Here is a 57061-nt window from a genome sequence, read left to right on the forward strand (position 1 = left end):
GCCAGTTGGGTCAGTGTGATGGCTTCCAGCCGTACATCAATCTCCATACCCTTGTCATGGGCGACGGCCAGCAGCCGACGCTCGATAAACGACCGGTACTTGCCCCACAGACTGCGATGGAGTGCGAGTATCTCAGGCACCACCCAGGCTGCGCTCATGTAATGGATCAGCAGTGGATGATACCCGATATCGCGCAGAAACGGGCCGGATGCTGCAAAAATCAGCCGTTGGAAATTGCCGGTGGTGGTCGAGGTCATCAGATGACGGTAGAAGTCATCCGCATTTTGAAGATAATAACGATGAGCAGCAGTCAGCAAATCCTCTTTGCTGGCAAAGTAATGATTGATCAGTCCGCGCGAGAACCCGGATTCATCGCTGATCGTGTTAATCGTCGAATTCAGATATCCGTTCTTGATGATCGAATTCAACGCAGCAATGATCAGCTCCTGCTTCCTGATTTCATTCGTCTGCCGTGGTTTGCTCTGTCTTCTCATCAGCTACCTTCTAAAATACGAAATCCTGCGTCAATTATTGTCGATACGGGTTAAGCAGATCCCGGGCGATAATATCCTGATGAACTTCCGATGTTCCTTCCCATATGCGCTCAATACGAGCGTCGCGCCAGAAGCGTTGTATCGGGAATTCTTCCATAAGCCCCATGCCCCCGAAGACCTGAACCGCATTGTCAGCGACCCGGAAAACCATCTCTGAGCAATAGTAATTGACCATCGAGGCTTCCGTCCGGTTCATCAATCCATTTTCGATCTTCCAAGCCGCCTCCTTCACCATCAGATCGCCCAGCCTAACATCTACAGCCATGTTGGCTATCTTGAAACCGACGCCCTGAAATTCGCCAATAGTTTTGCCAAATGCCTTGCGCGTTCCCGCCCATTCCTTGCTCATCTCAAAGATGCGTTCCGCGCGTCCGACACAATGCGCCGACAAGGCAACGCGACCGTCATAAAGCCATTCATTGGCCATATCAAAGCCCTTGCCCTCCTCGCCCAGTATCTTGTCCTCATGCACGCGCACATCTTCAAGATACACCATGGTCGGATTGTAACCGCGTGTCACGATCGATTTCATCGGCTCAACGCGGACGCCAGGCAGAGACTTGTCGATGAGGAATGACGTAAACCTTTTCCGACGACCCCGTGGTGTCTCGTCCACACCGGTAACGGCAATCAGAATGATGAAATCGGCGATGTCAGCATGGGAAATAAATTGTTTGACTCCATTGATGACCCAATGATCGCCTTCTTTCACCGCCTTGGTGGTGATACCGCGCGCGTCAGAACCAGCCCCCGGCTCCGTCAATGCGAAAGCATCCTTGCGCTCTCCCCGGATCGCAGGCTTCAGATATTCCTCAATCTGCTCGCCCTTGCATTTGAAGAGAATGCCCGTGACACCGCGGTTCATACACATGGTCAACGCCGAACTGACCTTGCCGAGCACACGTTCCGCCTGCATTTTCGTCTGCTTGTCGAGACCGGGCCCGCCCCATTCTTCCGGCAGATTCATGCCAGCAAACCCGGCATCCTCCGCCTTCTGTTTAATCTCGTCCTTGATCTCGTCAGGAACGTACCGTAACTCCTCAACGATGTTTTCATGCGGATAAAGTTCTCTTTTGCAGAACTCTTCCAGGGAATCGATGAGCGCCTGCTGTTCAAAACTCAGTGAAAAATCCATATTCTATCCCCCTCAGGCACCAGTAAAGCGCGGCGCGCGACGTTCATTGGCCGCCGCCAAACCTTCTGCATGATCTTTCGACTTGGCGCAGATTTTCCCGGCCAGTACTTCCTCAAGCTGTTGATCGGACAGGCTGCGAAGATTAGATGCGTTGAGAAGCTTCTTCGCTTGCGCGATAGCGACCGTCGGACCGCTTGCGAGCTTTTGTGCAAATGCGAGCGTTTCGGCCCAAAGATTCTCAGGCGCACTGACATGACTGACCAGTCTGTTATCCAGCGCCTTCTCTGCATTCCACAATTCGCCGGTATAGACGAAATGTTTGGCCGTCTCCAATCCGACAATTCTCGGCAAAAGCCAGGTTCCACCACAGTCGGGATTATAGCCGACATTGGTATAGGAGCAGATGAACTTGGCCGTCTTTGATGCGTATCGGAAATCACAGGCGAGGGCCATATCGAGACCGGCTCCGACAGCCGCCCCTTCAATCATCGCAATGACCGGCTTCGGCATGTCGTTGACCTGCTGGACAAGACGCAGCGACTCTTCCACCCAGTTCATATCCGGCCAGTTGGTCTTGCCCGCTGCCCATTCCTTGACGTCCGCTCCGGCAGAAAATGCGCCGCCGCGACCGGTCAAGATCAATGCGCGCATCTCGGCGTCCAATGCCGCTTCGCGAAGAGCCCTGCGCAATTCAATCGTCAGGCCCATGCCAAGCGCATTTCTGGCTTCCGGACGGTCGAGCGCGATCACCCCAACGGCGCCGTGCCGTTCGACTTTGATAAACTTATACATTTTTCCCATTTCTGCCCTAAGAGTGGAGGGCACGTTCCGTTGTTATTGATCCTCTAGCTTCCGCTCCATCGCGGCGTGCGTTTTTCCAGATAGGCGCGCTGCCCTTCGATCATGTCCTGCGATGTCAGCATTTTCTCGTATATGGTCAGATCCGCCCGTCCGTCGGCGCGCAGATGCATGGCTTCGCGTTCCGAAAGACCGTCCGCCGCCCGCAAAGCCTCCTTCAGAGCTTGTTGCGCCAGCGGCGCTGTTCCCGCAATGTGTTGGGCAACCGACATGGCCGTGACCATGAGGTCTTCTTTCGAAGTCACGCGATAGAGAAGCCCCCAGCGGAATGCTTCCTGAGCACTCATAGGCATGCCGGTCCAGATCATCGCGGTCGCCACATGATAAGGGATACGGCGCGGCAAACGCTGAAGACCACCACCGTCTGGCAACAACCCACGCTCCAGTTCAGGCAGTTGAAAGAAGGCGCTTTCCGCAGCTATAAGCATGTCGCACGCAAGCGCCAGTTCCAGCCCACCGCCAACGGCTGGACCGTTGATGGCCGCAATCAAGGGCTTCTTCAAGGACCATAAGGTGGTGATGCCGCCAAAGCCGCCTTCAAGCGCTCCTGGACCGGATTGATCTTCGCGACCCGCCTCATTGAAATCGAGGCCCGCAGAAAAAGCCTTGTCAGATCCGCTTGTGAGAATACCAACACGCAAATCGGGGTCGTTCTGAAGATACAATGCAGCCTTTTCCAGATGTCGGCTTAGGGTCCGGCAGATCGCATTGACCTTCGGCTTGACCATACGGATGACCAAGACGGCCCCATCGCGCTGCAACGAAAGATAGCCAGCGAACTCGACATTCAACGTTTCAATCATTGTTGAGCTCCCTTCTTTGCAGTCTTCAAACTGTAGAGATGCAGCAACAATGGGGGCACCGAAGTCACGACCAGCATCACCGTTGAAACGACTGCGAGAGTTGGATCGACATCATCACGCAAGGTCGCAAATGTGACACGCGACAGAGTGGACATAGGTCCGGAAGCCACCATTAACGAAATGATTAGTTCATCGAAAGATATCAGGAATGACAACAGCATGGAGGTAATCACTGATAACTTCAGTTGCGGCAGTGTTACGGTCATGAAGGCCTTGAAGCGATTGGCACCGAGGCTGCGCGCAACCATTTCCTGGCTTTCGTCATAGGCGCTGAACCCGGCCGTCATCGTGAGGATGACAAATGGCATTGCCACAACCGAATGACCCAGTATCATACCCCAGATCGTGTTGAGCATTCCGCCGATGCTCGCATAGACAAAGAATATGCCGATGGCGATCAGTATCGACGGCACAGCGAGCGGCGCGACCAACGTGGTACGGATGAGGTGCTTCAGGCCAAACCGGCCCTGATTGAGCGCATAGGATGCGGCGACGCCGGTCACCGTTGCCAGCACCATGGTACCCAAAGCAACCCGCAAGGATACCCACAAGGCATCGATCCATTTTTCCTGATGAAGAAAGGCATCATACCAGCGCAGCGACCATCCAGCAGGCGGAAATATCAGTGCGGTGCTGGAGCTAAAGGATACAGGGATAACAATCAGTGTGGGTGCAATCAGGAAGAAGATGACTGCGCCAACCAGAATATAGAGCCAGAGCCGATCACGATGTGAGATGTGAGATTCCATGATATCACCTCAACGACCTGACGAGAGCCAGCGCACAAGGACCAGACTGATCCACAGGCACAGTGCCGTCATCGCAAGCAGAAGTACTGCAAGGGCTGCCGCGGGGCCCCAGGTTGGATAAAGCGAGATCGACTCTTCGATGCGTTGCGCAATCAGCTTGACCCTCCCGCCGCCCAGCAATGCCGGTGTAATGTAGAAGCCAAGGCACATGACGAAGACCATGACGGTGCCGGCTACCAATCCGGGCATGGATAAAGGCAGGAATATGCGGAAGAACGCATGGGTAGGCGATGAGCCAACATTCGCGGCTGCGCGCATCAGATTGGTGTCAATTGTCTTCATCGAAGCATAGAGCGGCAACACCAGAAACGGCACCATAATATGCACCATGCCGATGACGGTGCCTGTCGTGTTGTGCACAAGCGCGAGCGGCCGGTCGATGACGCCTAGAAAGGCAAGCGTCTTGTTGACCACGCCGTTGCGCTGCAAAATAATGAGCCAGGCAAAGGTACGCACAAGTCCCGATGTCCAGAATGGAACCAGTACGAGAAGCATCAACAGGCCAGCCCATTTGCTCGGCAGTATCGAGATCAGATAAGCAACAGGATAGCCTAAAAGCACGCAAATGACCGTGACAATCAGCGCAATCCGGAACGTGTTTAGAAACATCTCAACATAGGCTTCTTCCGAGAAGAACAGTCGATAGTTTTCAAGGCTCATCTGACCCGTCACATCGATCACCGACATGGAGAGCAGCCACACCAGCGGCGCCACCATCAGCACACCAACGATCAGCAGTGCAGGCGTTGTCAGGCCCAGCATCGACCAGATTTCGTTCCGTCTCTCCTTTTTCAAGAGGCGGCTGTTTTCATCAAGTTCCCGGCCCGTTATCGGAGCTGAAATGACTGCTTCCTTCATGACGAAGCCTCCGCCCTTACATAGCGTGTGTCCGCTCTTTCAACACCGAGCGTCACACGCTCACCCGCACGCGGCAATGAACCGTGATTGTCTGACCGGTTCGCGACACGTGTGAAGACTTTGTGGCCGCCATCCAGCATGATCTCGAAGAGGAGGCACTCGCCTTGATAAATCGATGAGGTGACCAGACCTTTGAAAATGTTGTCACCGTTCTGCTCGGCGCGACCTTCGTCAACGACAATGCGAAGATGTTCCGGGCGCAATGACAGCAGAGCATCACCGCCGAGCCCAGACACGTCACCAGCAAAGCGCACGGGCTTGTTGTCGTAGCTGAAGCCATCCGGTGTTTTGTGTAAAGGCAGAAAGCTGGTTTCGCCGATAAATTCGGCAACGAAGCGGCTGTCAGGCTTCTCATAAAGGTCTGCCGGAGTGGCAATCTGCGCCAGTTTACCGTTGCAGAAAACAGCGATCCGATCCGACATGGTGAGTGCTTCACGCTGATCATGGGTAACGGAAATGGTGGTCATGCCAAGACGGTCATGCAGCTTGCGAATTTCGATCTGCATCGTCTCTCGCAGCTGTTTGTCCAGCGCAGAGAGTGGCTCATCCATGAGAAGGATGCGCGGTTCAAAGATGATAGCGCGTGCCAGTGCGATACGCTGGCGTTGACCGCCTGACAACTCGTTGATGCGCCGTGCGCCATAACCGGACAACTGGACCATATCCAGGACACGGTTAACGCGGGTCTCCACATCACTTTTCGAAACTTTGCGCAGACGCAGCGGATAGGCGACGTTTTCCTGCACCGACATATGCGGAAACAGAGCATAGTTTTGAAACACCATACCGATATTACGCTTATGCGGCGGCAGATGAATAATTTCCTGATCGGCAATACGGATCGATCCGGCATTCGGTCTGGAAAAGCCCGCAATCATCATCAGAAGACTAGTCTTGCCGGAGCCCGACGGACCGAGCAGAGTCAGGAACTCGCCCGCCTGAATGTTGAACGAGACATCATCAACCGCGCGAACTGATCCATAATGCTTTGACAATGACCGGATTGTAACCGGCAGAGCCGTGATCGGTGAGTGAGGCATCTATATGTTCCATCTGACGACACCGTCTATTCCGGGCGTCGAACCGGTGAGAATAATGGGAACCTGAATTGGACCAGCAAACAGGGCGCGAGCTCAAATAACCCGCACCCCGACCGCCGGTTACTTCATCATGGTTGAATCCCACTTCGTCTGAGCTTCTTCACTGTGTTTCGCCCAGTACGGCATATTGGTGATGAGCTGCTGTTTCAGGTTATCGCCGCTTGTGATGATCCTGGCGGCCTTTTCAGGTGAGACCAGACCCTGACGAAACGCGTCCTGGTTCATCGGACCATATGAAATGTAATCGGGCAGACGTGCCTGATACTTCGGATCAAGCAAATGATTGATCAAGCGCATCGCGCCTTCGGGGTTTGGCGAGTTTTTTGGGATGACGAGACATTCGACATCCATCACGGCGTCGTTGAGCTTATAGGCATAAGGCGCGCCCTCCTTGATGGCCGCATCAATGCGGGCTGCCCAAATGGAGAGCATGTCGACTTCTTCAGATGTGGCCAGCTGTGTGGCCTGCGCGCCGGTGGCCCACTGAACCGCAATATCCGGCTTCAGCTTTTGCCACTTCGCCATCGCGCGATCCATATCGATGGGATAGATATCCTTCTTGTCGACGCCATCCGCCATGAGCGCGATTTCCATGTTCGTCGCTGGCGAATTGCCGGAAATGGCACGGCTACCCGGGAACTTTTCGACATCGAAGAAGTCGGTCCAGTTCTTGGGCGGATTGTCTCCATAGACATTTTTGTTATAAGCGAGAACCGTCGTATAAGCGGTAAAACCAACCCAGTATTTGCTGCGCAGATGCTCTGGGATACCGGACGCGTTGGGGATCTTGGAGTAATCCAGTGGCACAAGAAGATCTTCAGTTCCGGCCAGATCGCAAAGACCACCATAAAGTTCCGCAACGTCGATATCGACAGCCTTTGCGCGCACCTTGGTTCTGATATCGCGTATACCGCCAGCCAACACATAGTCGACAACGTCCATGCCGTGATCTGCTGGAAGCTGGTCAAGAATGGCCTTACGCACGCCTTCCTGATAGGCACCACCATAGGACGCATAGCTGACCGTCTCGTTGGCATATGCGGCACTGGCGAACATTGCTACAGCCGTCGCAATCATAATCCTGGTTTTCATTGTTCCTCCCATTTTGGCAATTGTCTTGCCAGATCATTTTGCTTTGATTTATGGCCTTGCCCGAACCGTTCCTCCTCCAAGGCGTTTCGAGCGGCCTATGCCCATCAATTGGAAAAGAGTTCCAGCCCTCCCTTCAGCGCAGCACGACAATCAGAAACCATCCGCTCGATAAGCTCGCCGCAACTAGGGATATCATTGATCAACCCGATGGCCTGGCTTGCCCATATCAAACCGTCATCAATGGTCCCTGTCGAAAGCGCAGCGCGCCCCCGGCTTCCCGACACAAGTGGTTGAACATCCGAAAATTCCGCGCCTCCCGCGCGATTTTCGATAGTCACAACCTCATCAGAAACAGTGTTCTTCAGAACACGTCCGGTATTGCGGAAGGTGCGGAAAATAAGATTGGTGTCACGTTCATTCGCGGAAAGCAGGGCTTGCTTGATGTTGTCGTGAATTGGCGCTTCTTTGGTTGCGCAAAAGCGCGTTCCCATGTTCACGCCCTCGGCACCAAGCATCAAGGCAGCGGCCATGCCCCGACCGTCTCCAATGCCGCCTGAAGCAATCAATGGCACTCGAACCTGTCGCGCCGCAGCGGCGAAGAGTATCAAACCACCAATATCATCTTCACCCGGATGCCCCGCAGCCTCAAAACCATCGATGGATACGGCATCAACCCCGGCGCGTTCAGCAGAAAGCGCATGACGCACCGCCGTGCACTTATGAACAACGATAGCGCCAGCGGATTTGATCTTGGCAATAAACTCTTTGGGGCTTCGTCCGGCGGTCTCAATGATCTTGACACCTGCAGACAACGCTACATCGAGATACTCCTCGTAAGGAGGAGGCGAGGTCGTTGGGAGGATGGTCAAGTTGACACCAAAGGACTGATCCGTCATCTGGCGGCAGCGCTCAATCTCTAGCGCCAGATCCTTTGGCGTCGGCTGGGTCAGCGCCGTCAGAATGCCAAGCCCACCGGCATTGGATACTGCCGACGCCAGCTCCGCTCTGCCTACCCACTGCATCCCTCCCTGGATGATCGGGTAGCGCGTCTTCAGAAGCTCGGTAACGCGTGTCCTCACTTCTTCCCCTCCTGCTGGAAAACTTGTTGAGTAAATTTTCAAATTCTGAGACTGTAAGTCAATACAAATATTGGCTGAACGTCCAACTTTTTTTTAATTTGTTGAAATCATTTAACTATAATCGATTATAACGGCAAAATGGGGAAAACCGTGCAGATATCGATTCCATCCTTGAGGAACGGGTACAGCGCCTATCGGCGGCGCAATGGGTCCATCTACGCCAATAGTCTCGACGCCCCCGCCGGGAAGCTTCTTCCATGATGTTGCAACGAATAGTCCCGGCAATTCTCATTTGCTTCAGCAGCCTGTCTTACATTTTGAACGATACAATGACAAAGCTGCTGATTGACCGCTACCATGTATCCTCAATCATTCTGGTACGCAGTCTCATCGCGCTGCCTGTACTCTATCTGATCCACATATGCGCAACCAAACAAACCAGTATCCGTACAAAACGAATAGATGTTCACGCATTGCGAGGCGTTATCGGCCTTACGGCAGCGTTTTTCTATATTCGCTCACTGGAAAGCCTGACTGTTTCTGAAGCGACCGTCATCCTGTTTCTCTCACCCGTAATGATCAGCTGCATTGCCTGGGGCGTCCTTAAGGAGAAAATCGGCCTCTCAGCTTGGGCGGCCGTACTGCTTTGCTTTGGCGGGGTGGTGGTGGCTATCCAGCCGGGCACAACCGGGTTCAAGCCCGCCATGCTATTTGTGGCGGCGGCAAGCCTCCTATATGCCATCAATGCAGTCTGCTCGCGCCACATTCCACCCGAAGATAATATCTGGTCGATCGCTTTTTATGGCGCGGGATTCTCGGCGCTTCTCATCATGCCCATTGCTCTTTCGCATTGGACGCCCGTTGCTCCTTCCGATGCGTTGCTTTTTTGCGCTGCCGCCTGCTTTTCCAGTCTCGCCCTCGGGCTTAGCGCAGTAGCCTATCGCATGGCGTCGCCTTCGTTTCTTGCCCCCTTCGCTTATTCCAGCCTGCCTTGGTCGATGGTCGTTACTTGGGTCGTCTGGCAAATCACCCCCAGCACAGAAGCGCTTATTGGCACCGCGATCATACTGGCAAGCACGACATTGACAATCAGGCGCACCAAATAATCCGGACCACAACAGAACCTTCAAATGAAAAAACAATGAGCGGTGCTGTCGCATTATTTAAAATAGGCTCGTGGTGGAGCGGACAATTGGACTTCGGGCAAGTTGATGCGCTATGACGTTCCATTCAGCGATTGCGTTTTTGCGATGCGCTTGGACGTGTCCCGGGGAACTGTTGGAATTGGATTGAACAAAATGGTTTCGCGTGGCAGAGAAGATAGATACGAAATGTTGCCCAGATCCGATTGATCGAAAGCCTTGCAGAGTTCGCTCTCGTTTCCGAAACGGCAAGTGCGAATTCTCGGCTCGATTGTTTAGTCCTTTGTGTGATCGAAGATCCACACTAGCCATGACGTGACGCCGGGCAGCGCCATAGGATCGCAGCTTATCGGTGACGATACGTTTGGGGCGCAACCTTGTTTCCTCAAAAGCCGAACCAGCAAACGCGTTGCTGCCTTGGTGTTTCGACGGGTTTGTACAATCTCATCAAGCACATATCCGTGCTGATCAACTGCACGCCACAGCCAGCATTTCTTTCTAACGATGCTAACAACGATTTCATCAAGATGCCAGACATCGCTGACCGAAGGTGATTTGCGACGCAATCGCGACGTGAGCAAAGAGCCATGCGACCGGCGCCATCGACGGATTGTTTCGTAAGAAACCTCAACGCCACGCTCAAGCACCATTTCTTCAACTTCACGCAGGCTGAGATTGAAACGAAAGTAAAGCCAGATCGCACGCGCTACAATCAAGATCGCAAAGCGATGATTCTTGTACTTTGGGGCAGGCTCATTCATAAACATCAAATATCGCAATCACATTGACGAATAAACAATGTGACCGCAATCCTGTTTGTGACCGGCGTGGAAATCGTTCTCGATATCAGGCAGCAGTTCAGCCGTCAGCACGCCCTTTGGTAGAGGTGTTTCCACCTCATAGGATTGCCCCACATAGCGCATCTGGACGGTTCGGATGAGTTCGATATCGCTTTTTGTTCTGTAGACCCTGATCCAGCAAGGCCTGCGTGGCTCTCGGTTCCAGATCCGCAAGGATGGCATTGATCTTGCCGAGGTCTGCTTCCTTGACTGGGGAATGGTAGAACTGCTCGATATCCTGACGCAGATCCATCGCCGTCGCGCCGAATGCCGAGGCGACACCCGCATGGGGCGGCACGATGACTTTAGGGATATTCAACGACTTGGCCACGATACATGCGTGCAAGGCACCTGCACCGCCGAAACTGGCATAGACGAAATCGCGCGGATCACGACCACGAGCAACGAGTACCTTTTTCACCGCTTGCACCATATATTCGCAACCGATCCGGATCATGCCTTCAGCAGTTGCAAGCGTGGAAAGCCCGATCTTTTCGGCAAGCGCGGAAATAGCCTGTTCCGCAGCGGTAGCATCCAGATCAAACTTACCATTCAGCGTCGGATCAAGGCGACCAAGGATCAGATTGGCGTCGGTGATTGTCGGTTGCGTACCGCCTCTGCCGTAGCATACGGGCCCAGGCTCTGAACCGGCGCTCTTGGGACCTACACGCAGCGAGCCACCTTGATCAACCCAGCCGATGGAACCACCACCCGAACCCACACTGTGGATGTCGAGCATAGGAACGACAATCGGCACTTCCCACTCGAGTTCGTGGTCGCGCGTAATCAGACCTTTGCCATTCTCGACAATGGAAACATCGAAACTCGTGCCGCCAACATCAGTGTGCAGAATGCGCTCAAAACCGCTTTGCTTGGTAAGGTAGCCGGCATAGGCCACGCCACCTGCCGGACCCGATTCCAGCATGTCTTCTGGATGCTGGCGTGCTGCACCCGCCGACATAACACCGCCGCTACTCTTCAGGATCAGTAGTTTTCCGGCAAAGCCATGTTGGTCAAGACGGCTCTCCAGATCGTCCATATATTGCACCATGACCGGCATACATGCCGCACGAACAGCAGTCGTTACGAAGCGGCCATGTTCGCGGAAAATCGGACGGGTTTCCGCAGAAAGAACAACGTGAATATCGGGGCAATACTTGAGCAAAATATCGCGCATCTGCTCTTCATGCTGCGACCCAACATAGGAGTTGATGAAGCCGATGCCCACAGACTGAATGCCTGCTTCTTTAATTCTGGCGGCCACCTCGCGTGCCGCACTGACATCCATCGGACGCTCGGATTCACCACGAACATTCACGCGTTCCGGGATCGTGTAGCGATAACGCCGTTTGATGACGGGCTTGGGCTTGGTCTGGTAGGGATCATACAGATACTGACGATGCTGCCGCCCTATTTCGATCGTGTCGCGAAAACCATCCGTCGTGATGAACGCAGCATCCGGATAGCTGCGCTCGATCAGTGCATTGGTTGCAGTCGTCGTACCGTGCATCAGATATGAAATATCCGAAATATCGATCCCGGCTTTTTCAATGGATTCAAGGACTGCGATGGAACGATCCTGCTTTGTTGTCAGAACCTTAGCGGTAACCTGATTGCCGGTCTTTTCCTCCCAGGCAAACAAATCCGTAAAAGTACCGCCGACGTCAATTCCAACCCTCCACATGCAAACCTCCCTTGCATATAAGCTATGTAGATGGGCCATAATTTCGTGAATAGCGGTCAACCGTCAATCATATGATATATTGATAATTGAAAATCGATTCATATGATCGTATCAATTCAAACCATCACCTTGCGATGATGACCACGTATTGCGGATCAGTGTTGCACCAGACAACTTCATTGTAAAAAGGGCGGCAATGATTGCCGCCCTTTTTTCGTTTCTGATCAGCCGCGCTGTGAATCGAGCTGTTCGTTGTTTTTTTCGACTTCCTGCGCCTTCATGTAGCTTTCGATCAGAAGCTGATAGGGAGGGAAAATCTTCGTATATACATTCGCCCATTCCTGCGCATCGTCGCGATGCCAGGTTTTCTGGAGTTCGGACGCTACGGCAGCCGTATCCATCGGCACCACGCCTGCCTGAACAATGCGCGCCAGTGTAATTTCCTGCGCCATCTTGGAATAGGTGCCGGAAGCGTCCACGACAGCGAATACTTTATATCCATCCTGAACAGCGCTGATGGCCGGGAACGCCATGCAAACGCTGGTAATCGTGCCTGCTATGATCAGCGTTTTGCGGCCGGTCGCCTTGACGGCTTTGACGAATTCGGGATTGTCCCAGGCGTTGATCTCACCCCGTCTCGCCACATATTGCGCATGCGGCGCATTTTCATGAATCTCGGGGATCAGTGGCCCATTCGGGCCCTGTGGCACAGATGCCGTGGTGATGACCGGCATGTTGATCAGTGTCGCCATGCGGGCAAGAGCTGTCGCATGATTGCGCAGAACAGGCATCGGCATATCCGCAACAGTCTGAAAAAGACCGCTCTGATGGTCGATGAGAAGCATGACTGCGTCATTCGGATCGATTACCGGACGCTGACCATTGAAGTTTGCTGGGCTACTCATTTCAAGTCTCCTATTTGGCTCATCTGCTGTGTGAACGGCGATGAATTCATCGTCAGAGAGCAAGATAAGACTGAAACAAACTGGTCTGTAGATCGGCTTTCGGGTTAATCTGTCCTGTAAACAGGACAATGAAAGACCTCTCATGACAGATCTCAATGATTTGCGCCTCTTCGTAAAAGTCGTGGAACTTGGCGGCTTTTCGGCTGCCGCCCGACAACTCGGGCTACCGCGCTCGCGGCTGAGCCGCCGGATCGGCCTGCTGGAAGATGATCTTCGCGTCCGGCTCATCCAGCGGACCACCCGACAATTCGCCGTGACCGAACTTGGTCAGGAGTTTTATCGTCATTGCGTTGCCATGATGATCGAAGCTGACGCCGCGCTCGACGTCATTACCCGTATGCAGGCAGAACCGAAAGGCACCGTGCGCGTAAGCTGCGCTGCCTCGGTGATCTATTTTCAGGTTGGAGAGATGATTGCGCGCTTTATGGCAAAATATCCCCAAGTGAAGGTCGAACTGGAAAGCACCAATCGCCGGGTGGATGTCATCCGGGAGGGATTTGATCTCGCCATTCGGGTGCGGTTTCCCCCGCTGGATGATAGCGATCTTGTCATACGAAAACTGGCGGAAAGCCATCAGCGACTGGTAGCAAGCCCAAAATTGATCCAGGAGGGTCACCGACCAGCGCCAGCCGACCTTGCAAACATGCCCGGTCTTGCCTGGGGATCGTCAAAGAATAATTTCGATTGGAAACTGCAAGGCCCGAACGACGCAACGACTAAAGTCCCTTACGAGCCTTTGCTGATTACCGACGACATGGTGGCGCTGCGACTGGCCGCCCTTCAGGGCATTGGCATTTGTCAGTTTCCAACGATGGTAATTGATGAGGATCTGAAAGCCGGGCGACTGGTCGACGTCCTGCCCGGTTGGGCACCCCGCACTGGCATAATCCATGCTGCTTTTCCGTCGCGCCGGGGTCTTCTTCCCTCCGTTCGCGCGCTTCTCGACTTTCTTGCTGATGAGTATACAACGCTGTCCGCCAAAGAAAATACTTGAGGTTGATTACCCTCATCCGGACAATTATCCATTTTAGGTGCGTCAGAACGGGCGTATTTTACTGTAACAAGCTTTTTCCACGTAAAGAATCATGCGCTAATCTCCGATGGGTGGGGACGGAGAGGTGCGAATGTTCAATCTGTCATCTGCAATGCCGGAAAAGTCTGTCAGTCGGCTGCTGGTCAGTCTGCTGTCTTCTGCGACTTTCTTGTGCACGCTGTCGTTTTCAACGCGATTAGCGATGGCTCAGCAGGTTGTGGCCGACGGTGTGACCGTTACCGCTTCGGGTGTTATCGATACAGGCACGACTGGAGGCACCGCTGGCATAGCGCTACTGGCCCGCGACGGTGGCATTATTCAGAGCTTTTCACCCCTCACGATTACGACCGGCGGCGGCAATGCTATCGGCGCACAGTCGATACGAGGATCCCAGATCAATCTCTTCAATGGCACAACAATCCATACCACCGGTAGCGGCGCCGACGGTATTGTCTCTTCTGGTGGCAGCCTCGTAACGGCCGAAGGTACAGACGTTCAAGTTGATAGCGTCGGCTACGGCCTTATTGCCGGCACCACGGGCCGTATCGAAATGCGCAACAGCACCGTGACCACCCGAAACGCAACAGGTATCGCAGCCTTTACGGGCGGTCAGGTTGAGATCAACAACAGTCTGGTTGAAACGGATACCGGGCTGGCGCTTTGGATTCAGGCGGCAGGGTCCAGCATTACCGGCACAGGACTGACCGTTACGTCCAGTGCTGAGCGCGGCGCCGTGGTGTTGGAAGGTGCTCTCTCGCTGACCAGTTCATCTATCGAAAGCAGTGCGACTGGCATTCAAACCGGTACTGCCGCAACGGTGACCCTTATCGACACTTCCGTCAGCACAACCGGAACATCCGCTTCCGGTATTTATCTGAGTGGCAATAGCAGCCTGACTATGACAGGCGGTTCGATTTCAACGATCGGGACTGGTGCACGTGCGCTCTATGGCGCGGCAGGCAACAACACCGCGCAGATTTCAGGCGCGGAAATAGTGTCAGCCCAGTCGGCAGCCATTCGTGTATTCGGCAGTACGGCATTTCTCGACGTCGATCTGACGTCCTCATCGGTTACCGGTAATGCCGATGTGCTTGAGGTCGTCAGCGGTGGCCGTCTCGATTTGAATGCATCAGATTCCGAGCTGACAGGCGCAGCCCAGACAGAAGTAGGGAGCATATCGAACGTTACGCTTTCCGATCAATCGAAATGGAACCTCACTGGCAATTCGATCCTCACCAACCTGACCAACTCCAACAGCCTGATTCAGTTCAGCGCGCCGGACGGCGGCACATATAAGACGCTGACTGTCGGCAATTATACCGGCAATGCAGGCCAGATCGGCCTCAATACGTATCTCGATACGGACGGTTCGCCATCCGACCGCCTGATTATTGATGGCGGCACCGCATCAGGTTCCAGCCGGTTGCTGATTGCAAATGCGGGTGGGCAAGGTGCTCTCACCATGGGAAACGGCATTCTCGTCGTCGATACGGTCAATGATGGAACGACCAGCGCCGGAGCGTTCCATCTCGTCACGCCTGTGGTTGCGGGCCCTTACGAATATTCGCTCTATAGAAGCAGTGTTGACGCTTCCAGTGCAGAGAACTGGTATCTCCGGTCAGAACTAACGCCAGTACCGCCTACCCCGCCGGATCCTCCAATCCCGCCGGTGCCACCAATCCCTGACCCAACGCCGGACTACCGTCCTGAAGTGTCACTCTATGCCGCAATACCTTCGATGGGAGCGATTTACGGCAGGCAGTTGATTGGCTCTTACCATGAGCGTGTCGGCGAAGAGGAACAGCTTAAAGGCCGCACTGATATTGGCGCTGATCCGAAATTCAATGGTTACTGGGTCCGGGGATTGGGTCATTCGGGACACCGGAACGGCGACACCAACGGCATTTATGATGGCGCTCCCGAATATGACTACCGGTTCGGCGCAATACAGGCGGGGCTCGATTTCTATCGACACGAAGCCGACGGCGTCACCGACCATGCCGGAATGTATCTCGCTTATGGTCATGGTCGAATGGATGTGACCCAGAACCGTTTGATCGAAACCCGTGATGCAGGGCGCAATGATTTCGACGCATATTCGGTTGGTGGTTACTGGACGCGTCTTGGAGATAATGGCTGGTATCTCGATGGTGTCCTGCAGGGCACCTGGTACAACATGACAACCAGCTCGAACCGGGCAACAGAATTTGGCTTTCCAGATCAAGATGTCAAAGGCTTCGGTTTTGCGGCCTCGCTTGAGGGTGGCTATCCTTTTGACCTCGGGAACCAATGGCAAATTGAACCGCAAGCGCAACTCGTCTGGCAAACCATCAATTTCGATGACTTCAACGATGGGGCCGCCGATATTCGGTACGACGATTTGAACTCCCTGGCCGGGCGTATCGGTGCACGCATATCGCGCACATGGGCCGTTGAAGAAGCAACCTCAACCGAACCAGCACGTCTTGCCACAATCTGGGGCCGCGTCAACCTCTGGCACGAGTTTACCGCAAAGGCTCAGGTCGACATTTCCTCCGCAACCGGCTTTGTTCCGTTCAAGTCCGATCTCGAAGAGACATGGATCGAAATCGGAGGCGGTGCCACAAGGCAAATTACCAAGAATATGTCGCTTTACGGCAATGTCAGTTACAGCACCACTTTCGATGCTGATAACTATGCCTGGAATGGAAAGCTCGGCATGCGCGTGAACTGGTAAACTGCTTCAGCGAACCTGTTCAACCATCCATCATTTCCGTCGGAGCGGGCGCACCAAGCTGTGCGCCCTTCCATATTGCCGATGCGCCGGGGTCGGCAAACAGCAGGCGTAAATGGCCGATAAGCTGGCCCGCGCGTGGATCGGCCGCGCGATAGACAACAGCGCGGGCTTCGCGTCTGCCTTCGATGATACCGGTCTCGCGCAACGCACCGAGCTGCTGTGACAGCGTCGGCTGGTGAACATCCAGCATTTCTTCCAATTCGCTTACTGTGCGTTCGCCTTCCAGCAAAACGCACAGGATTGAAAGCCGCACCGGATTGGATATGGCTTTCAAGAAATCAGACGCTGCGCCAATGGCCCGGCATTTTATCTTGGGCGTGTGCCCATTTGGCGTGGCTTTCTCGTTCATTATCGTCGCGCCCCGTTGTCCAATCTCAATAATCGAGCAAACAAGGAATGGTTTTCCACGTTTTGCCGAAGGTTTAATCAAGCCTTCCTTCGGTGCCTGCCTGAATCCCATTATATAAATTTATATAACAATTTTACAACCGGATCGCGTTTTCATGGCATTCAAGATCGGCTTTCATCCCAACAATCTGCATCTGACGCTTGCGTCCCGCTGGCCGGGTGCCTTTGCCGATCTAAAACCGGAATTCGTGCTTTTTCCTGAAGGTCGTGATACCGCCAAGAAGCTTGTTGCCGGAGACATCGATATCGGCGGCACAGGGTCTACGCCACCTATTCTTGCTGCTGAAGCCGGGCTCAAAGTTATCTACGCCGCAGCGTCGGCTCCTCGACCTGCCAATGGCGCGATACTGGTTGCCAAGGATACCGACATTCAGACCGTGGCTGACCTGAAGGGGCGCGATGTTGCACTCGTCGACGGCTCGTTTCACACCTACTTTCTCGCTAAAAGTCTGGAACAGGTGGGCCTTCGCCTCAATGACGTGAAGCGTCACGATCTTCTGGCAAGCCCCTCGCGTGAACTTCTGCGCACAGGCAAGGTCGCGGCATGGATTGCCATGGCCCCACATCTCGAACAGGCGCTCGCCAGCGGCGAATTTCATGTCCTGCTGCATTGCGGCACCACCATTCCCAACCGCTCGGTCTTCTGGACAATTGGACAACGCAATCTCCCGGACGATGTTATCGATGCATTTGCGGTGGAACTCGCGAGGGTCGGCCAAGAGATCATTGCACATCCCGAAAAGGCTGCAGCTCTTCTTGCCAAGGACGCCGACGACCACGAACGCCGCGCCTGGACGCGGGTTATCCAGGAACGCAACTGGCACATACTGCCCGCTGACGACACTCTTTTGCGCGAACAGCAGGCGGAAGCAGACATATTGCTGCGCCATGCTGCGATCGGCCGCAAGATCGAAATTATTGCAGAGCATAACGAGGCAGAAAAAGCATGAACGTCCTTTGGTATATGTGCGCTCCAGATGGCGCTTATCCCTGGAAACCCGAAGGCTCGCGCGTCGTCGACTACGGCTATTACAAGCAGCTTGCCCAGGCCTACGATCATCTTGGCTATACGGGCGCGCTTTTTGCCACCGGCGCTCATGACGTCTGGCCGCTGGCTGGTGCGCTGTTGCCCTATACTGAACGCATGAAGTTTCTGCTTGCCTTCCATCCGGGTCTGATAGCACCAACGCTGCTTGCCAAAATGGCGGCGACATTTCAGGAGTTCTCCAACGGCAGGCTGATGTTGAATGTCGTCTCGGGCGACGCCAAAATGCTTGGCGCTTACGGGATGATGCTGCCGCATGATGAACGCTATCTGATGGCCGACGAATATCTGAGCTTATGGCATCGCCTCATGGCGGGTGAAAGCGTCACCCATAAGGGCAAATATTTCCAGACCGAAGGCGCAAAACTGGCGCTTCCGGCTGGTTCGTCCATTGCCCCACCTCCGCTCTGGTTCGGCGGCTCGTCGGATAGCGCCATAGAGGTCGCGGCCAAGCACGTCGACACTTATCTTTCCTGGGGCGAAACACCCGAGCAGATGGGGGAAAAGGTCAAGCAGGTCAAAGCACGCGCCGCAGCCCATGGACGCGAGCTGAAATACGGTATCCGGCTTTATGTGATTGTGCGCTCGACCGACGCGAAAGCGTGGGAAGCAGCTGCCGACCTTTACGACCAGATGGACGATGCGGCCATGGCTGGCAACAAACGTTTCGTCTCCAACACAGATTCTATCGGCCAGCAGCGTATGACTGCAATGCATGGTGGCGTGAAACCCGACAATTTGCGTGACCTTGAAATCTCGCCCAATCTCTGGGCGGGCATTGGGTTGGTGCGCCCCGGTCCGGGCACTGCAATCGTCGGATCACCAGACACAGTCATTCGCACGCTCGAAGCCTATCAGGCTGTTGGCGTCGACACGTTCATCCTCTCCGGCATGCCTCTGCTTGAGGAAGCATATCGCTTCGGCGAGATGGTTTTGCCGCGTCTTCCCGTTGAACGCCCTGTCTCTGAACGCAAGCAGTTTACATGGTCGACGCTGTTCGACCGGGACCTGACCGGAAAGGCCGCCAATGGCTGATACAAGCACTTTGGAGAAAGCGGCTGGCGTCGGCTCTCCTCCAGCCAAGAGTGCCAAATCAGGCCCGCACTTCCCGCAATGGATGCTAAGGCTCGTGTCGCCCATCGTCATTCTGATCTTGTGGCAATTGGCGAGCGTCACCGGGCTTCTGTCGGCCCGCACACTGGCCTCACCAATCGACATTGCAGCAACCGGCCTGCGACTGTTGACATCCGGAGAACTGGCGACGGGCTTGGCCGTCTCGTTCCTGCGTGTCATTGCGGGCTTCTCCATCGCGCTCGCCATAGGCGTCGCTCTGGCGCTTTTCGCCGGGCTTTCCCGGCTTGGCGAAACGATTATCGACCCGCCGGTACAAATGCTGAAGGCGATGCCTTTTCTGGGCCTCCTGCCGCTCTTCATCCTGTGGTACGGCATTGGTGAAGCACCCAAGATCGGCATGGTTGCCTTTGGTTCCGTTTTCCCGATCTATCTGACACTTCATGGCGGCATTCGCAGCGTCGACCGCAAATTGATCGAGGCTGGGCGCACTCTTGGCCTCAGCACGCTTGAAATCATTCGACATGTCGTGATCCCCGGCGCTCTGCCCTCCCTGCTTGTAGGCGTCCGCTACGGACTGAGCATTGCCTGGCTTAGCCTTGTGGTGGCGGAACAGATCAATGCGTCCAGTGGTATTGGTTACATCATCACCTATGCGCGTGACTTTCTGCAAACCGACGTCATCGTGGTTTGCCTTCTGGTCTATGCACTCATGGGGTTGCTGACGGATGGGCTGGTGCGTGCAATCGAAGCCTATGCCCTGCGTTGGCGTCCGGCGGTGGTATCATGAGCGACATCGTTAAAATTCGCGGCCTGTCGCGGTCCTTCGGTGGGCCGGCAATTCTTGACCATATCGATCTGAGCATAGCACCGGGAGAATTCGTGGCTCTGCTTGGCAGAAGCGGCTCTGGAAAATCCACGCTTCTGCGTGTGCTTGCCGGGCTCGACCAAGCTCCGGCCACTACACTGGAAATTCCGCAACGCCGTGCCGTCGTCTTTCAGGAACCACGACTGATGCCATGGAAGAGCGTCATCGACAATGTTGCACTCGGTGTGCCCAACGCGCGCAGCAACGGCAAAGCGGTGCAAGCAATTGCCGATGTCGGCCTGTCGCACCGGGTCGATGCCTGGCCGTTGACGCTATCTGGCGGTGAAGCCCAGCGCGCCGCTTTGGCGCGAGCGCTGGTTCGCGAGCCTGAGCTGCTTCTGCTCGACGAGCCATTTGCAGCCCTCGATGCGTTGACGCGTCTTCGCATGCACGATCTGGTGTTCAATCTCTGGCGCAAGCACAGGCCAGCAACCCTGCTGGTGACGCATGATGTCTGGGAGGCAGTCGCTCTCGCCGACCGAATTCTTGTTCTGGATCAGGGGCGTTTCAGTCACGACCTGCGTGTCGATATCGATCATCCGAGGCAGAGAACAGACAGACGCGCTGCTGCCATCGAAACCGAATTGCTGGAAGCGCTTGGCGTCCGGCATCCTGTTCTGCACCCTTGAAAAGCGGAGATAATTAATGAAAAGACTTCAAATTCTGGCCGCCCTTACCGGTGCGGCGATGACACTGGTGAGTACAGCCGCCTTCGCCGCCGATCAGGTTGTGCGTATCGGATGGCTTCGCGGCCCCAATGATATCACGCTGGCAAAATCGCGCGGTACATTGGAAAAGGCGCTCGCGGAAAAAGGCATCAAAGTAGAATGGGCCGGTCCATTTCCCGCTGCCGCTCCCGCTTTTGAAGCACTGAACGCGGGCAGCATCGATATCACCGCTGGCAGTTCCACATCGGCCATTGCAGCGCTGGCTGCAAATATTCCACTGACGATCTTCGGCTATCAGAAAATGTCGCCCGGTTCTGAAGGGATCGTAGCCAAAAAGGATGCAGGCATCACGTCGATCAAGGATCTGGCCGGTAAGAAGGTTGCCGTCAACCGAGGTGGCACGGGCGAGTATCTCCTGATGCAGGGGCTGGAGACAAACGGCGTTGATCCCAAAAGCGTCGAGCGCGTCTATCTTAGCCCAAGTGACAGTGGTCCAAGCTTTGTACAGGGACATGTCGACGCCTGGGCAACATGGGACCCCTTCGTGGCAATCGCTGAGAAATCCTATGGCGGTCAGGTGGTCGCGGATGGCGCGGCCATCGGCTCGGACAATGCCGTTGTTCTCGTTTCAAGCCGCGAATTTGCCGAAAAGAAAGCCGACGAGCTTCAAGCCATTTTCGAGGTTCTGAAAACAGACAACGCCTGGGCAGTGGCGAACAAGGCCGACGCGGGCGCGATCTGGGCAAAGGAAATGAACATCCCCGCCGAGCTGGGTGAAGTGATCGGCGCGAATAATGCCGTTCCGACCACAGCGGTTACGGCAGCAGATGTCGGTCAGATCGGAAAAATTGCTGACTGGTACGCTAAGAGCGGCATCATTCCGCAAAAGCCGGACATAAAATCTGCCGTTGTCGAACTGAAATAACCGGTACCGTTTCTCCTGCACCGATTTCTCTCGAATAGGTGCAGGTGATGCTTTGGTTTTGCCAAATGGTGCGCTTGACGGTAGAAGCGTGGCAAAGCCAGCCGGAGCATCCCTTGGAAACCATCGCAGTTGATTTTGAAACGGCCAATGAACAGCGCGGAAGCGCCTGTTCGGTTGGATTGGCATGGATTGAAGATGGTCGCGTCGTGCGTGTTGAAGAGCGCTTTATCCGACCGAAGGACATGCGCTTTTCCTCTTTCAATATCGCGATCCACGGCATTCGCCCCGAACATGTGGAAGATGCCGGAGAGTTTCCCGAAGTCATGGATGAATTCGCGGAAGATTTTGCGGGCGCGACGATGATCGCTCACAATGCCGCCTTCGATTTCAGTGTCTGGCGTGCATGCCTTGATCAGTACCGGCAGAGCTATCCCGAATTTCAGTATCTCTGTTCGGTCAAGATGGCGCAGAAGGTCTGGCCGGACCTCGGATCGCACAAGTTAAATGTTCTGGCCTCTCACCTCGGCCTCACCTTCAAGCATCACAACGCGGCTGAAGACGCAGCGATCTGCGCCGAAACCACGATCTCGATCGCGCGCGCGCTAGGTGCGCAAGCATTGAGCGAGGTTCCGGCGATGATCGGCATGAAACCAGGGCGCTTGTTTGCAGGAGGCTACGAACCGTGCACATGCCGCAAGCGCTGATCTCACCTATCTGAACAACTGCGTCAGATGGTCATTCAGGAAATAGCCTTGCGGGTCAAGCTTGCGACGCAAGGCGCGAAACGCATCGGCTTTCGGATAGATCGATGTCACATCGGCACCCGTCAGAAAGTGCAGCTTGCCCCAATGCGGACGTGAACCGAAATCCCGCAAAATTTTATCCACGTCCCTGAGATAGGGCCAATAGTCGGTTCCGGGCTCGCCTGAGACCGACACCGTCACGCTGTCCTGTTCAAAGAATGGGCTCATCCACGCATCATCACCAGCCGTAAAGCGATACTCGATAGGGTAGATGCACTCTGGATATTTCTCCAGCATCAGTTTTCGGACTGCCTTGACCGCCTCTTTGCCGTGCGCAACAGGCACCGCATATTCAAGCTCGTGGAAGTTTGGCACATACTCAATTGGATAAATCTCCGAGCTATATGCGACTTTCTCAAACCCACGGCTCATTGGCGGCTGGTCGGTAATGTCCATGATTTTCATCTCGCAGACATCGGTTGTCTTTCCCGAGCGGGACGTCGAAGCCGTATCCGGAAGACAATAGCAATGACGGCTTTTTTCCGTCGGGCACCAGAAGAAGCTGAAGTGCCTATGTTTGGAGGCAAGTTCGTCGTGCATGTCCATGCATGCATCGAAATCCTCCCGCCAGAGCCTTTCATAGAGGTTATAGGAATCCATGAGTTGCAAGGTAATCTCGGAAATCACACCGAGTGTACCAATTGAAACGCGGCTCGCACGCAAGATATCCGGCGTGGTTTCGTCGACTGTCAGAATGGCACCGTTGGGCTGGACGATCTTCATACCGACAATCGATGATGCCAGATTGGACAGTTTTGCGCCCGTGCCATGCGTGCCGGTTGTCAGCGCGCCAGCCAAAGCCTGACTGTCAATATCGCCTTGATTGACCATCGATAGACCATTGTTCTTGAGATATCGCCCAAGCTCATTGATGGTCGTACCCGCCGCCGCGGTGACCCGCTTGCGATTATGGTCAACATTTTTCACCCCTTTCATGCCTGAAAGAGTGAGCATAAGCCCGCTGGTCGCGACAACTGGCGTGAAGGAATGACCAGACCCCGCACATCGGACATTCAATCCTTGAGACGTTGCGGAATTGACCATCTCGCAAAGTTCCGCCTCGCTGGCAGGAGTGCCCATAGCGGATGTCACACATGACTGATTGCCGACCCAATTGCGCCAGTGGCCGCCTGCACTCATATTGCTCTGCTTCGACATTCTCGTTCCCATCTTTTTGCTTATTGCTGTTGTGGGCGTCCCGTGTCGCTGGAAGCGACACGGCTTTGTCAGATGGCAGTGTAACCATTATCGGCAAACAGATGCGTGCCATTGATGAAGCTTGCCTCGTCACTTGCAAGGAAAAGTGCGGCGGAAGCGACTTCGGATGGCAGGCAGAGCCGTCCTTGCGCAGTTTTTATTGCCTCTTCCGAAACATCGACGCCGAAGCTTTGCAGCACCGCCAATTCCTTGCGTCCGTGCGCCGTGGCGATGAAGCCGGGGCAGATCGCATTGCTCCGAATATTCCTGTCGCGAAACTCTACGGCAAGGGCGCGTGCGAACATGTGGCAGGCTCCTTTGGTCGTGCAATAAAGCACTTCCATGGGCGTTCCGACGACGCCTGAAATCGACGACGTAGAGATAATGCTACCGCCACCCGCATTGATCATCGATGGCAGTACGGCCTTTGAGACGAGGAACATGCTTTTCACATTGATCGCCATAAGGCGGTCCCATTCCTCTTCGCTCGTTTCGAGAAACGGACCTGCCGCCAGTGTGCCTGCATGGTTCATCAGAACCGTAATGTGTCCGAAAGCCCCTATAATTTTCTCCACTGCCGATGCGACCTGCGCGGCATCCGAGACATCGGCTGGCGCAAAGACCGCCTCGTGACCGACTTCGTTGAGCCTTTTGGCAACATCGGCGCCGGGGCTTGACGGTAAATCCACGATGCCGACTTTTGCCCCTTCCGCAGCGAAGAGTTCCGATGCTGCGAGACCGCAGCCTCCAGCGCCACCTGTTATAAGCGCTACTTTTCCTGACAAACGACCAGCCATGTTTCCTCCTTCTGGACAAAGTCCAACTATTTTCCCCAATCGGTTCGATACATCCGCCGAACTCTTGCTTTTGATGCGAAGTCTAGAAATCATACGCAGATGCGTCGATATGCCGAAAGTTATACGGGAGGAGAAACCGTGTTTCCGCTGGATGCCAACGGACTGTCAGAGATAATCCGGTCCATCGGAACGGACGGGCTCGGCCAGAGACTCGACCAGACCATCAGTGGCCGGGTGCAATTCGACATGAGCTGCATTTTCCTGTTCAGCTTCAATAACACCCCGCTTTTCCTCCATGACGGCTATTGCAGTTCCGTACCGCGCAAGACGCTGGAAACCTATTTGCGGGGCGGTTATCTGCTTGATCCGTTCTATGTGGCGTCGATCAACGAACACACATCTGGCGTTTGGAGAATGGGCGACCTTGCCCCCGACAGCTTCTTTACATCGGAGTTTGTCATCGCAAAGGATATCCATCCCTGCGTTTCATCCGAAGCCGGCGCGCTTGTGGAGGAGATAGGCATTATCGTGCCGTTGCGACATCGAACGGCAGCTGTCTATTCGCTGATGCGCAACCACGGAAGCGTTCCCTTTACGAGGTCTGAACTGGATAATTTAAGACAGATTGAGCCGGTTATCGCTGCCTCTATCTCAACCCATTGCCGCAACAATGCGAGCTATATCAATCATGAATATACAAAAGAGGACATCGAGGAGACATTTCTTGGTGCATTCCATGGGCAGCTCACGCCCGCGCAGCAATCAATCACAAAGTTGATCCTGCGCGGCCATAGCAATATCTCGATTTCACGCCATATGAATATTTCAGAGGGGACCGCAAAGATTCATCGCCACAATATTTACAAACGGCTATCCATATCGAGCCAGTCGGAGCTTTTCCAACTCTTCATCACTCACCTGACCAAAACGGAGAGATGAGGTGCTCATCAAGTCGTTTTAGTCCTGTTACGTCTCCAAAGATAAATCATCTGAGCGGTCAAGCCGACAATAAGGAGCACAAGCAGACTGGCCTGCGCACCCAGAAGAAGTGGAGAGTGGAGGTCCGTCACCAGAGGATGTCCATCAGGGACACGGCGAAGAATCTCGCTGACAGTCGGCACCATGAGCAGGAACACCGTCAGGCTTAGAAGAATAGTCTCCAGATATTTTCCAGCACGCCCCAAAATCGCGATGTGACCGACGACATATCCCGCGCATAACAGAACCAATGTCGCCGCACCAACGCCACTGCTGATTGGTTGTTTTGCGACGAGAAATACAGTGCTGGCCCCAACCAGCATTGAAATGAAATAGAGGATCCCCGGCGTTGAGCGCGGCACGATCCGCCCGTGTCGGGCGAGCATATAAAAAGCCAGAGGGATCGCAGGCAAACTACCAAGGGTGTGAACCCATCCAAGCGAGGAAATACCAAACATTTCAAGCTCCTTTTCGCGGATCGAGAGCGATTTTTGATCATCACATTCATTTTTACCTACTAGTAGGTAGTTATTAATGCCGCACAGTTTTTAAACTGCCATCATACGAATAGAACCGGCCTGCTGTCTGCATTCAGTCGCCGGAGGTCACTCCGCTGACAATCGCCTCAACAACGGCTCAGTCACCAGTGGGAACATATCCGGATCACCATATGCTCTTGCCGATAGCATAGCCCCATGAACCGTCGCCATAAATGCTTCAGCCTCGATATGCGGGGCTTCGTTCAAGCGAACCCGACCCTCTAGCGCGCCCCGTTCGAGCACAGAGGTAAGCCATGACGAGAGCATTTTGAAATAGGCCCGGACCTCTGGAACAATCTCGGCAGGAAGGACCGGCAACTCACTGGCAAGCAAAGCACAGACGCAAAAAGATGCGCTGGCATCCTTGATACAGGCAGCCCAATAGTGCGTGTAGGCGCGCAGCTGCTCAAGCCGGTCAGAAATGCTGCGTTCAAGATTGGCAAAGCCCGCTTCCGTATCCTCGTGATGGCGGGCAATCAGCGCCTTCACCAAATCCACCTTACTTGGAAAATGGTGATGGATACTGGCCTTACGGATGCCGACAACGGTGGCGATATCGGCATAGCTGAAGCCATTATATCCACCCGCAATGACCAGAGATCGCGCGCAGTTCAGAATGTCTTCAGAGGTGGTCGTCAAATTGCTCATACGTAGTATTTACCTACTAGTAGGTAGAATGTCAATGCGCATTCGAGGAAAGACAAAATCATTCCTGAAGGACAGTAGATCGGGCGCGACCAGAGCCATACACGCTCCTATTGAAGGCCGCGCCCTGAATTATCACTGGATCAGGCGACCACCATCGATGACGAGGTCCGCTCCGTGGATCATACGTGCATCGCTTGAGCCTAGAAAGGCAATCGCGGCTGCGACGTCACACGGTTCGACGATGCGGCCCGATGGGTTCATTCTCGAAAAAGCTTCGCGCGCAGCCTCTTCAGTTCCGAACTGACCAGCCGCCTTTGCCGCCACCAGTGGCGTCCAGACATAACCCGGATGCACCACGTTGATGCGCACATCATGCCCATTACGCGCCGCCGAAAGTGCAGCATGTTTCGTCAGCGAACGCACCGCCCCTTTCGAAACGCCATAAGTGCCGTTATCCGCAGACCCGGTATAGGCGGCCAGTGAACCGAGATTGACGATTGCCGCCCCTGCTCCCGGGTTCATCACTTTCAAAGCGGCCTGAGTACCAAGCAGAACGCCGTCCAGATTGACCTTCAGCACGCGATGAAACTCGGCCAGCGGAATATCGGTAATGGGCTGAGGCACTGGCGTTATCACGCCTGCATTGTTGACGAGCAGGTGTAAAGCACCGCTTGCGGTGAGGATCACATCGATCACCTCTTCCCAGCTTTCCGCCGAACTGACATCAAGGGCAAGCACCTTCGGATGAGTCACGCCCACGTAAGCTTCGGCGATTCGACCGCCATCATCGACGGTCAGATCGGCCAGATAGACGGTTGCGCCCTCTTCGGTCAGCCGCCGACCAATAGCCAATCCCATGGCGCCAAGCCCACCGGTAATCAAAGCCACCCTGCCGTGGTAGCGCGCGAGTTCTGTCGTCTTTGACACTTGCTTCATCCTTGAACATGAGAAATCTTTCACGGGGCGCGTGTTTTGCGCCCCATGTTGACGTGCCTGTTAGCTGGCAGGTCGGATAGGTTACGATGCGTGGCCGAGATAGATTTCCCGAATGACAGGACTGGAAGCGATTTCCTCCGCGCTGCCCGTATGCACCACACGTCCGGTATCCATCACGCACGCCGTATCGGCATGGCGCAGCGCCTTTTCAACCAACTGCTCCACCAGAATGATCGCCGCGCCCTCTTTTGCGAGCTGCGCCGCAACATCCAGAATTCGATCCACGACGATAGGCGCCAAACCACCGGACGGCTCGTCCAGAACAAGCAGGCGCGGCTCGGCAAGAATGCCCTGACCAACCGCCAGGATCTGCTGCTGTCCGCCGGAAAGCGAGGACGCTGGATCATTCTTCTTGGCAGCCAATTCAGGGAAAAACTGATAGATGCGCTCGTAATCAGGCTTTTTACCGCGCTTTTTTCCCGGATAAGCGGCAACCTCCAGATTGTCCTGCACTGTCAGTGAAGGGAAAATACGGTGACCCTCCAATACTTGAACCAGTCCCAACTCGACGATCTTTTCGGGGCTAGCGCTGGTGATATCCTCGCCGCCAAAGCGGACCTGACCGCTGCGTTTGCCAATCAAACCGGAGACCGCGTGAAGCATGGTGCTTTTTCCCGCTCCATTGCGACCGAGGATGGCATGGAACTCACCGGCATGCACTTTGAGAGATGCGCCGATGACGACCGGCGCCTTTCCATAGGCGACGCTCAGATCTGTGATTTCGAGCAACGGCGTGCCGTTCTGCGTCATTGCCATGCTCTCAACTCCCCAAATAAACGCGGACGACTTCCGCATCATTACGCACCATGTCCGGAGCGCCCTCTGCCAGAACCGCGCCGAGGTTCAGGACGGTGACGTGATGGCTCAAGCGGAAGACAAAATCAGTATGATGTTCGACAAGCAGTACACCGATGCCTGCCTGCGCCACTGACTGGATGATCTGACCAAGATACTCAATCTCGCGGCCCGTCAGTCCGCCAGCAGGTTCATCGAGAAGCAACAGCTTTGGCCTGATCATCAGTGCGCGAACGATTTCAAGGAAACGCCGCTCAGCATGTTCGAGATGTTCGCAGCGCCGTTCTGATAGATGCCCGAGGCCCGAAGCATCGAGCAACGCCTGGGCGCGTTCGCGCATCTGACGCTCCTCGCGCTTTGGACGCGGCATATGCAGCGCGGTTTCAACGAAACCCGATTGAACGGCTCCCCAACCGCCAAGCATGACATTGTCGAGCACGCTCAAGGACGGCAGAAGTCTTGGTTTTTGGAAGGTTCGCGCAATACCGGCGCGGGCACGGGCGCGCACGTCAAGACGGCTGATATTGTCGCCGCCGAGTACCGCGGCACCCTCATCAATCATGTAATAGCCGCTGATAAGATTGAGCATGGTGGTCTTGCCCGATCCGTTGGGGCCGATCAGCCCATGAATTTGGCCAGCCTGAATGGACAGCGACACATTGTTGACGGCCTTCACCCCACCAAAGCTTCTGGAGACATTACGCGCTTCCAGCATATCCGGACTGGAAGCCCCAACGCTCTTTCTCATTGCAGGATCGATCATGTTCATATCAGGCTTTCTCCTGCAAAAGGGCCGTCAATGCAGGCATGTTGGGCTGTTGCGCGCCGCGCTGATCGTCTGCTGTGCTCTTTCCGAAGATGTTGCCAAGATGATCCTTGGCCCAAACGCCCAAGCCCTGCGGTATCGCCAGCACGACAGCAAGCAGAATGCCGCCGTAGAAGAATGCGGTATAGCGCTGCATCGAAGCGAACACATCGGGGATCACTGCCAACAACAGAGTGCCAACCATTGGACCGATGATCGATCCGCGTCCGCCAATGATGATCGCCGTGAAGAACATTAACGAGACATCGAAGTTGAAGGCTTCGGGTGTGATGTGGCTTTGAGCCCGAGCGAAAAGTCCGCCTGCAACGCCCGCACAAAAGCCGGAGAAGAGGAACACCGTGAGCTTTGTCCGGAAGATCGATACCGCAACACTCTGCGCCGCCACTTCGCTATCGCGAATGGAAATCATCGCGCGGCCCCACATGCTGCGTGCCAGATTCCAGGTCATGGCCGTTACCACTGTGGCGATGCCAAGTGCCAGCCAATATTCCCCAATCGTCCGTTTGAAGGGAGCTGGAAAGGCTGGAACCGCAAGCCCCACGGTGCCACCGGTAAGACCGGAGAAGCCGAGCGCCAGTTCCACCATGATAAGCGCAAAGGCAATCGTGGCGAGCGCGAAATAGAAGCCCGGAAGTCTCAGCGATGGCAGGCAAAGAAGCCCCGCAGCAAGCGCCGTAACACCACCGGAAGCAATCAGCGCCGCATAGGGGTGGAGCCCCAGCTTGCCGGCGAGAATTGCGAATGCATAACCGCCAATCGACAGAAGACCGACATGGCCAATGGACATCAGTCCGACATAACCCACAAGCAGGTTCAGACCGGCCACGATGATCCAGTAGATCAGCACCATTTCTCCGATCCGGAGCAGATAGCGATCACTGGTGAGAAAGGGGAAGGCAACGGCAAGGCCGATACCAATGAGGGCAAAGAGAAGGCCCTGATGCGATTTCACGTTCATACCTGGCGTACCCGCTTCTTGCCGAACAATCCCGAAGGGATGAAGGTCAGGAGGATGACAAGCGTCCCGACGGCGATGGTTTGCTGGAACTCCGAGCCGAAGACATAAGCGACGCAGGTGGTGACCACGCCGAAAATGATGCCGCCTGCCACCGCGCCGATGTTGGAGCCGATACCGCCAATCGCAAGTGCAATGAAGCCATTCAGCGTCAGCGACAATCCAAGTGCGAAATAAGCGTAAGTGAGCTGCCCCGTCATGAACCCGGCCAGAGCGCCGAGCGCACCCGCAATGGCATAGGAAAGCGAGCGCATGCGGATCGCCGAAATGCCACGGGCGCTGACAGCAAATGTATCGTCGGAAAGCGCCACGAAGATTTTGCCGATAGTCGTCTTGCGATAGAAAAGCGCAAGCCCGCCCGCCATGACGAAGGCCGTCACAATCGGCAACCAGTATTTCTGGTCCAGTACGCCTGCATAGTCTTGTGGAATGAGCCGAGGGAACGGTCTCGGCTCGGTTCCCCACCAAAGCGCCATGCCTTGCTGGACAATGGTTGCAACGGCAAGCGTCGAGAGAATCCAGAGATGATCATCACCTCCATTCATCGTGCGACGAATGGCAACCAGTTCTGTCAGCCAGCCAAAGATCAGGCCGACAAGCAGAACCAGTGGTAGTGAAGCCCAGATCGGCCAACCAAGATCGCCCAACGTCCAGGCGCCGACAATGCCGCCAACCATGGCGAACTGTCCGGCACCCATGCTGAGCACCTTCGAGGTCGAGTACATCACGTTGTAGCTTAGCGCCACCGTGGCGTAGAGGCATCCCAGAGCAAGCCCCGAGATCAGAACGAGAAACATGGTTTAGTCCTCTTGGTGACGGGCTCCGCACAACATGCGGGAGTCCGTCCGCAATCAATCAGGCCAGCGTGAAGCCGCCGTTCTGGAACGAAGAAATCGTAAAGAGCGCATATTCTTCCATCGAAAGTCCTTCACGGCGTCCCGAGCCGAAACCGACTTTACCAAACAGCGTGTCCGTCGTTCCCATGGTTTCGAGCGCCTCGATCACAGCATCTGTCTCAACGCTACCGGCTTTTTCGGCGGCTGCGGCCCAGAGCTTGGTGGAAGCGTAGCCAAGAAGTATCCAGGTAATGCCGTTTTTGAGCTGTGGCCCGACAATCGGTGCCTGCTCGGCAAGCAGTGCTTCAATGCCAGCTGCAAACTTGCCAGCGCCATCCACCGCAAGGTGGCGGAAGCCGACGCCGACAGCGCCGTCGAGATATTCCTTCTTCACCAGATCGGTGATCTGGGCGTTCAGCGAAATCGGGGCGCAAATCGCAGGGATGCCCCACTTCTGCTCGCCGCGCGCCGTCAAAACGCGCGCCATGAAGGATGACGAAGCTGACCACACCAGAAGTACATCTGCACCGCTGTCGCGCGCCTTGATGACATCGTCACCCAGATCAACCTTGTTGGCGTCAAGCGTGCCGACACAAACCGGCTCGATGTTGCGTGCCTTCATCTTTTCAAGAGCGAGATCACGGCAGAGCACGCCATAAGACAGATTGTCGACGAAAAGCGCGATTTTCTGCTTCTTATAGTGGTCGACGGCGAAATTGATACCCGCTTCGATCTGCTGTCCGGCTGATCCGCCAACGCGGAAGATCGTCGGATAGGCTTCCGGGTCGATCACATGATCGATCAGGGCCGTCGGCATGTTGATTGTGTTGGCTTCCGCAATGAAGTCGCGGATCGGCATCGCTTCGCCGGACGTGTTCGGCCCAAAGAGCACATTCACCTTTTCCGAGAACAGAAGTTCCTGCACGAAGTTTACAGCCTTGCCCGGATCGGCAACCGTATCGCGAGCGACAAGCTGCAACGGACGGCCAAGCACACCGCCTTTGCCGTTCAGTTCAGCAATTGCTGCCTTGTGGCCTGCATCCTGCGCCAGCGCACCCGTCGAATACGGACCGGAAAGTGCGGCAAACCAGCCGATTTTCAACGGATCACCTGCGGCGGCGCGGGCAGCAGACTGAAAACCCGGCAACAGCCCAGCGGCCATAAGCCCGGCGCTCGACAGCAACAGGTTGCGACGATTGATCGGCATGATTATCTCCCATAAAAACTCTCGGCGGGTTTGGGATATTGAAACTTCAACTTCAACCCATTTTCGACTAGAGTTCACCTGTCGAACGCAATCTCCCGCGCCGCCGAGCGTAAGTGCCCATGGAACCGACCAACAAACGAAATTTTGCCCCTGTCCGCGCTCTGGAGCGCGGTCTGGCCCTGCTTCAAGACCTGTCACTCTACAAAGGCGCGCATCCGCAGCAGATTGCGCGGCGGCTCGACTTGCCGCGTCCGACCGTGGTTCGGCTTCTGGAAACGCTTGAAGGACTGGGATTCGTCGAACGCAGCCCTTCAGACGGCAGCTGGTATCCGACGCTTTATGTGCGCTCGCTTTCCGACGGATATAATGATGAGGCGTGGGTGCGCGAATGCGCAGCACCCGAGATCGAACGGCTTGGCAAGCAGATCTTGTGGCCGGTCGACCTGCACACATTACAAAACGACATGATGCTGGTGCGAGAGTCCACCCACCGCACCAGCCCCTTTTCAATCCAGCATGGGCTGGTCGGAACGAGATTACCCATTCTTCACACGTCATCCGGTCGCGCCTATCTGGCATTCTGCCCGGATGAAGAACGAGAGGCCATTCTGGACCGGCTTGCGCAGAATCCGGCCAATCAGGCGGCGCTTGCTGGCGATCGTCGCCATATCTCACAGCAGATTGCCACCACCCGGCAGCAAGGATATGGTCTGCGTTGTGGCGAACTGATCCGCGCAACCAACAGCCTGTCCGTACCCGTACATGCCAAAGGCCGGGTGCAGGCCGTGGTGACCGTCGTCTGGTTTGTATCCGCGCTTCCTGTTGCCGAAGGTATCCGCCGTTTCCTCGAACCTGCGCGAGAATGCGCAGCGCGCATCGCCCACAAATGCGAAGCCTTTCCCGATATGACAATGCGTTATCAGCGCGAAAGCATAGAAGCTGCGGATTAGACACTCCGCCTGAAGCACGCCGTTCATCTGGTGAACGCAACCCCAATTCGATCTGGCCTTGCTTCGTTGCCCACACCATAAGGCCAACGAATGCGCGACCCCGGTTGGGCCGCGCTCGACGGATCGAAGGGAGTTACAACGGTGCGACTGGTTTCATTCACGACAGCGGATCAAGGTGCAGGATATGGGTTCATTACGGATGCGGGGCTGCACAAGGCTACCGCCGCGCTAAAGGCTCGATACAGCGATCTCCGGGCTGTTTTGAACGCCGACGCCGTAGCCGAACTGTCTGCAAATGCTGAAGCGCCGGTTCCTTTAACGGATGTCACGCTGGTTTCGCCAATTCCAAACCCGGACAAGATTCTCTGCATCGGCCTGAACTACGCCGCACATATCAAAGAAACCGGTCGCGAAAAGCCAAAATATCCTTCGATCTTCACGCGCTATTCTTCTTCGGTTCTTGGGCATGAGAATGCGCTGCTGCGGCCAGCCGTTTCCAAGGAATTCGACTATGAAGGTGAGCTCGCCGTCATTATCGGCAAAGCCGGCCGCAATATCCGCGCCGCAGATGCCGCTGATTACATTGCCGGTTATTCCTGCTTCAACGATGGCTCAATCCGCGACTTCCAGCGCCATACGACCCAGTTCTGGCCCGGAAAGAGCTTTGATGATACCGGCTCCATGGGACCATGGCTGGTCACGAAAGACGAGCTGCCGAACCCGGAAGAACAGCATCTGCGCACCCGGGTAAACGGTTTGGAAGTCCAGACGACCCCGATTTCCGATCTGGCTTTCTCGATTGGCGAAATCATTGCCTATGTTTCAACGGTGACCAAACTGCTGCCCGGCGACGTTATCGCCACCGGAACGCCTGGCGGTGTCGGCAAATTCCGTGAGCCTCAGCTCTATATGTTTGCGGGTGACCGCGTTGAGGTTGAAATCAGCGGCATTGGCACATTGTCAAATCCAATTGCCGACGCAGCCTGATGCTTACGGCCCCGCCCAAAGCGGGGCTAATCGGAACTTTCGAGGAGGAAAAGGCCATGGCCATCAATGCTCTGGGATATATCGGCGTGCGCTCCGACAAGCTTGATGACTGGGCCGACTTTGCATCCGGTTTGCTTGGCATGCAGAAGATTGACCGCACGGCCGGGCAACTTGCATTCCGGATGGATGACCGCATGCAGCGCTTGATCGTGATGGATGAACCGGGCGAAACACTGGCTTGCATGGGCTGGGAAGTCGCGTTTCAACAAGACCTCGATCACTATGCATCGCGTCTGGAAGCGGTCGGCACCCGCGTTCATCGCGCCAATGCCGCGCTTTGCGATCAGCGATTTTGCGCAGATATGGTATGGTTCGACGATCCGATGGGCAATCGCGTCGAACTGATCTGGCAACCGATGATTGCTTCCGATCTTTTCGTTCCGGGCCGCCCCATATCAGGGTTCAACACCGGGCCGCTCGGCATGGGACATGCAGTGCTGCATGTGAAGGATATCGAGATTATGATGCCCTTCTATCGGGATAATCTGGATTTCCATGTCACGGATTATGGACTGAAGCCCTATGGGCTCTACTTCTTCCATGTGAATGACCGACACCATAGTTTTGCGATGGTGGGGTCAGGTCAACAAGGCTTCCATCATTTTATGGTTGAGTTCAAGAATCTCGACGATGTCGGACAGGGATACGACCTTGCGGGACTTGAAGACGACAGGTTGGCCTATACGCTTGGACGCCATACTAACGACTATATGACATCATTCTATGCAAACACACCTTCCGGCTTCTTCGTAGAGAATGGTTGGGGTGGACGGCAGATAGAGCCTGCAAATTGGCAACCGCATGAGACAACAGACGGCCCTTCTTTCTGGGGGCATGAGCGTCTCTACCTGACAGAAGAAGGTGGTCGAAAGCGGCTGCGCGACATGCGGCTCGACGCTGCCGCTCGCGGCATTCGCGCACCGGCAGTGGCTGACTGTCCCTGGCTTTTTGAAGCCATCAAAAATGAGCGGTCTTAGAGCTGTACCGACATGCCAAGCGGCGGTCACTAGTTGATACGAGCACCGCTGGACGGGTCGAAGAGATGCACGCGGTCCTGCGCGATAGTCAGACCAACCACATCACCGACTGCGAGCGGCATCTCACTGTCAACCACAGCCATCACTTTGTCGGAACCTGCTTCAAGCACGACATGCGTTTGAGCCCCGGTTGGTTCAATAAGGCGCACTTTCGCTGGAATGCCACCGTCACGTCGCACTTCCAGATGTTCAGGACGTAATCCCAGCGTAACCTTGCCGGTTCTACCAATCTTGCTGTTGGGCATATCCAGTTTTGCACCATTTTCCAGAAGGATTGTTACGCCCGCCGAACCCTGCTCGACGGTCGCGTCAAGGAAGTTCATGGACGGCGAGCCTATGAAGCCCGCGACGAAGACATTGGCGGGCTTTGTGTAGAGTTCCATGGGCGTTCCCTGTTGTTCGATCCGCCCTTTGTTCAACACCACCACTCTATCCGCCAGTGTCATCGCTTCAATCTGGTCATGCGTGACATAGATCGACGTGATCTTTACCTTCTGGTGTAGTTCCTTGATCTCGGCGCGCATCAGAACGCGCAATTTTGCATCCAGATTGGAAAGCGGCTCGTCAAACAGGAAAACAGAAGGTTTTCGCACAATGGCGCGCCCCATTGCGACACGCTGGCGCTGACCTCCGGACAATTGGTGCGGTTTGCGGTCCAATAGAGCAGTCAGATCCAGCATGCGAGCAGCTTCATTCACCCGATCCCGTATTTCGGCTTTCGGTCGGCCCGCAAGCTGAAGATTGAACGCGATGTTGTCGAACACAGACATATGCGGATAAAGCGCATAGTTCTGGAAAACCATGGCAACATCACGCTCGCTGGGATTAGCGCGGTTTACATTCCTGTCGCCAATATGCAGATCACCAGAGGTTATCTGTTCAAGACCGGCAATCATGCGAAGCAATGTTGACTTGCCGCACCCTGAAGGTCCGACAAGCGCAACAAACGCGGCATCAGCAATCGACAGATCTATACCCGGAATGACTTCCACATTGCCATAGATCTTGTGAATTGAACGAAGCTCAACCGATGCCATAGGCTCACCCTTTCTGCCGATTGACCGATGATAACTGTCGGCCAGCGACAAGAACCGCGAGGTCGGGCCTATCAGTCGTCAGCTGGCCGATTGGCTTGTTCAACCAATACTCGAGCTCGGTTTCCGTGTTAGGCACCCAGCATCCCAGCCTTGGCGTCCCAACCTCTGCCACACATTGGTCCAATACGATCTCGAGCAAGCTCTTCTCGAAAGCCAGAACCGTCGCAACATCGTTGCCGCGCTTGAGCACCTTTTCAAATCCACCGAAGAACTCCGCCGAGCGCCGGTCTATCGACATCAGCAATTGCTGGTCAGGAAACTTCATACGGACATCTTCCAGAACTTCCGGCACGAAGCAGGTAAGGAAGACGCGATCGAGCATATTGCGCTCTTGAGCAAGCGCGATGATCTTTTCGGGCATACCGGGATAAGGTCTCCCGCGCTCATCTATCTTGATCTCCAGCTCTAGCTCCAGCTTGGTGGGAGCGAAGATATCCAGAACGGCCGCCAGAGTGGGCACGGTTTGACCGCGACTGTCATTCAGGAGGACTTTTCCAAGCGCCTCTGCACTTTGCGCCTGAACCGGCCCCTGACCATTCGTGGTGCGATCAAGCAATGGGTCATGGATCACAACCGGTACACCATCAGAGCTCAAATGAACATCAAGCTCCACCGCGTCGACATCCAAGGCGAGCAGGTTTTGAAATCCGGCTATGCTGTTTTCAGCCCACAGATTGCGCCCGCCACGATGACCAATGATCTTCACCATTTTCATATTCTCCAATTATCTTGCTATTTGCCGCTGTCGACGAGGCCCTTCACGAACCATCGCTGCATAATGAGGATCACCAGCACTGGTGGAAGCATGGTCCAAAGCGAGGCATTCATCAGAAGATGCCATGTCGGAAGACCGTCCGACTGCGGCATGACCTGTTTCAAACCCACAACGGCCGTTGCCATATTGGGGTCGGTCGTCATCAACAAAGGCCACAGATACTGGTTCCAGCCCATCAGGAAGAGAATAATCGACAACGCCACAATGTTCGACCGCGATAGCGGTAGCAGAATGCGAAAGAAGAATTGCATCGGCTTGGCGCCGTCAATGCGCGCTGCTTCACACAGATCGTCCGGAATTGTCAGAAAGAACTGTCTGAACAAAAATGTGGCCGTCGCGGAAGCGATGATCGGCAGGATTAGTCCGGGATAGGTGTTCACCATGTTCCAGTTCAACTCTACCGAAACACCGAGCCACGCAAAAATGATGTTCAACGGCAGCGCCATATTGGCTGCGGATTCATAGGTTGGAACAATGCGGACCTCGATTGGCAGCATCATCGATATGAATATCAGCCAGAAAGCGGTCATTCGGAACGGAAAGCGAAAGTAAGTGACCGCAAAGGCGGCGAGCACTGACAGAGCCAGTTTTCCAACCGTAATGCCAAGAGCCACGATAAATGTGTTCAGCAAAAGCTGTCCGAAATGAATCGTTGTCAGAACTTCGCGCGAATTGACCAGAAACTGATCGCCCGGCAGCCAACTCATCGGCACTTTCAACACGTCCTGCTGGCTCAACGAACCCGTGACCACCACGAAATAAAGCGGCAGACAAACGAGAACGATCCCGATTATGAGAACCGCATGGCAAATTGCATCGAGGATCGGTGTTCTTTCATGCATGAGTTACACCGCATAATTGACGCGCCGCTCGACGAGGCGGAACTGCGCGAATGTGAGGGCGAGAGCGAGTATCATCAATATAACGGATTGAGCAGCTGATGAGCCCATGTCCAGATTGACGAAGCCATCCTGATAGACCTTATAGACGAGGATCGACGTCGCACCTGCGGGGCCGCCACGTGTGGTGGCATCGATAATCGCGAATGTGTCGAACAGGCCGTAGACGAAATTGATGACGACCAGAAAGAACAGTGTGGGCGCGATCATCGGTAGGGAAATTCGCTGAAACCGGCGAAGTGGTCCAGCACCATCAATGGCTGCAGATTCCAGGATCGAACGGGGCACAGCCAACAATGCTGCTACCAGAAAGATATAATTGTAGCAGATGTGCTTCCACGACGCCGCAAGGATGACAAGGATCATCGCATCAGTGGTGTTTTTTGTGGGGTCCCAGCCGATCCCCAGCATATGCAACATCTGTGCGATGGGACCAACACGGGTATTGAACAAAAATGCCAGCATTATACCCGCGACTGCAGGAGCAATTGCGTAAGGAAGCAGCAGGATCGTACGATAAGCGCCACGCGCACGAATGACATGGTTGGTCGCGAAGGCAAACAGCAGCGCGACCGAAAGCGTGATTGCGTTCTGTGCCAGCGTGAACCAGAGCGTCATTTTGGCTGACATCCAATAAGGCGGGCTAGCGAACAATGCCGCAAAGTTGGAAAACCCGACCCATTGCACCGAGCCGCCAAACGGATCGTTGAGCTGAAACGCCTGAATCAGCGCTCGGAATGAGGGAATAAAGAAGAAGAATAGCAGGACGAGCAATTGCGGTGCCAGTAGCAGAACCGGCGTCTTCCATTCCCGAAAATGCGCGCGCTTCAGACCGCTTTCCTGCCGCTCCCCAAATGGGGAGCGCAGTCGGAAAGCACCTCCACCTTGTGCTTTCATTGTATTATTTTCCTGCGTTCAGCTTTTCGAAGCGGCGAAGCACTTCGTTGCCCCGTGTAACAGCGGAATCCAGCGCTTCCCGTGCCGGCTTTTGCCCCAGTGAGGCTGCCATCACTTCTTCCATAATGAAGATATTGGCCTGATTGGAATTACCGAACCGGAAACCAAGCGAATTATCGGAATTCGGCTTGCGCATAAGCTGCTCAATCGCAATGGCCCGGGTCGGGTGCTTGTCGAAGTAGCCTTCGCTTTTCAGCGCCTCGTAAGCTGTCGTCGTAACAGGAACATAGCCGGTGTTTTTGCTCCACCAAACCTGGGTCTCGGGCTTAGCAAGAAAATCAAAGAATGCTGCAGCGCCTTTATATTCATCATCGGAATGGCCCTTCATTGCCCATAAAGCGCCGCCACCGATGACACTGTTATGTGCGGTGCGGTCCTTTTCATGGGGAAGGAAAGTCGCATTCCACGGGAATTTGGCCGAAGCCTCTACGGCGGCATGGGATGCAGTCGATGCAATAATCGTCGAACAGGTGCCTGAAGTGAAAAGCTGGACCGGCTGAATTCCCTGACCCGCGATTTCCATCACTCCACTCGAAACAAGGTCATGCATACGCTCAACTTGACGGGTCAGAGACTTGTTGAAAATAAACTCGGTGTCGATACCGTCAATGCCGTTGCGCTTTGTGCCATAAGGGAAGTCGTTCACGGCAGCATAGTTTTCGAGGAAACTCCATTCATAGTCGCCCGGCAAGACCATTGCGCATTTTGAAACGCCCTTGTCATGGATTGCGTGCAGCTGTTGCGTCAGCTCTTCCCAGTTGTCGGCAGGTTTTTCAAAACCTGCCGCTTTGAAGTGATCCTGATTGTACCAAAGGATCGGCGTTGACGAGTTGAATGGTAAAGCCTGCAGCTTGCCCTTGTCGCTGTAATACGCGGCAACCGGCGCAATCACCGTGCTCCAATCAATAGTATAGCCTTCCTTGGCCATCAAATCGGCGACGGGGATAATCGCCGACGAGTTCAGCATGGTCAGAAATGCACGCTCATTGGTTTGCACGATGACAGGCGCCCGCTTTGCACGATAAGCCGCAATCATCGCATTGATGAGCTCTTCGTAATTGCCCTTGTTTACCGGGACAACCTCATACTCATCCTGAGATTCATTGAACTTCTTGGACAGTTCGCTGACGCGGTCGTTAAGCACGCCTCCCATCGCATGCCAGAATTCGAGCTGCGTTTTGGCCTCTGCTGCCAGCGTAGAGAGCATAGAACAGCCTAGCATCAAAGATGCCACCAGAAGACGCTTCATCGTTTCCTCCCATATCGATCAAGTGCTTTAATAATGAGCATACGCTCCGATATAGGTTTGTCCAGCCAATTTTTATAATCGCGCGAGATTCGGCATAATCACGCTTTAATCGCATTAAGCCGACTATTTTACCGAAGACTTATTGCTCTTCGCAATACGTCATGCTTATCATACGCTCATACATCAATCATTTTCTCACGAGTCGCTCAATGGATATCAATCCCAAAAACTCCGTCCCACTGGCATTCGATCTGGTGATTTTTGACTGTGATGGCGTGCTGGTCGATAGCGAAATCATCAGCTGCGGCGCAGTGGCCGATGTGCTGAGCAGGCATGGCGTACCAACGGAACTCGATCACGCGCTGCGCACGTTTTTGGGGCGTCCGGCATCGGCAGTGACGGATGCATTTACCGAGCAAACCAACAAGCCGCTGCCCGACACCTTTGTCTCAAGCTGGCGAGAGTATCTTTTTGCACGCTTCGAAAAGGAACTGATTGCCGTCGAGGGAATTCGTTCGGCAATTGAAGCGATACCACTGCCCCGCTGCGTTGCATCGTCTAGCGATGAGGAGCGACTTCAGATATCATTGGGGCAGACGGGTCTGCTGCCGCTTTTCGAAGGCAATATCTTCAGTACAACGATGGTGAAGCATGGCAAGCCAGCTCCTGACCTCTTTCTTTATGCGGCCAGACAGATGGGCGTATCGGCCTCGCGATGTGTCGTCATTGAGGACAGCCCAAGCGGCGTGAAAGCAGCCAAGGCTGCAGGCATGACGGCTGTCGGATTTACCGGTGGGAGTCACTATTCCGTACTGGACAATACAGAAACATTGCGTAATGCCGGTGCGGATCACATTTTAAAGCATGCTGCCGATCTACCTTCCTTACTAAGAGAAATTTCCGCCGATGGCCGATAACGACAAGCCCAGACTGGACGATGCCGCAAGAGCGGGCTGGCTTTATTATATTGCCGGCAAGACCCAGGACGAGATCGCCCAGATGCTGGGCGTTTCCCGCCCGACGGCGCAGCGATTTGTTTCGCAATGCCGGTCCGAAGGGCTGATTACATTTCGGATGAACCATCCAATTGCAAACTGCATGGAGCTTGCAGGAAGACTGTCGGAGAAATTCGACCTCGTTTACTGCGACGTCGTCCCCTCGGAAGGTGCGTGGCCGGAAGGCTCGGCGACGGTTCCTGAAGCGGCAGCTGTCTTTATCGAACGGCAATTACGATCCAGAACTGCCATCGTCATGGCGCTTGGCACCGGCCGCACCATGCGCGCCACGGTCCAGCGCGTTTCGCCACTCAACGGCTCTGTTCATCGCCTGGTATCGTTGGTGGGCCATATCGGCATCGACGGATCGGCAAGCCCTTTCGATGCCTTGATCAAGCTATCGGAAACAGTCAGCGCACAGCATTACCCGCTCCTCCTGCCGCTCTATCTTTCGTCAGTGGAAGAAAGGGATGCTTTGCTGGCAATTGAGCCGGTACGACGCGTTCATGAACTGGCGTCAACTGCCGACCTCTGGCTGACAGGCATCAGCGATCTGGCTGCGGATTCACCACTCGCCAAAGAAGGCTTTCTCAGCCGTGATGAGCTTTTTGAACTCAACAGGCTCGGTGGCGTTGGTGAGATTTGCGGCTGGGCATTCGATATCGACGGGAAGATCGTCAATGGCGCGACAAATCTGCGGATTACCAGCGTCGCGCCGCAGATCAATGTCAGCAGACAACGCATATGCGTGGCTTCAGGACAGCGCAAAGTACAGCCGCTGCTGTCGGCGCTTCGAGGCCAGATCATCAATGGCCTCATTACAGACGAAGAGACGGCGATCAAGCTATTGGACTGACTTTCCGGGCTGTATTATAGCGGAGAAATCAGTTCAGTCGCAATTCGGTTTCGGGATCAAAGAGATGGACATTTTCGGGATTGAGCATGACATCGAACTCTTCACCCGGCTGTACTTTGTGGCTTGGCGGTAACGCTGCTACGAGCCGTTGCGAACCGACAGTCCCGGTGACGATCAGTTCTGGGCCGGTGAGTTCTGCGATATCGCATTTCATACGCAGGGCAACACTGTGATCTTTGCGCTCCCGCCCGATTGCTTCTGACCGGACACCCAGCAGGACCCGCTTGCCATGGGTAACATTTGGGAGACTGCTCGCCGGAATGCTGGTTTCTGTGCCATCGATGGTCAAACGATCCCCGTTAAACGTGGCTTCCAGCATATTCATCGGCGGAGCGCCGACAAATGTCGCCACATAAAGGGTCGCAGGACGATTATAAACGTTCTCTGGTGTATCCAATTGCTCGATGCGCCCGTTGCGCATAACCGCAATCCGCGTCGCCAATGTCATCGCTTCGATCTGGTCATGCGTGACATAAACCATTGTGGTCTTCATGAGTTGATGCAGTCGCTTCAACTCGGCACGCATTTCCATGCGCAGTTTGGCATCGAGATTGGACAGCGGTTCATCAAACAGGAACAACTTCGGATGTCGCACCAGTGCGCGCCCGATTGCAACACGTTGACGTTGCCCGCCAGAAAGCTGCGCAGGTTTTCTATCCAGCAGGTTTTCTATCTGTAGAAGGCGCGCCGCCTCTAGGACAGCCTTGTCCCGTTCTGCGGCTGGCACTTTGCGCATTTCGAGACCGAAGCCGATATTGCGCCTTACATTCAGATTTGGGTACAGCGCATAGGACTGGAACACCATCGCCGTGTCCCTGTCCTTGGGATGAACGCCAACGATAGAGCGCTCATCGATGCGAATGTCGCCGCTCGTCGGCTCGGCCAGACCCGCAATAATGTTGAGCAATGTGGACTTGCCGGAGCCAGAAGCGCCAAGCAAAACCAGAAACTCACCACTGGCCAATGACAGATCGATACCCTTGAGGATGTCAGTCGTCCCGAAGCTCTTGCATACATTGCTTATGGTCAGGGTGCTCATGCAAGCGCTCCTTCGATATCCGATTCATATGCCCGCGGGTTGGTCGAGATTGCCCTCGAAGCGCTGCGTGTAGCGGCTCGCAAACTTGCTTCAACCGGCTGCCCCTTGGCGAAAGACGCAAGAAAAGCCGCGTTGAAGACATCGCCCGCACCAATGGTGTCGATAACCGTCACCTGCGGTGCATCCACCGATATAACACTGCCATTACGCTCGACCGCAAAAGCACCATTCGGGCCGCATTTAACGATAAAAAGGGCGCCGTCCGGCATAATCTGAGAAAGGCTTCTTGCAGCCTCTATAGGGTCAGCCGAGTTTCCAAGATTGACTGTCTCAACCTCATTGAACATTGCGAACTTACAGCGTTTCAACCATGAAAGCGCACGACTTCGGTTTCGTTCGGTCCAGCCTTCAACAGGCCAGCCAGTATCAAGTGCCACGTCGATATTGTGATGATCAGTCCAATCGAAAAACTGGTCATAAGCATCGGCCAGTCTGTCAGTCAGAAAGCTTCCGCACAGCAGCGCCAGACCACCAGACAAAGCCTGACCATCAAGTCCCGCCAAAGTATCTTCAATGGAAAAATGCGGCAGATGGCCGAGCGTCGTGAAGAACGTCCGCTCGCCGTCTGGATGCGTCAGACCAACTGACAGAGTAGTCTTGCCTGAAAACACCGCCCATTGACTGGCATGATCACCAAAATGCTCTGCAAGCCAACGCCCAAACTGGTCTGAACCGGTATTGGCAGCCATCTGAAACGGCACATTAAGCGCCATAAGCGTCAGCGCGGAATTCCCCGCCGAACCGCCGACGCGCAACTCATCATGGCTGACAATGTTCTCGGTTCCCGGCTGCGGCCAGGCTGCAGTGGGACCGAGGATCATGTCGACATTGACGTTGCCGATAATTGCGATTGGCCTCACTCACTCGCTCCGTGTGATTTTGGAAGAGCGGACCGGCGTTCCGGCGTTCTCGACACGCATATCGGCGAAAGCCATCATGAGCCGCTGTGCCGCGGGCAGGACCTCAAATATGGCTGCAAGCCCACTCGCTGCGGCAAGGGAAATTGTCACGGCTCCCGGAACAGGCGGTTCGCCAGAAGCGTCGAACACCACCAGTTTCGCACCGGCTTCCGCGACTGAGTGCGCCATTGCTGTCACCAGTGGTGCGGTCGCATCATCAGCTTTGAACAAGACCACGCCAACCTTGGGCGAGAGCATTTCCATCGGGCCGTGACGCAACTGACCGCCTTCCAGGGAATAGCTCGGCACGCGCGAAAGCTCCGTTAACCCAAGAGCGATTGCTTCCGCAACACCCTGAAGACTGCGCCCTGACGTGACAATCGTATCGACGTCGGCAATACAGCCAAGTGCTGCATCGATCGCTACAGTTCGAGGTGATTTCAGTACCTTCAACGCCGAATCCGGATCGTCGCCCAGCGCCGCTAGTATGGCCAGATGCAGAGCAAAGCTGATCGTCAGACTACGAGTTGCGGCAAATGCCAGCTCTCCACCGCCATGGCCCACCAGGCAATCGACTTTTTCGCCGAGAAACGACTGAGCGTCGAGCGTCAGGCCGAATATGTCGGCATTGCCCTTCTTCTCTGCAAACCAGCGCACAACCTCGGCACTCTCGCCAGACTGTGATGTGACCAGAACTGTCTTGCCCTCGATGGGCAAAGGCGCACCAAGCTGCTCGGATAGAGGAATCGCGACCGCATCAATATTATGGGCGCGATATAGCGGCTCCACTACACGGCTGACAGCATGCGAACCGCCCATCCCTAACAGCAACAGTTTGCCAGTCTTACGCAAACTTCCGGCGATCTTTTCGGCAAGTTCACGATTGTTCTGAAAGGAAATCAGCGCATCGCTGAACTGGCGCGCCATCTCCTTATCGATTGCGACAAGTCCTTCTGGACGGGGCTTTTGCGTATTCATTATCATCCTTTCACACCGCCACTGGTCAGGCCGGATATAAGTGCGCGCTGCATCAAAAGGCCGACAATAACCGGAGGCAGCGCAGCCAGAACGCCAGCGGTTGCAATCAGGCCGTAATCGGAAACGCGCCCGCCAGCGAGATCGGCAATGGCAACTGTCAGTGTTCGCGCTCGCTGATCCGACGTGAACAAAAGTGCATAGAAGAACTCATCCCAGCCGAGCAGGAATGCAAACAGGGCCGATGTCGCAACAATTGGCAATGCAAGCGGCAAGGTGATGATGCGCAATGTCTGGAAAAGACTTGCACCATCGATCATGGCCGCCTGTTCAATCTCCTGCGGGATACCATCGAAGCCGGATTTCATCAGCCATGTGGTGAAAGGCGCGAGAATGGTCAGATAAACCAGCGCGAGACCAAACACCGAATTCAGGAGGCCAAGTTTTGCCAAGACCATGTAGAGCGGAACGGCAAGCGCAACCGGGGGCAGCATATAGGTTCCAATGACCAGTGTCAGTGACCACCCGATACGCGACGTTCGCGAAACTGCCCAACCGGCAGGAATTGCAACGAGGATCGCGACCAATGTCGCCATGCCCGCCACTCTCAAACTGTTATACATCGATGCGACGAAGGCCGTGCCAGCACTGTTTGGAACAGCGGACAGCAGAGCCTGGTAGCGTGAGAAATCGACCGTTGTAGGCCACCATTTTAACGGACGCACGGACAAATCCGCCATCGGCGAAATACTCATGACAAAAAGCCAGAACAACGGCGCGAGGATCACGACTGCCAGCAATAGCGCGGCGAAATAAACGAAGAAAGTAGCGATTGGGCTTCGACGTTCCATTACGTTGCCGCTCCCGCCGTTTTACGCACCAGAAGTCCATAGCCCAAAGCCAGAACTGTAACGATCAGCGTCACAATAAGCGCCAGCGATGCGCCCGACCCGGCCCGCTGGAAGGAAAAGGCTTCCTGATACACAAGGATAGAAAGTGTTCGTGTTGAATTGGCCGGACCGCCACGAGTCATAATCCAGATGATATCAAAGACCTTGAATGCCTCAATCGTGCGGAGCACCAAGGCCACCATCAACGGTCCTGCGAGATATGGCAAAATGACAAATCGGAAGCGGTTAAGCGGACCCGCGCCGTCCACAAGCGATGCAGCTGTTATGTCTCGTGGCACCGCTTGCAGCGCGGCCAATGCAATGAGGGCTACCAGCGGGAAATTCTTCCAGCAATCGGCGACAATCAGGGCTGTCATTGCCGCTGAGGGTTCACCGAGCCATGACTGATATTTCGAAATAATGCCGAGCTGGGTCAACAGTGAATTGAGAGCACCATATTCAGGATTGTAGATGAGACGCCAAAGAGTTGCATTGACCACCGTTGGCAGCGCCCATGGCAAAATGAGCAAAGCGCGCAGAATAGTGCGTCCGTAAAACTGCTGGTTCAGCAAAAGGGCGGCCAAAACGCCAAGAACCATTTCGGCCGTGACCGAGATGAGGGAGAACCATGTCGTCGTCCAGAAGGCGCGCTGGAAATTGGTGCTGGACAGCATCTTAACGTAATTGGCGATGCCAACAAATTCGCCGCCAGTGCCAACAAGCTTTGCATCTGTGAATGACAGACGGACCGTTTCAAACATTGGCCAGCCGATCACGCAGATCATGACGGCGAGTAACGGGAGCATCAGCAACCACGCTCGCATTGTCATCCAGTTGCCGGACATTGTTTGCACCTCAGCCTGTATAAAAGAAGGGAGTGGATACGCGCGCACCCACCCCCGTTAGCGTGTTAGAGACCGCTGTTTTCAGCTGCGGATTTAAGGGCATCTTCCGGCGAAGACTGTCCCAGCAGGGCTTCCTGAATGGACTGCTGCAATGCCGTGGACATTTCCTGATACTTCGGCGTCGTTGGACGCGGATACATGGCAGCCAGACCGAGCTTCGCCGCCGCGATCAGATCTTCCTGTCCCTTGGACACAGCCGGGTCTTCATAAGAGGATGCCCAGATTGGCAATGACAGTTTCGCATAGTCGTTCTGGACTTTCTGCGATGTCATGAAGACGATATATTTCCATGCGTCGTCGGGATGTTTGCTGGTGGTCGTGATGCCAAGCCCCATCGAGCCGTTGACCGCCGAGACCTTGCTCTTGCCGTCAACACCCGGTGCAGGCACAACACCCACTTTGCCAACCACCTTGCTTTCTGCAGGATCATTGACCTTGCTATACATATAGGTCCAGTTCAGAGCGAAAGCGGCGTCGCCATTCTGGAAGACCTTGCGCACGTCTTCTTCGAGGAACTCTTTCGAATTCGGGTTGCTGAGGCCGGATTTATAGCTGTCCACCATATATTTGAGGGCATCCAGTCCGCCATCCTTATCGAACGCAGGCTTCCCATCCTTCAGGAAGTCGCCGCCATAAGCGCTGACCAAGGTGGTGTAATCGCAAATGGCTGCTTCGGCCTGCGCCCAGCTCCAGGCAATCGGCGATGCCAGCAAGCCCTTATCCTTGATGATCTTGGCCTGATCGTTCAGCTCGGCCCAGGTCTTTGGCGGATTGGTTATGCCTGCCTTCTCAAGAATTTCCTTGTTGTAGAACAGATACTTGGTATCCAGAATCCACGGCATACCGTAATATTTGTCCTGATACTGAACCGTCGTCCAGGCACCCGGCAGAACGCCCTTTTTCATCTCGTCTGTAATGCGCGAAGAGACATCAACGAGGACATTGTTGCTTGCATATTCGGCTGGCCAGATCACATCGAACAGCACGACGTCATAGCCCTGCCCCGACCCTTGAGCCAGAACGGTTTTATCGTGCAGGCCTTCATAAGGCACGAATTCCAGATTGACCTTCACATCCGGATTGGCCGCCTGAAAGGCATCCGTCATCGCGCGCACATCTGCTTCGCTATAAGCGGCCTGCGCCATGAACAGAGCGTTCAAGGTCGCCTCGGCAAAAGCGTGGGGGACGGAGAAAGCGGATACGGCCAGCGTACCCAGCAGGATCGAGTGAATTGATTTAAGCATGTTACCTCCCGTTAACTTGACTTTGGCCCGTGCAAAGTGCCCCGCACATTGCCTTGTTGCCGTGAATTCAGAGCTGTTGTTCCACCGTTAAATGTTCATGTTCTTTATTAAGTCAAATCCATTGACTTAAACGTGTTATAAATATCTATTGGTGTCAAGAGGGATTGAGGATGCCAAGAAAGAGCGACATTCGGGCCACAAGCGGCACCAACCATGAAGGCACAAGTGCGCATAATCGCAGGGTGATTATTGACGCCCTGCGCCAGAACAGATCGCTTTCACGGGCTGAACTTGCCCGCGCGACAAACCTCACGAAACAGACCATTTCCAATCTGATTGAAGGTCTGGAAAGCGACGGGTTGGTAAGCTCGGAGAATGTCGTCAGGCAAGGTCGCGGACAACCGGCAACACCCTACCGACTGGTGTCGGAGGGTGCATTTGCACTGGGGGTTCAGATCGACCGGCATTTGACGCGGATCGTCGTCGTCAATCTGACCGGCGATGAAGTGATGCGTCGGGAAGCCGTCCTGCCACCTGATGACCCCGGAAAGGGCTGTACCATCATTCTGGAGGAAATTGCTGAAGTGCAGGCTGCGCTTGCACGCGAATTTCCCCATGGGCACTACCGAATGTCGGGGCTTGGTGTCGCGATGCCGGGGCCATTTGGAACACCCGTTCCCGAGGATGACCGGTGGGTGATGAGCGCATGGCAATCTTTCCCGCTGATCGACAGGCTCACCGAAAGCACCGGCCTGACAGTAACGTTGCAGAACGATGCGACGGCCTGTGCACGTGCAGAAAAGATGGTCGGTCTCGCAGACGGGCTCGACAATGTTGTCTGCGTTTATATCGGATATGGCGTTGGCGCCGGTCTGATACTGAATGGAGAAATCTATACAGGCAGCAAAGGCAATGCCGGTGAAATTGGCACTATGCTGATGGCCAATCGGGGTCCGGAGACACCACTGGAACACCACGCCTCTCTTTCGTCACTCTACAAGCATTTGAAACTCGACGAGGCACAGCCCGATCTGTCCGCCGAGCTTGAAACCATATTGCTGCAGAACGACCCTCGAGTCGAAGCATGGCTGGAACGGGCAGCCTTGGAACTCAGATCAGCGATCCATACGATAGAGGCGTTTTTCGATCCCCAAACCGTCATTTTGTGCGGCGGAGCACCAAAACTATTGGTCAATCGGCTGGTAGACCGCATCGAACCGCTTGTTTCTTCCAGTGTTGACTATCCAGTGCGAACGCTGCCCCGTTTGCTGGTCGGGATAACCGACATATGGGCAGTAGCGAAAGGAGCGGCGTTGGAGCAGATCAGCAGGCATTTCGACCCGCGTTTTGCCGCGCTTTTGAAAAGTGGCTCACCTTCGTAAGGCTGAACGAAAGCCGTTTTGGGTTCTGCTTAACATGCCCGGCATAAACTGATAGGAAAGCTGCCTGAGACGGCTATTATACGCACGCCAAACAAGAGATGTCTGGCGACGTCCTGTATAATACCGAACAGCTCATATTTCTCTCACATCTTAGGCGAACGAAAGGCACCGACAAAATCATATGCGCTTGACGCTCTATACGGACTTTTCGCTTCGCGTCTTGATCCATCTGGCAATTCATGAGGACCGTCTGTGCTCGATTGGAGAAATTGCCAACGCATATTCAATTTCCCACAACCATTTGATGAAGGTCGTCAATGGTCTGGTGAGCGGTGGCTTCATTGAAACTGTTCGCGGCCGGAGCGGAGGCCTGCGTCTGGCGCGTGCTGCGAAGATGATATCGGTTGGCGCTGTTGTCCGACATACTGAAGAAGGGCTCCATCAACTGGCAGATTGCCCGGGATGCGCGCTTTCACCCGCTTGCGGCCTCACAGGCGTGCTCGCTCAGGGTGTTGAAGCGATGCTTCGTGTCTTCGATAGCTATACAGTTGAAGACCTGCTGACAGACAAGACAGTCATGCGCCGATTGACTGAACGCAAGCCGCCGCTTGGCTTTGACCTGGTGGATTAGTCCGGGGAACGGGCTTGCACCCGTTCCCTATTGTGTCGTCGCACACTATTTGAAAGCGAGCTCACGCTGCCAGAAGTTCGTCGGCAGGCCCGAAAAATTCGTAGTGAATTCGGTCGGAAGACACGCCAGCAAGAGATAGAGCGGACACGGCGGCACGAAGGAAAAGACGCGGTCCGCAAATATAATAGTCAGCGTCCTTCAATGGCGTGTTTGCAACAAGCCACTCATCCGTAATCAGTCCCGCATAATCGTAATCGCCGCCAATTTCCTCACCGGCGAGCGGCGTTTGATGAAAGTCGCTCACGCGAATAGCACTGCCCTTTGCAGCAAGTGCGCGAACGTGATCCCGCATCGCGTGAGTATCACGATCATGCGTACCGTGAATATACTGCGTTGGAAGCGCAGGATGCCGGTCGGCAATGGTTTCCAGCATGGCGACCATCGGCGTAAGACCCACTCCGCCAGACAACAAGACAACCGGACGCGTTGGCTGTTCTGCCAAAAAGAACTCGCCAGCTGGTGCTGCAACCTTGATGACACTTCCGACTCCGGCCTGCTCATGAAGCCAGTTGGAGGCGACGCCAGCTGGTTCCTTCTTGACTGAGATGCGATAGGTTTTGCCGTTGGTTGCACTTGAAATGGAGTAGTTTCGCTTGATTGGCGCCTGATTGTCGATTTCAAACCAGAAAGTCAGATACTGGCCCGGCTTGTGCTCCATAACCGGCCCACCATCCACCGGGCGAAGAACGAACGACGATATGGTGCTGCTCTCGCGAATGATCTCCTCAATGCGAAAATCGCGCCAGCCATTCCAGCCACCATCGGCGACTTTCTGCTCGTCATAGATACGATTTTCCCGCGCCATCAGAATGTTCGCCAGGAACCAATAGGCTTCTCCCCAGGCGTCCAGAATTTCATCGGTTGCAGCGTCGCCCAGAACAGCTTTGATCGCGCCGAGCAGAGCCTCGGCCACATGCGGATAGTGTTCCGGCAGGATCTGAAGGCCGACATGCTTTTGCGCAATCCGTTCCACTGCCGGAGCAAGCGCACCCAGATTTTCGATATTGCTGGCATAAGCAAGAATGGCCCCCGCAAGGGCTCTGGGCTGCGATGAGGCATCACCATGGTGCGATTGGTTGAACAGGTCCCTGATCTCAGGATTCTGGAACATGCGCGAATACATCTCATGAACAATATCCAGTCCATGGGCGTTGAGCGCGGGAACGGTAGCCTTAACGATAGCAACCGTGTTTTCGTTCAGTGTCTGCGACATGTGTGTCTCCGTATCAAATGCATGTCAGGCGGCCCGATCCTTGTCCGGCCGTGTTGCGCATTTCGGCGGAGGGACCGCCGGAACGCGCGCCACATGATTAAATCATGTATCTGATATGCATCTATATGCCTGTACGAAAACATGCAAATAAAATACTTCTTTATAGGTGCGGCGAAACGTACCCGCATGTCGGGTGCAAAAGGTAGAGAGGTTATTGTTAAAAACTGTCTTGCAGAACCCTTGTCCGACGCGAAATGTGCTCGTCAAACCAGTCAGTTACGCTCTGTTGATCAGCGGCCAGCAGGACACCGAAATGACCTGCAAAATCGCGCCACCCATCTGCATAAGTATCGCGCACAATGGTCAGAACCGGCACGCCGCGCGCAAACGCGGTTTCGATAACCGCGCGCAAACCATGGCCCTCACATTCGCCCTTGCCAAAGCGATTAACGACCAGCAAATCCGTCGGCATGTCGAGTTCGACCAGCAACTCACCTGCGATGTCTGCAAGCGCTGCCGGATCGAGCCGACACCCTGCAGACCCTGCGCCCAATGGCTGCGAAATGAGCCGCACCTCGCCACTGTCGATATTCTCGACAGATATTGTGCGGCAGCATTCATCGGTTTTAGCACCACGGTACTGAAGAAACCCCGTGACCCGCAGACCTTCATCCCGCGCTCGCGCCACAACATCGACCAGAAAATGATCGACCGGCAAATCCTTCACACAGTGAATAGCAGCCAGACTGGGCCTGTGGTTCATGCATTTCCCCGATCATCCGCCAGAAGATCAATTCCGGTGATTGTAGCATCTGCGGCAAGAATTGCGATATATTGCGAAACAGCTTTCGACCAAGCCGATGCCTCCAGCCAGCCCGCAATTCGGTCCGCAACATAATCAAAGGGAAGCGCCTCGCCATCGACCTTGCGGTCGAGACGGATGATGTGAAAGCCAAAGCGGCTTTCGATCGGTGCTGCTGTGATCTCGCTTGGCTTCAGACGTTCCAGAGCCCGCTCGAATTCCGGCACAGTGCTGCCCCGTGTTAGTTGTCCCAGATTACCGCCTTGTGCACTGGACGGACACGCAGAGCAATCACGGGCAAGCGCAGCGAAACGATCCGGCTCGGCAATCACTGAGGCTGCGATTTGCGCCGCAGCTTCACGCGCGCTATCGCGCTGCTTCTCATCGGCGGGATCAGCAGCAATCAGTATATGACTGGCCTCCAGAATAGGTTCACTGGTGAAACGTTGTCGATTTTTCTCGTAAAAACGCAAGGCTTCATCCTGCGTTGCCGATGGAACTGCAACCTCCTGCTCGATCACCATGCGTACAAGCGCATCTTCATCGGTCTCGCTACGCCCTTCGGCATCTTTTTCGTGCGCTGGCGCGAGGCCAAGCTCTCCTGCCCGTTGCAAAAGAAGTTCACGCACCGCCAGCGCACGCGCTGCAGCCAGTAGCGCTTCCCCGGGATTTTCCGATGGATGGTTTTGCGCCTCTGTCAAAATACTGGTTTCATCAATCGCTACGCCATTGACGGATACGGCGTCGAAAACTGGGCGCGATTTTGGCGGCACGCGCGTATCCGGTTCCTTATAGGTCGTGTAACCTTCCTGATGAGCATGAGCGCCATGCGGCTGATCTGATGGCTGTTTCCGATCAAAAAGTGTCACCATGAGATTTACTCCGCAGGCAGGCGCATATGCGAGGGCTGCGCCGTATGGTTGCGTTCACGTACCACCTGATAGCCCGGTCGCCAGATATAACGCACCGGAGCGCTCAACATGTGCACAAGACGTGTGAACGGGAACAGCAGGAAGATGGTGAGGCCGAGGAAAATATGCATCTTGAAGACGATTGATGCATCGGTGATATAGCTTGAGGCTTCGGGATTGAAGGTAAAGATACCTTGCGCCCAGTTCATGAACTTCACCATTTCATGGCCATCAATGTGCTGCAACGAGATCGGGATTGAGCTAAGGCCGAGCAGAAGCTGGATCCAGAGCAGAATGATAATCAGCGTATCGCTTGGACGCGACGACGCACGAACACGTGGATCAAAAACCCGGCGATGCACCAGAAGTGATGCGCCGATGATTGCCATCACGCCCGCGATACCACCTGCGACAACGGCCAGTATCTGCTTGGCCTCATGGCTGATGCCAAGCGTGTCAAAAACCCAGATCGGCGTCAGAAGCCCGACAAAGTGCCCGGCAAAGATGAACAATACGCCGACATGGAAAAGCACCGAGCCCCACATAAGTTGCTTGCGCCGCAGAAGCTGGCTCGATCCGGAACGCCACGTATATGGCTCGCGATCGTAGCGGAAGATTGAACCGAGCGCGAGCACGCTGAGCGCAATATAGGGATAGATGCCAAACAGAAACGTATGGATATAAGCCATTTTCCGTCTCCTATAGGTGTGATGGGTTGGACTGGCTTCCGGCTTTTCGTTGCGCAGCACGCATCTGCGTACGCAACCGGTCCGGTCCGCAGGAATTTTCGCCCGCATTGCCGCCGAAGGTCACGACCTCCTCTTCCCATATGCGGTCGAGCGCAGCGAGATCGTTCGGATCATCTTCTTCTTGTCGAAGCAACTCACCGACAAGATTCTTGTCCGGTTTGGCATTGGCGACATGAAGCAGCGCCGCAAAGGCGTTCGCATAAGGCGACTGACGCTTGCGCAAACGTTCACCGATTGCTGCTGTGATATGGCCTGTCTGGCTGAGAAGATCGCGGATTTCTTCCGGCGACCGCGTCGAGAGGAACTCCAGAAACAGCGGCAGATAATCCGGCAATTCCTTGGCGTCCACGACAAAGCCGTTGTCGTCATACATCTTCATCAGGTCAACCATGGCCTGACCACGATCACGACTTTCGCCATGGACGTGTTCGAAAAGATGTAACGACAGCGAACGCGTCCGATCAAACAGATGAACATAACGCTCCTGCGCCTCATAGAGATCGCAGTTGCAGACGTAATCGGTAAGGCCGTCAAGAAGCTTGCGGATACCGGATGAAAGTTTTTCCTCCGCAAGCACATCTTTCAGCTCATGCCCGCCAAGCTGGAGCTCGGCGGTCGGATAGGAAAGCAAAAGCGATATGATTTTCAGGGTCTTGTTCATTACACACGCTCCCTGAAAATATCTGTTGGCGTCTGGACCAGCTTCGGGCGCTTGGAGCCGAACAGGTCTTCTGTCGACGAACCACCTGAACAACCGTTCCCGAAGGTGAAGCCACACGACCCCCGCATATCATAAGCGTCTTCGGTCACTTCGCGATGGGTGGTCGGGATGACAAAGCGGTCTTCATAATTGGCAATAGCCATAATGTGATACATTTCCTCGATCATCGCGCCACTCATGCCGACGCGATCAGCAATCGCCTCATCAAGAACACCGTCAACGGTCTTGGCGCGCATATAGGCGCGCATGGCGAGCATGCGCTCCAGCGCCGAGATGACCGGCTCTTCTTTGCCCGCCGTCAAAAGGTTGGCGAGATAGCGCACCGGAATGCGCATGGAGCGCACATCGGGCAATGGTCCGTCCATGCCGAGCTTGCCTGCGGCGGCGGCCGACTGCAGTGGCGAGAGCGGCGGAACATACCAGACCATCGGCAAGGTGCGATATTCAGGATGGAGCGGGAAGGCAATCTTCCACTCCATCGCCATCTTATAGACTGGCGAATGCTTGGCAGACTCCAGCCAGGCTTCCGGCACACCGTCCTTGCGGGCTTGTTCGATCACCGCAGGATCGTTCGGGTCGAGGAAGATGTTGAGCTGTTCCTGATAGAGATCCTGCTCATTGGCCGTGGAAGCGGCTTCAGAAATACGATCAGCATCATAAAGCATGACGCCAAGATAGCGAATGCGACCGACACAGGTTTCCGAGCACACTGTAGGCTGACCGGCTTCGATGCGCGGATAGCAGAAGATGCACTTCTCGGATTTGCCCGAGCTCCAGTTGTAATAGATTTTCTTGTAAGGGCAGCCGGAAACGCACATGCGCCAGCCGCGGCACTTTTCCTGATCGATCAGGACAATGCCGTCATCCTCACGCTTGTAGATTGCGCCCGATGGACAAGCCGCAACACAGGTCGGATTGAGGCAGTGCTCGCACAGACGCGGCAGATACATCATGAAGGTGTTTTCGAACTGGCCGTAAATTTCCTTTTCGACGCCCTCGAAATTGTAATCCTTCGAACGCTTGGCAAACTCGCCGCCGAGAATTTCTTCCCAGTTCGGACCCCATTCGATCTTTTCCATCCGCTCGCCCGAAATCAGCGAACGCGGACGGGCGGTCGGCATGGTCTTGCTCTCGCCTGCCGTCTGGAGATGACCATAATCGAAATCGAACGGTTCGTAATAATCGTCGATTTCGGGCAGGTCGGGATTGGCGAAAATCTTGGCCAGGATGCGCCATTTCGAACCCATCTTGGGCTCGATCTTGCCATTCTTCTTGCGGACCCAGCCGCCGTTCCATTTCTTCTGGTTTTCCCATTCCTTGGGGAAGCCGATGCCGGGTTTGGTCTCAACATTGTTGAACCAGGCATATTCCACGCCTTCACGGTTGGTCCAGACGTTTTTGCACGTCACCGAGCAGGTATGGCAGCCGATGCACTTGTCGAGATTGAGCACCATTCCGATTTGAGCACGAATTTTCATTCTGCTGCCTCCTTGGCGAATGACGAAGCTTTGCCTTCTTCCAGCGGACCTTCCATCCAGTCCACATGGTCAAGCTTGCGAACCACCACGAACTCGTCGCGGTTGGACCCAACTGTTCCGTAATAGTTGAAGCCATAAGACTGATGGGCATAGCCGCCAATCATATGCGTCGGCTTGGTAATGATACGCGTAACGGAGTTGTGAATGCCGCCACGCTGGCCGGTGAGCGGTGAGCCGGGCGTATTCACGATTTTCTCCTGCGCATGGTACATAAAGACGGTCCCGTCCTTCATGCGCTGGGAGACAACTGCACGAGCCACGATGGCGCCATTGGCATTGTAGACTTCCACCCAGTCATTATCGACGAGGCCCGCTTTTGCGGCATCCGGCTCCGAAATCCACACCACCGGCCCGCCACGGTTCAGCGTGAGCATCAAGAGGTTATCAGTATAGGTCGAGTGGATACCCCATTTCTGGTGCGGCGTAATGAAGTTCAACACCAGATGCGGTTTGCCGTCCGCCTTTTCGCGGATCGCTGGATTGACCGTTTTTGTATCGATCGGTGGCCGATAGACACAGAAGCCTTCACCAAAGGCGCGCATCCACAAATGATCCTGATAGAGCTGCTGGCGGCCTGTCAGGGTGCGCCACGGAATAAGCTCGTGAACATTGGTATAGCCCGCATTGTAGCACACGCTCTCTGATTCAATG

The 57061-nt window shown here is 54.8% G+C and carries 57 protein-coding genes and 1 pseudogene (2 of these 58 cut by a window edge); 17 read left to right on the forward strand and 41 right to left on the reverse strand.

Annotation, left to right across the window (positions count from 1 at the left end; translation table 11 throughout):
- From QBD01_RS16960 to QBD01_RS17000, 9 genes are all read right to left on the reverse strand, one after another.
- A protein-coding gene (locus QBD01_RS16960; protein WP_280993789.1) for a TetR/AcrR family transcriptional regulator crosses the window boundary here: on the reverse strand, positions 1-494 show its 5' portion. The gene continues 208 nt to the left of window position 1, outside the view; only the first 494 of its 702 coding nucleotides appear in the window; its start codon is at positions 492-494; the stop codon falls past the left edge of the window.
- A 34-nt stretch (positions 495-528) separates the two neighbouring features.
- A complete protein-coding gene (locus tag QBD01_RS16965) occupies positions 529-1689 on the reverse strand; it encodes an acyl-CoA dehydrogenase family protein (protein ID WP_182521538.1) in 1161 nt (386 codons plus the stop codon).
- 12 nt (positions 1690-1701) lie between these two features.
- Entirely contained in the window at positions 1702-2481 is a 780-nt protein-coding gene (locus QBD01_RS16970) for an enoyl-CoA hydratase/isomerase family protein (protein ID WP_280993790.1), read from the reverse strand.
- Positions 2482-2534: 53 nt separating this feature from the next.
- On the reverse strand, positions 2535-3350 hold the full coding sequence (locus QBD01_RS16975; RefSeq protein ID WP_280993791.1) for an enoyl-CoA hydratase-related protein: 816 nt from the start codon (positions 3348-3350) through the stop codon (positions 2535-2537).
- Positions 3347-4159, reverse strand: coding sequence for an ABC transporter permease (locus tag QBD01_RS16980; protein WP_280993792.1), 813 nt, complete (start codon positions 4157-4159; stop codon positions 3347-3349). The genes QBD01_RS16975 and QBD01_RS16980 overlap by 4 nt, the downstream gene beginning before the upstream one ends.
- A gap of 9 nt (positions 4160-4168) precedes the next feature.
- The gene (locus QBD01_RS16985) at positions 4169-5077 is read right to left on the reverse strand and encodes an ABC transporter permease (RefSeq protein WP_280993793.1); all 909 of its coding nucleotides are present in this window, start codon (positions 5075-5077) and stop codon (positions 4169-4171) included.
- Positions 5074-6177 carry an ABC transporter ATP-binding protein gene (locus tag QBD01_RS16990; protein ID WP_280993794.1) on the reverse strand — a complete coding sequence of 368 codons (1104 nt, stop codon included), beginning with the start codon at positions 6175-6177 and terminating at the stop codon, positions 5074-5076. Before QBD01_RS16990 ends, QBD01_RS16985 begins: the two co-directional genes overlap by 4 nt.
- A 120-nt stretch (positions 6178-6297) precedes the next feature.
- Positions 6298-7329, reverse strand: a complete 1032-nt coding sequence (locus QBD01_RS16995; protein ID WP_280993795.1) for an ABC transporter substrate-binding protein — start codon at positions 7327-7329, stop codon at positions 6298-6300.
- Between the two features lie 104 nt (positions 7330-7433).
- Positions 7434-8408: a nitronate monooxygenase family protein gene (locus QBD01_RS17000; RefSeq protein ID WP_280993796.1), complete on the reverse strand. Its 975-nt coding sequence runs from the start codon at positions 8406-8408 to the stop codon at positions 7434-7436.
- Between the two features lie 257 nt (positions 8409-8665).
- Between QBD01_RS17000 and QBD01_RS17005 the strand changes: the two genes are divergently transcribed.
- Entirely contained in the window at positions 8666-9514 is an 849-nt protein-coding gene (locus QBD01_RS17005) for a DMT family transporter (RefSeq protein WP_280993797.1), read from the forward strand.
- A 57-nt stretch (positions 9515-9571) separates the two neighbouring features.
- Here the strand turns inward: QBD01_RS17005 and QBD01_RS17010 are convergent.
- The 3 genes and pseudogenes from QBD01_RS17010 to QBD01_RS17020 form a co-directional block, all read right to left on the reverse strand.
- Positions 9572-10317 (reverse strand): annotated as a pseudogene (locus tag QBD01_RS17010) (IS6 family transposase).
- A gap of 130 nt (positions 10318-10447) precedes the next feature.
- Positions 10448-12073, reverse strand: a complete 1626-nt coding sequence (locus QBD01_RS17015) for a hydantoinase/oxoprolinase family protein (RefSeq protein WP_280993798.1) — start codon at positions 12071-12073, stop codon at positions 10448-10450.
- 224 nt (positions 12074-12297) lie between these two features.
- Entirely contained in the window at positions 12298-12978 is a 681-nt protein-coding gene (locus QBD01_RS17020) for a hydrolase (RefSeq protein WP_280993799.1), read from the reverse strand.
- Positions 12979-13120: 142 nt separating this feature from the next.
- On the opposite strand from QBD01_RS17020, the gene QBD01_RS17025 reads away from it, so the two are divergent.
- Entirely contained in the window at positions 13121-14032 is a 912-nt protein-coding gene (locus tag QBD01_RS17025; protein WP_280993800.1) for a LysR family transcriptional regulator, read from the forward strand.
- 130 nt (positions 14033-14162) lie between these two features.
- Positions 14163-16787 carry an autotransporter outer membrane beta-barrel domain-containing protein gene (locus QBD01_RS17030; RefSeq protein WP_280993801.1) on the forward strand — a complete coding sequence of 875 codons (2625 nt, stop codon included), beginning with the start codon at positions 14163-14165 and terminating at the stop codon, positions 16785-16787.
- A gap of 19 nt (positions 16788-16806) precedes the next feature.
- Here the strand turns inward: QBD01_RS17030 and QBD01_RS17035 are convergent, their stop codons facing one another.
- Positions 16807-17196, reverse strand: coding sequence for a metalloregulator ArsR/SmtB family transcription factor (locus QBD01_RS17035; protein ID WP_280993802.1), 390 nt, complete (start codon positions 17194-17196; stop codon positions 16807-16809).
- A gap of 154 nt (positions 17197-17350) precedes the next feature.
- Between QBD01_RS17035 and QBD01_RS17040 the strand changes: the two genes are divergently transcribed.
- The 6 genes from QBD01_RS17040 to QBD01_RS17065 all read left to right on the forward strand — a co-directional run bounded on the left by QBD01_RS17040 (position 17351) and on the right by QBD01_RS17065 (position 22536).
- Positions 17351-18205, forward strand: a complete 855-nt coding sequence (locus tag QBD01_RS17040; protein ID WP_280993803.1) for an ABC transporter substrate-binding protein — start codon at positions 17351-17353, stop codon at positions 18203-18205.
- Positions 18202-19335 carry an LLM class flavin-dependent oxidoreductase gene (locus tag QBD01_RS17045; protein ID WP_280993804.1) on the forward strand — a complete coding sequence of 378 codons (1134 nt, stop codon included), beginning with the start codon at positions 18202-18204 and terminating at the stop codon, positions 19333-19335. The genes QBD01_RS17040 and QBD01_RS17045 overlap by 4 nt, the downstream gene beginning before the upstream one ends.
- Positions 19328-20161, forward strand: coding sequence for an ABC transporter permease subunit (locus QBD01_RS17050; protein WP_280993805.1), 834 nt, complete (start codon positions 19328-19330; stop codon positions 20159-20161). Before QBD01_RS17045 ends, QBD01_RS17050 begins: the two co-directional genes overlap by 8 nt.
- Entirely contained in the window at positions 20158-20868 is a 711-nt protein-coding gene (locus tag QBD01_RS17055) for an ABC transporter ATP-binding protein (protein ID WP_280993806.1), read from the forward strand. The genes QBD01_RS17050 and QBD01_RS17055 overlap by 4 nt, the downstream gene beginning before the upstream one ends.
- A 16-nt stretch (positions 20869-20884) precedes the next feature.
- Complete coding sequence (locus tag QBD01_RS17060; protein ID WP_280993807.1) at positions 20885-21832, forward strand: aliphatic sulfonate ABC transporter substrate-binding protein; 948 nt, start codon at positions 20885-20887, stop codon at positions 21830-21832.
- 113 nt (positions 21833-21945) lie between these two features.
- Positions 21946-22536 carry a 3'-5' exonuclease gene (locus QBD01_RS17065; RefSeq protein WP_280993808.1) on the forward strand — a complete coding sequence of 197 codons (591 nt, stop codon included), beginning with the start codon at positions 21946-21948 and terminating at the stop codon, positions 22534-22536.
- 6 nt (positions 22537-22542) lie between these two features.
- Here QBD01_RS17065 and QBD01_RS17070 read toward each other — a convergent pair whose 3' ends face one another.
- Positions 22543-23793 carry a D-arabinono-1,4-lactone oxidase gene (locus QBD01_RS17070; RefSeq protein ID WP_280993809.1) on the reverse strand — a complete coding sequence of 417 codons (1251 nt, stop codon included), beginning with the start codon at positions 23791-23793 and terminating at the stop codon, positions 22543-22545.
- Between the two features lie 68 nt (positions 23794-23861).
- A complete protein-coding gene (locus tag QBD01_RS17075) occupies positions 23862-24629 on the reverse strand; it encodes an SDR family oxidoreductase (RefSeq protein ID WP_280993810.1) in 768 nt (255 codons plus the stop codon).
- Between the two features lie 138 nt (positions 24630-24767).
- Between QBD01_RS17075 and QBD01_RS17080 the strand changes: the two genes are divergently transcribed.
- Positions 24768-25568 (forward strand): helix-turn-helix transcriptional regulator, encoded by an 801-nt coding sequence (locus QBD01_RS17080; RefSeq protein ID WP_280993811.1) that lies wholly within the window; start codon positions 24768-24770, stop codon positions 25566-25568.
- An 8-nt stretch (positions 25569-25576) separates the two neighbouring features.
- Here QBD01_RS17080 and QBD01_RS17085 read toward each other — a convergent pair whose 3' ends face one another.
- From QBD01_RS17085 to QBD01_RS17120, 8 genes are all read right to left on the reverse strand, one after another.
- Positions 25577-26065: a hypothetical protein gene (locus QBD01_RS17085; RefSeq protein WP_182521561.1), complete on the reverse strand. Its 489-nt coding sequence runs from the start codon at positions 26063-26065 to the stop codon at positions 25577-25579.
- A 147-nt stretch (positions 26066-26212) separates the two neighbouring features.
- On the reverse strand, positions 26213-26794 hold the full coding sequence (locus QBD01_RS17090) for a TetR/AcrR family transcriptional regulator (RefSeq protein ID WP_182521562.1): 582 nt from the start codon (positions 26792-26794) through the stop codon (positions 26213-26215).
- 132 nt (positions 26795-26926) lie between these two features.
- Entirely contained in the window at positions 26927-27721 is a 795-nt protein-coding gene (locus QBD01_RS17095; RefSeq protein ID WP_210277301.1) for an SDR family oxidoreductase, read from the reverse strand.
- A gap of 90 nt (positions 27722-27811) precedes the next feature.
- Positions 27812-28546, reverse strand: a complete 735-nt coding sequence (locus QBD01_RS17100) for an ABC transporter ATP-binding protein (RefSeq protein WP_280993812.1) — start codon at positions 28544-28546, stop codon at positions 27812-27814.
- A 4-nt stretch (positions 28547-28550) separates the two neighbouring features.
- Positions 28551-29354, reverse strand: coding sequence for an ABC transporter ATP-binding protein (locus QBD01_RS17105; RefSeq protein ID WP_280993813.1), 804 nt, complete (start codon positions 29352-29354; stop codon positions 28551-28553).
- Position 29355: 1 nt separating this feature from the next.
- Positions 29356-30369, reverse strand: a complete 1014-nt coding sequence (locus QBD01_RS17110) for a branched-chain amino acid ABC transporter permease (protein WP_182521566.1) — start codon at positions 30367-30369, stop codon at positions 29356-29358.
- Entirely contained in the window at positions 30366-31223 is an 858-nt protein-coding gene (locus QBD01_RS17115) for a branched-chain amino acid ABC transporter permease (protein WP_182521567.1), read from the reverse strand. Before QBD01_RS17115 ends, QBD01_RS17110 begins: the two co-directional genes overlap by 4 nt.
- Positions 31224-31281: 58 nt before the next feature.
- Positions 31282-32469: an ABC transporter substrate-binding protein gene (locus QBD01_RS17120; protein WP_182521568.1), complete on the reverse strand. Its 1188-nt coding sequence runs from the start codon at positions 32467-32469 to the stop codon at positions 31282-31284.
- A gap of 119 nt (positions 32470-32588) precedes the next feature.
- Between QBD01_RS17120 and QBD01_RS17125 the strand changes: the two genes are divergently transcribed.
- The 3 genes from QBD01_RS17125 to QBD01_RS17135 all read left to right on the forward strand — a co-directional run bounded on the left by QBD01_RS17125 (position 32589) and on the right by QBD01_RS17135 (position 35443).
- Complete coding sequence (locus QBD01_RS17125; RefSeq protein ID WP_182521569.1) at positions 32589-33419, forward strand: IclR family transcriptional regulator C-terminal domain-containing protein; 831 nt, start codon at positions 32589-32591, stop codon at positions 33417-33419.
- A gap of 141 nt (positions 33420-33560) precedes the next feature.
- Positions 33561-34406, forward strand: a complete 846-nt coding sequence (locus QBD01_RS17130; RefSeq protein WP_182521618.1) for a fumarylacetoacetate hydrolase family protein — start codon at positions 33561-33563, stop codon at positions 34404-34406.
- Positions 34407-34462: 56 nt separating this feature from the next.
- Entirely contained in the window at positions 34463-35443 is a 981-nt protein-coding gene (locus QBD01_RS17135; RefSeq protein ID WP_280993814.1) for a VOC family protein, read from the forward strand.
- 29 nt (positions 35444-35472) lie between these two features.
- Here the strand turns inward: QBD01_RS17135 and QBD01_RS17140 are convergent, their stop codons facing one another.
- From QBD01_RS17140 to QBD01_RS17160, 5 genes are read right to left on the reverse strand one after another with little or no spacing between them, the layout of a single operon-like run.
- Positions 35473-36540: a sn-glycerol-3-phosphate ABC transporter ATP-binding protein UgpC gene (locus tag QBD01_RS17140; RefSeq protein ID WP_280993815.1), complete on the reverse strand. Its 1068-nt coding sequence runs from the start codon at positions 36538-36540 to the stop codon at positions 35473-35475.
- 4 nt (positions 36541-36544) lie between these two features.
- Positions 36545-37309 carry a glycerophosphodiester phosphodiesterase family protein gene (locus tag QBD01_RS17145; RefSeq protein WP_280993816.1) on the reverse strand — a complete coding sequence of 255 codons (765 nt, stop codon included), beginning with the start codon at positions 37307-37309 and terminating at the stop codon, positions 36545-36547.
- A 23-nt stretch (positions 37310-37332) separates the two neighbouring features.
- On the reverse strand, positions 37333-38217 hold the full coding sequence (locus QBD01_RS17150) for an ABC transporter permease subunit (RefSeq protein ID WP_182521573.1): 885 nt from the start codon (positions 38215-38217) through the stop codon (positions 37333-37335).
- A gap of 3 nt (positions 38218-38220) precedes the next feature.
- Positions 38221-39171 carry an ABC transporter permease subunit gene (locus tag QBD01_RS17155; protein ID WP_280993817.1) on the reverse strand — a complete coding sequence of 317 codons (951 nt, stop codon included), beginning with the start codon at positions 39169-39171 and terminating at the stop codon, positions 38221-38223.
- A gap of 4 nt (positions 39172-39175) precedes the next feature.
- On the reverse strand, positions 39176-40480 hold the full coding sequence (locus tag QBD01_RS17160) for an extracellular solute-binding protein (protein WP_182521575.1): 1305 nt from the start codon (positions 40478-40480) through the stop codon (positions 39176-39178).
- Between the two features lie 209 nt (positions 40481-40689).
- Between QBD01_RS17160 and QBD01_RS17165 the strand changes: the two genes are divergently transcribed.
- Both QBD01_RS17165 and QBD01_RS17170 read left to right on the forward strand, forming a co-directional pair.
- The gene (locus QBD01_RS17165; RefSeq protein ID WP_280993818.1) at positions 40690-41397 is read left to right on the forward strand and encodes an HAD family hydrolase; all 708 of its coding nucleotides are present in this window, start codon (positions 40690-40692) and stop codon (positions 41395-41397) included.
- The gene (locus tag QBD01_RS17170; RefSeq protein ID WP_280993819.1) at positions 41387-42331 is read left to right on the forward strand and encodes a sugar-binding domain-containing protein; all 945 of its coding nucleotides are present in this window, start codon (positions 41387-41389) and stop codon (positions 42329-42331) included. The genes QBD01_RS17165 and QBD01_RS17170 overlap by 11 nt, the downstream gene beginning before the upstream one ends.
- A gap of 28 nt (positions 42332-42359) precedes the next feature.
- On the opposite strand, the gene QBD01_RS17175 is transcribed toward QBD01_RS17170, so the two are convergent.
- The 6 genes from QBD01_RS17175 to QBD01_RS17200 form a co-directional block, all read right to left on the reverse strand.
- Positions 42360-43430 carry an ABC transporter ATP-binding protein gene (locus tag QBD01_RS17175; protein WP_280993820.1) on the reverse strand — a complete coding sequence of 357 codons (1071 nt, stop codon included), beginning with the start codon at positions 43428-43430 and terminating at the stop codon, positions 42360-42362.
- On the reverse strand, positions 43427-44350 hold the full coding sequence (locus tag QBD01_RS17180; RefSeq protein ID WP_280993821.1) for a carbohydrate kinase family protein: 924 nt from the start codon (positions 44348-44350) through the stop codon (positions 43427-43429). The genes QBD01_RS17175 and QBD01_RS17180 overlap by 4 nt, the downstream gene beginning before the upstream one ends.
- Positions 44351-45373: an SIS domain-containing protein gene (locus QBD01_RS17185; RefSeq protein ID WP_280993822.1), complete on the reverse strand. Its 1023-nt coding sequence runs from the start codon at positions 45371-45373 to the stop codon at positions 44351-44353.
- Positions 45370-46215: a carbohydrate ABC transporter permease gene (locus tag QBD01_RS17190; protein WP_280993823.1), complete on the reverse strand. Its 846-nt coding sequence runs from the start codon at positions 46213-46215 to the stop codon at positions 45370-45372. The genes QBD01_RS17185 and QBD01_RS17190 overlap by 4 nt, the downstream gene beginning before the upstream one ends.
- Positions 46215-47099: a sugar ABC transporter permease gene (locus QBD01_RS17195; RefSeq protein WP_280993824.1), complete on the reverse strand. Its 885-nt coding sequence runs from the start codon at positions 47097-47099 to the stop codon at positions 46215-46217. Before QBD01_RS17195 ends, QBD01_RS17190 begins: the two co-directional genes overlap by 1 nt.
- A 65-nt stretch (positions 47100-47164) precedes the next feature.
- Positions 47165-48403 carry an extracellular solute-binding protein gene (locus QBD01_RS17200; RefSeq protein WP_280993825.1) on the reverse strand — a complete coding sequence of 413 codons (1239 nt, stop codon included), beginning with the start codon at positions 48401-48403 and terminating at the stop codon, positions 47165-47167.
- A gap of 170 nt (positions 48404-48573) precedes the next feature.
- Here QBD01_RS17200 and QBD01_RS17205 point away from each other — a divergent pair, with 170 nt between their 5' ends.
- Together QBD01_RS17205 and QBD01_RS17210 are read left to right on the forward strand one after the other, a co-directional pair.
- Positions 48574-49785 (forward strand): ROK family transcriptional regulator, encoded by a 1212-nt coding sequence (locus tag QBD01_RS17205; RefSeq protein WP_280993826.1) that lies wholly within the window; start codon positions 48574-48576, stop codon positions 49783-49785.
- Between the two features lie 181 nt (positions 49786-49966).
- The gene (locus QBD01_RS17210) at positions 49967-50416 is read left to right on the forward strand and encodes an Rrf2 family transcriptional regulator (RefSeq protein ID WP_182521584.1); all 450 of its coding nucleotides are present in this window, start codon (positions 49967-49969) and stop codon (positions 50414-50416) included.
- A 61-nt stretch (positions 50417-50477) separates the two neighbouring features.
- Here the strand turns inward: QBD01_RS17210 and hmpA are convergent, their stop codons facing one another.
- From hmpA to QBD01_RS17245, 7 genes are all read right to left on the reverse strand, one after another.
- On the reverse strand, positions 50478-51689 hold the full coding sequence (hmpA, locus tag QBD01_RS17215) for an NO-inducible flavohemoprotein (RefSeq protein ID WP_280993827.1): 1212 nt from the start codon (positions 51687-51689) through the stop codon (positions 50478-50480).
- 217 nt (positions 51690-51906) lie between these two features.
- Positions 51907-52452: a DUF2478 domain-containing protein gene (locus QBD01_RS17220; protein WP_280993828.1), complete on the reverse strand. Its 546-nt coding sequence runs from the start codon at positions 52450-52452 to the stop codon at positions 51907-51909.
- On the reverse strand, positions 52449-53363 hold the full coding sequence (locus tag QBD01_RS17225; protein ID WP_280993829.1) for a peptidylprolyl isomerase: 915 nt from the start codon (positions 53361-53363) through the stop codon (positions 52449-52451). Before QBD01_RS17225 ends, QBD01_RS17220 begins: the two co-directional genes overlap by 4 nt.
- A gap of 5 nt (positions 53364-53368) precedes the next feature.
- The gene (gene narI / locus QBD01_RS17230; RefSeq protein WP_182521588.1) at positions 53369-54091 is read right to left on the reverse strand and encodes a respiratory nitrate reductase subunit gamma; all 723 of its coding nucleotides are present in this window, start codon (positions 54089-54091) and stop codon (positions 53369-53371) included.
- 10 nt (positions 54092-54101) lie between these two features.
- On the reverse strand, positions 54102-54812 hold the full coding sequence (narJ, locus tag QBD01_RS17235; RefSeq protein WP_182521589.1) for a nitrate reductase molybdenum cofactor assembly chaperone: 711 nt from the start codon (positions 54810-54812) through the stop codon (positions 54102-54104).
- Positions 54812-56350, reverse strand: coding sequence for a nitrate reductase subunit beta (gene narH, locus QBD01_RS17240; protein ID WP_182521590.1), 1539 nt, complete (start codon positions 56348-56350; stop codon positions 54812-54814). Before narH ends, narJ begins: the two co-directional genes overlap by 1 nt.
- A protein-coding gene (locus tag QBD01_RS17245) for a nitrate reductase subunit alpha (protein ID WP_280993830.1) crosses the window boundary here: on the reverse strand, positions 56347-57061 show its 3' end. It continues 3050 nt past the right edge of the window; only the last 715 of its 3765 coding nucleotides appear in the window; the start codon falls outside the window, past its right edge — the gene reads right to left on this strand; the stop codon is at positions 56347-56349. Before QBD01_RS17245 ends, narH begins: the two co-directional genes overlap by 4 nt.

Source organism: Ochrobactrum sp. 19YEA23 (assembly GCF_029909865.1).
GTDB lineage: Bacteria > Pseudomonadota > Alphaproteobacteria > Rhizobiales > Rhizobiaceae > Brucella > Brucella gambitense.

Bases quoted from the DNA above. Each gene is read 5' to 3' on its own strand.
- QBD01_RS17225 (WP_280993829.1), bottom strand. From the start codon at position 53,363: ATGGTGACACTTTTTGATCGGAAACAGCCATCAGATCAGCCGCATGGC.
- narI (WP_182521588.1), bottom strand. From the start codon at position 54,091: ATGGCTTATATCCATACGTTTCTGTTTGGCATCTATCCCTATATTGCG.
- QBD01_RS16970 (WP_280993790.1), bottom strand. From the start codon at position 2,481: ATGTATAAGTTTATCAAAGTCGAACGGCACGGCGCCGTTGGGGTGATC.
- QBD01_RS17110 (WP_182521566.1), bottom strand. From the start codon at position 30,369: ATGAACGTGAAATCGCATCAGGGCCTTCTCTTTGCCCTCATTGGTATC.
- QBD01_RS17120 (WP_182521568.1), bottom strand. From the start codon at position 32,469: ATGCCGATCAATCGTCGCAACCTGTTGCTGTCGAGCGCCGGGCTTATG.
- QBD01_RS17055 (WP_280993806.1), top strand. From the start codon at position 20,158: ATGAGCGACATCGTTAAAATTCGCGGCCTGTCGCGGTCCTTCGGTGGG.
- QBD01_RS17105 (WP_280993813.1), bottom strand. From the start codon at position 29,354: ATGAACATGATCGATCCTGCAATGAGAAAGAGCGTTGGGGCTTCCAGT.
- narJ (WP_182521589.1), bottom strand. From the start codon at position 54,812: ATGAACAAGACCCTGAAAATCATATCGCTTTTGCTTTCCTATCCGACC.
- QBD01_RS17005 (WP_280993797.1), top strand. From the start codon at position 8,666: ATGATGTTGCAACGAATAGTCCCGGCAATTCTCATTTGCTTCAGCAGC.
- QBD01_RS17020 (WP_280993799.1), bottom strand. From the start codon at position 12,978: ATGAGTAGCCCAGCAAACTTCAATGGTCAGCGTCCGGTAATCGATCCG.
- QBD01_RS17185 (WP_280993822.1), bottom strand. From the start codon at position 45,373: ATGATAATGAATACGCAAAAGCCCCGTCCAGAAGGACTTGTCGCAATC.
- QBD01_RS17150 (WP_182521573.1), bottom strand. From the start codon at position 38,217: ATGCATGAAAGAACACCGATCCTCGATGCAATTTGCCATGCGGTTCTC.
- QBD01_RS17200 (WP_280993825.1), bottom strand. From the start codon at position 48,403: ATGCTTAAATCAATTCACTCGATCCTGCTGGGTACGCTGGCCGTATCC.
- QBD01_RS17015 (WP_280993798.1), bottom strand. From the start codon at position 12,073: ATGTGGAGGGTTGGAATTGACGTCGGCGGTACTTTTACGGATTTGTTT.
- QBD01_RS17205 (WP_280993826.1), top strand. From the start codon at position 48,574: ATGCCAAGAAAGAGCGACATTCGGGCCACAAGCGGCACCAACCATGAA.
- QBD01_RS17165 (WP_280993818.1), top strand. From the start codon at position 40,690: ATGGATATCAATCCCAAAAACTCCGTCCCACTGGCATTCGATCTGGTG.
- narH (WP_182521590.1), bottom strand. From the start codon at position 56,350: ATGAAAATTCGTGCTCAAATCGGAATGGTGCTCAATCTCGACAAGTGC.
- QBD01_RS17025 (WP_280993800.1), top strand. From the start codon at position 13,121: ATGACAGATCTCAATGATTTGCGCCTCTTCGTAAAAGTCGTGGAACTT.
- QBD01_RS17050 (WP_280993805.1), top strand. From the start codon at position 19,328: ATGGCTGATACAAGCACTTTGGAGAAAGCGGCTGGCGTCGGCTCTCCT.
- QBD01_RS17145 (WP_280993816.1), bottom strand. From the start codon at position 37,309: ATGGTGAAGATCATTGGTCATCGTGGCGGGCGCAATCTGTGGGCTGAA.
- QBD01_RS17175 (WP_280993820.1), bottom strand. From the start codon at position 43,430: ATGAGCACCCTGACCATAAGCAATGTATGCAAGAGCTTCGGGACGACT.
- QBD01_RS17070 (WP_280993809.1), bottom strand. From the start codon at position 23,793: ATGTCGAAGCAGAGCAATATGAGTGCAGGCGGCCACTGGCGCAATTGG.
- QBD01_RS17195 (WP_280993824.1), bottom strand. From the start codon at position 47,099: ATGTCCGGCAACTGGATGACAATGCGAGCGTGGTTGCTGATGCTCCCG.
- QBD01_RS17040 (WP_280993803.1), top strand. From the start codon at position 17,351: ATGGCATTCAAGATCGGCTTTCATCCCAACAATCTGCATCTGACGCTT.
- hmpA (WP_280993827.1), bottom strand. From the start codon at position 51,689: ATGTCGCAGACACTGAACGAAAACACGGTTGCTATCGTTAAGGCTACC.
- QBD01_RS16975 (WP_280993791.1), bottom strand. From the start codon at position 3,350: ATGATTGAAACGTTGAATGTCGAGTTCGCTGGCTATCTTTCGTTGCAG.
- QBD01_RS17135 (WP_280993814.1), top strand. From the start codon at position 34,463: ATGGCCATCAATGCTCTGGGATATATCGGCGTGCGCTCCGACAAGCTT.
- QBD01_RS17045 (WP_280993804.1), top strand. From the start codon at position 18,202: ATGAACGTCCTTTGGTATATGTGCGCTCCAGATGGCGCTTATCCCTGG.
- QBD01_RS17115 (WP_182521567.1), bottom strand. From the start codon at position 31,223: ATGTTTCTCGTTCTGATCTCGGGGCTTGCTCTGGGATGCCTCTACGCC.
- QBD01_RS17140 (WP_280993815.1), bottom strand. From the start codon at position 36,540: ATGGCATCGGTTGAGCTTCGTTCAATTCACAAGATCTATGGCAATGTG.
- QBD01_RS17060 (WP_280993807.1), top strand. From the start codon at position 20,885: ATGAAAAGACTTCAAATTCTGGCCGCCCTTACCGGTGCGGCGATGACA.
- QBD01_RS16995 (WP_280993795.1), bottom strand. From the start codon at position 7,329: ATGAAAACCAGGATTATGATTGCGACGGCTGTAGCAATGTTCGCCAGT.
- QBD01_RS17085 (WP_182521561.1), bottom strand. From the start codon at position 26,065: ATGTTTGGTATTTCCTCGCTTGGATGGGTTCACACCCTTGGTAGTTTG.
- QBD01_RS17210 (WP_182521584.1), top strand. From the start codon at position 49,967: ATGCGCTTGACGCTCTATACGGACTTTTCGCTTCGCGTCTTGATCCAT.
- QBD01_RS17170 (WP_280993819.1), top strand. From the start codon at position 41,387: ATGGCCGATAACGACAAGCCCAGACTGGACGATGCCGCAAGAGCGGGC.
- QBD01_RS17125 (WP_182521569.1), top strand. From the start codon at position 32,589: ATGGAACCGACCAACAAACGAAATTTTGCCCCTGTCCGCGCTCTGGAG.
- QBD01_RS16990 (WP_280993794.1), bottom strand. From the start codon at position 6,177: ATGCCTCACTCACCGATCACGGCTCTGCCGGTTACAATCCGGTCATTG.
- QBD01_RS17090 (WP_182521562.1), bottom strand. From the start codon at position 26,794: ATGAGCAATTTGACGACCACCTCTGAAGACATTCTGAACTGCGCGCGA.
- QBD01_RS17075 (WP_280993810.1), bottom strand. From the start codon at position 24,629: ATGGCTGGTCGTTTGTCAGGAAAAGTAGCGCTTATAACAGGTGGCGCT.
- QBD01_RS17160 (WP_182521575.1), bottom strand. From the start codon at position 40,480: ATGAAGCGTCTTCTGGTGGCATCTTTGATGCTAGGCTGTTCTATGCTC.
- QBD01_RS17030 (WP_280993801.1), top strand. From the start codon at position 14,163: ATGTTCAATCTGTCATCTGCAATGCCGGAAAAGTCTGTCAGTCGGCTG.
- QBD01_RS16980 (WP_280993792.1), bottom strand. From the start codon at position 4,159: ATGGAATCTCACATCTCACATCGTGATCGGCTCTGGCTCTATATTCTG.
- QBD01_RS16965 (WP_182521538.1), bottom strand. From the start codon at position 1,689: ATGGATTTTTCACTGAGTTTTGAACAGCAGGCGCTCATCGATTCCCTG.
- QBD01_RS17220 (WP_280993828.1), bottom strand. From the start codon at position 52,452: ATGAACCACAGGCCCAGTCTGGCTGCTATTCACTGTGTGAAGGATTTG.
- QBD01_RS17190 (WP_280993823.1), bottom strand. From the start codon at position 46,215: ATGGAACGTCGAAGCCCAATCGCTACTTTCTTCGTTTATTTCGCCGCG.
- QBD01_RS17100 (WP_280993812.1), bottom strand. From the start codon at position 28,546: ATGGCAATGACGCAGAACGGCACGCCGTTGCTCGAAATCACAGATCTG.
- QBD01_RS17035 (WP_280993802.1), bottom strand. From the start codon at position 17,196: ATGAACGAGAAAGCCACGCCAAATGGGCACACGCCCAAGATAAAATGC.
- QBD01_RS17155 (WP_280993817.1), bottom strand. From the start codon at position 39,171: ATGAAAGCACAAGGTGGAGGTGCTTTCCGACTGCGCTCCCCATTTGGG.
- QBD01_RS16985 (WP_280993793.1), bottom strand. From the start codon at position 5,077: ATGAAGGAAGCAGTCATTTCAGCTCCGATAACGGGCCGGGAACTTGAT.